Source organism: Glycomyces albidus (assembly GCF_009451885.1).
In the GTDB taxonomy this organism is placed as follows: domain Bacteria; phylum Actinomycetota; class Actinomycetes; order Mycobacteriales; family Micromonosporaceae; genus Glycomyces; species Glycomyces albidus.
In genome coordinates this window covers 57,672-114,758 of sequence record NZ_WIAO01000004.1, presented here as the reverse complement: position 1 = coordinate 114,758, position 57,087 = coordinate 57,672, and the positions used below count along the sequence as shown (strand labels likewise).

56 protein-coding genes, 1 tRNA gene and 1 pseudogene (1 of these 58 cut by a window edge) are annotated in these 57,087 nt (G+C 70.7%); 40 read left to right on the top strand and 18 right to left on the bottom strand.

The features are described from left to right. Positions 1–323: 323 nt before the first annotated feature. From thiC to GFD30_RS05140, 8 genes are all read left to right on the top strand, one after another. Positions 324–1,913, top strand: a complete 1,590-nt coding sequence (gene thiC, locus GFD30_RS05175; RefSeq protein ID WP_153024143.1) for a phosphomethylpyrimidine synthase ThiC — start codon at positions 324–326, stop codon at positions 1,911–1,913. A 452-nt stretch (positions 1,914–2,365) separates the two neighbouring features. Beyond that, complete coding sequence (rplM, locus tag GFD30_RS05170) at positions 2,366–2,809, top strand: 50S ribosomal protein L13 (RefSeq protein ID WP_322632964.1); 444 nt, start codon at positions 2,366–2,368, stop codon at positions 2,807–2,809. Positions 2,810–2,828: 19 nt separating this feature from the next. Beyond that, positions 2,829–3,377: a 30S ribosomal protein S9 gene (rpsI, locus tag GFD30_RS26695; RefSeq protein WP_153024142.1), complete on the top strand. Its 549-nt coding sequence runs from the start codon at positions 2,829–2,831 to the stop codon at positions 3,375–3,377. Positions 3,378–3,583: 206 nt separating this feature from the next. Next, positions 3,584–4,912, top strand: coding sequence for a phosphoglucosamine mutase (glmM, locus tag GFD30_RS05160; RefSeq protein ID WP_322632963.1), 1,329 nt, complete (start codon positions 3,584–3,586; stop codon positions 4,910–4,912). 283 nt (positions 4,913–5,195) lie between these two features. Then, complete coding sequence (locus tag GFD30_RS05155; protein ID WP_153024140.1) at positions 5,196–6,089, top strand: LemA family protein; 894 nt, start codon at positions 5,196–5,198, stop codon at positions 6,087–6,089. Between the two features lie 72 nt (positions 6,090–6,161). Beyond that, the gene (locus GFD30_RS05150; RefSeq protein WP_153024139.1) at positions 6,162–6,818 is read left to right on the top strand and encodes a hypothetical protein; all 657 of its coding nucleotides are present in this window, start codon (positions 6,162–6,164) and stop codon (positions 6,816–6,818) included. 82 nt (positions 6,819–6,900) lie between these two features. Continuing rightward, entirely contained in the window at positions 6,901–7,581 is a 681-nt protein-coding gene (locus GFD30_RS05145) for a type III secretion system chaperone family protein (protein ID WP_153024138.1), read from the top strand. Between the two features lie 53 nt (positions 7,582–7,634). Beyond that, positions 7,635–7,709, top strand: a tRNA-Gln gene (locus tag GFD30_RS05140). A 131-nt stretch (positions 7,710–7,840) separates the two neighbouring features. Here the strand turns inward: GFD30_RS05140 and GFD30_RS05135 are convergent. Genes GFD30_RS05135 through GFD30_RS05120 form a run of 4 tightly spaced genes read right to left on the bottom strand, consistent with a single transcriptional unit; the run spans position 7,841 to position 12,117 of the window. Further along, a complete protein-coding gene (locus GFD30_RS05135) occupies positions 7,841–8,926 on the bottom strand; it encodes an ROK family protein (RefSeq protein WP_153024137.1) in 1,086 nt (361 codons plus the stop codon). A 3-nt stretch (positions 8,927–8,929) separates the two neighbouring features. Further along, complete coding sequence (locus GFD30_RS05130) at positions 8,930–10,201, bottom strand: sugar ABC transporter permease (RefSeq protein ID WP_322632962.1); 1,272 nt, start codon at positions 10,199–10,201, stop codon at positions 8,930–8,932. Beyond that, complete coding sequence (locus GFD30_RS05125; RefSeq protein WP_322632961.1) at positions 10,198–10,974, bottom strand: ATP-binding cassette domain-containing protein; 777 nt, start codon at positions 10,972–10,974, stop codon at positions 10,198–10,200. Before GFD30_RS05125 ends, GFD30_RS05130 begins: the two co-directional genes overlap by 4 nt. Positions 10,975–10,986: 12 nt before the next feature. Then, positions 10,987–12,117 carry a sugar ABC transporter substrate-binding protein gene (locus GFD30_RS05120; protein WP_153024136.1) on the bottom strand — a complete coding sequence of 377 codons (1,131 nt, stop codon included), beginning with the start codon at positions 12,115–12,117 and terminating at the stop codon, positions 10,987–10,989. 178 nt (positions 12,118–12,295) lie between these two features. Between GFD30_RS05120 and glmU the strand changes: the two genes are divergently transcribed. From glmU to GFD30_RS05075, 9 genes and pseudogenes are all read left to right on the top strand, one after another. Further along, a complete protein-coding gene (gene glmU / locus GFD30_RS05115) occupies positions 12,296–13,735 on the top strand; it encodes a bifunctional UDP-N-acetylglucosamine diphosphorylase/glucosamine-1-phosphate N-acetyltransferase GlmU (protein WP_153024135.1) in 1,440 nt (479 codons plus the stop codon). A gap of 102 nt (positions 13,736–13,837) precedes the next feature. After that, positions 13,838–14,821 (top strand): ribose-phosphate diphosphokinase, encoded by a 984-nt coding sequence (locus GFD30_RS05110; protein WP_153024134.1) that lies wholly within the window; start codon positions 13,838–13,840, stop codon positions 14,819–14,821. A gap of 172 nt (positions 14,822–14,993) precedes the next feature. Then, the gene (locus tag GFD30_RS05105; RefSeq protein WP_153024133.1) at positions 14,994–15,632 is read left to right on the top strand and encodes a 50S ribosomal protein L25/general stress protein Ctc; all 639 of its coding nucleotides are present in this window, start codon (positions 14,994–14,996) and stop codon (positions 15,630–15,632) included. A 9-nt stretch (positions 15,633–15,641) separates the two neighbouring features. Further along, the gene (pth, locus tag GFD30_RS05100; RefSeq protein ID WP_153024132.1) at positions 15,642–16,235 is read left to right on the top strand and encodes an aminoacyl-tRNA hydrolase; all 594 of its coding nucleotides are present in this window, start codon (positions 15,642–15,644) and stop codon (positions 16,233–16,235) included. A 127-nt stretch (positions 16,236–16,362) separates the two neighbouring features. Further along, a complete protein-coding gene (locus tag GFD30_RS05095) occupies positions 16,363–17,850 on the top strand; it encodes a sugar transferase (protein WP_322632960.1) in 1,488 nt (495 codons plus the stop codon). Between the two features lie 107 nt (positions 17,851–17,957). Then, positions 17,958–18,776, top strand: a complete 819-nt coding sequence (locus GFD30_RS05090) for a 3'(2'),5'-bisphosphate nucleotidase CysQ (protein WP_153024130.1) — start codon at positions 17,958–17,960, stop codon at positions 18,774–18,776. Between the two features lie 15 nt (positions 18,777–18,791). Beyond that, positions 18,792–19,748, top strand: a pseudogene (gene cysD / locus GFD30_RS05085) (sulfate adenylyltransferase subunit CysD); the annotation flags it as partial. Continuing rightward, positions 19,748–21,025 (top strand): sulfate adenylyltransferase subunit 1, encoded by a 1,278-nt coding sequence (locus GFD30_RS05080; RefSeq protein WP_153024129.1) that lies wholly within the window; start codon positions 19,748–19,750, stop codon positions 21,023–21,025. The pseudogene cysD and the gene GFD30_RS05080, both read left to right, overlap by 1 nt. A gap of 146 nt (positions 21,026–21,171) precedes the next feature. Continuing rightward, entirely contained in the window at positions 21,172–22,032 is an 861-nt protein-coding gene (locus GFD30_RS05075) for a DUF3027 domain-containing protein (protein ID WP_153024128.1), read from the top strand. A gap of 48 nt (positions 22,033–22,080) precedes the next feature. Here GFD30_RS05075 and GFD30_RS05070 read toward each other — a convergent pair whose 3' ends face one another. The 5 genes from GFD30_RS05070 to GFD30_RS05050 all read right to left on the bottom strand — a co-directional run bounded on the left by GFD30_RS05070 (position 22,081) and on the right by GFD30_RS05050 (position 25,609). Next, entirely contained in the window at positions 22,081–22,422 is a 342-nt protein-coding gene (locus tag GFD30_RS05070; RefSeq protein ID WP_153024127.1) for an MmcQ/YjbR family DNA-binding protein, read from the bottom strand. 39 nt (positions 22,423–22,461) lie between these two features. Beyond that, on the bottom strand, positions 22,462–23,166 hold the full coding sequence (locus GFD30_RS05065; protein WP_153024126.1) for a hypothetical protein: 705 nt from the start codon (positions 23,164–23,166) through the stop codon (positions 22,462–22,464). Positions 23,167–23,175: 9 nt separating this feature from the next. Further along, positions 23,176–23,796 carry a DUF305 domain-containing protein gene (locus GFD30_RS05060; protein WP_153024125.1) on the bottom strand — a complete coding sequence of 207 codons (621 nt, stop codon included), beginning with the start codon at positions 23,794–23,796 and terminating at the stop codon, positions 23,176–23,178. An 84-nt stretch (positions 23,797–23,880) separates the two neighbouring features. Then, a complete protein-coding gene (locus GFD30_RS05055) occupies positions 23,881–24,765 on the bottom strand; it encodes a DUF3105 domain-containing protein (RefSeq protein WP_194201854.1) in 885 nt (294 codons plus the stop codon). A 139-nt stretch (positions 24,766–24,904) separates the two neighbouring features. After that, on the bottom strand, positions 24,905–25,609 hold the full coding sequence (locus GFD30_RS05050; protein ID WP_227995855.1) for a DUF3105 domain-containing protein: 705 nt from the start codon (positions 25,607–25,609) through the stop codon (positions 24,905–24,907). Positions 25,610–25,714: 105 nt separating this feature from the next. On the opposite strand from GFD30_RS05050, the gene argS reads away from it, so the two are divergent. The 20 genes from argS (at position 25,715) to atpD (ending at position 45,714) form a co-directional block, all read left to right on the top strand. Further along, positions 25,715–27,367 (top strand): arginine--tRNA ligase, encoded by a 1,653-nt coding sequence (gene argS, locus GFD30_RS05045; RefSeq protein WP_322632959.1) that lies wholly within the window; start codon positions 25,715–25,717, stop codon positions 27,365–27,367. Continuing rightward, positions 27,367–28,761 carry a diaminopimelate decarboxylase gene (lysA, locus tag GFD30_RS05040; protein WP_153024122.1) on the top strand — a complete coding sequence of 465 codons (1,395 nt, stop codon included), beginning with the start codon at positions 27,367–27,369 and terminating at the stop codon, positions 28,759–28,761. Before argS ends, lysA begins: the two co-directional genes overlap by 1 nt. 41 nt (positions 28,762–28,802) lie before the next feature. Continuing rightward, positions 28,803–30,080: a homoserine dehydrogenase gene (locus GFD30_RS05035; RefSeq protein ID WP_153024121.1), complete on the top strand. Its 1,278-nt coding sequence runs from the start codon at positions 28,803–28,805 to the stop codon at positions 30,078–30,080. Between the two features lie 6 nt (positions 30,081–30,086). Beyond that, entirely contained in the window at positions 30,087–31,190 is a 1,104-nt protein-coding gene (gene thrC, locus GFD30_RS05030; RefSeq protein ID WP_227995854.1) for a threonine synthase, read from the top strand. After that, a complete protein-coding gene (gene thrB / locus GFD30_RS05025; protein ID WP_322632958.1) occupies positions 31,190–32,089 on the top strand; it encodes a homoserine kinase in 900 nt (299 codons plus the stop codon). The genes thrC and thrB overlap by 1 nt, the downstream gene beginning before the upstream one ends. 529 nt (positions 32,090–32,618) lie before the next feature. After that, entirely contained in the window at positions 32,619–34,595 is a 1,977-nt protein-coding gene (gene rho, locus GFD30_RS05020) for a transcription termination factor Rho (protein ID WP_153024120.1), read from the top strand. Between the two features lie 180 nt (positions 34,596–34,775). Next, positions 34,776–35,006: a 50S ribosomal protein L31 gene (gene rpmE / locus GFD30_RS05015; RefSeq protein ID WP_153024119.1), complete on the top strand. Its 231-nt coding sequence runs from the start codon at positions 34,776–34,778 to the stop codon at positions 35,004–35,006. A gap of 92 nt (positions 35,007–35,098) precedes the next feature. After that, positions 35,099–36,184 carry a peptide chain release factor 1 gene (prfA, locus tag GFD30_RS05010; RefSeq protein ID WP_153024118.1) on the top strand — a complete coding sequence of 362 codons (1,086 nt, stop codon included), beginning with the start codon at positions 35,099–35,101 and terminating at the stop codon, positions 36,182–36,184. 16 nt (positions 36,185–36,200) lie between these two features. Continuing rightward, positions 36,201–37,034 (top strand): peptide chain release factor N(5)-glutamine methyltransferase, encoded by an 834-nt coding sequence (prmC, locus tag GFD30_RS05005; RefSeq protein WP_322632957.1) that lies wholly within the window; start codon positions 36,201–36,203, stop codon positions 37,032–37,034. Continuing rightward, complete coding sequence (locus tag GFD30_RS05000; RefSeq protein ID WP_322632956.1) at positions 37,031–37,771, top strand: L-threonylcarbamoyladenylate synthase; 741 nt, start codon at positions 37,031–37,033, stop codon at positions 37,769–37,771. The genes prmC and GFD30_RS05000 overlap by 4 nt, the downstream gene beginning before the upstream one ends. A 43-nt stretch (positions 37,772–37,814) precedes the next feature. Continuing rightward, on the top strand, positions 37,815–38,369 hold the full coding sequence (locus GFD30_RS04995; RefSeq protein ID WP_322632955.1) for an arsenate reductase/protein-tyrosine-phosphatase family protein: 555 nt from the start codon (positions 37,815–37,817) through the stop codon (positions 38,367–38,369). Beyond that, entirely contained in the window at positions 38,366–38,782 is a 417-nt protein-coding gene (locus GFD30_RS04990) for a hypothetical protein (protein WP_153024116.1), read from the top strand. Before GFD30_RS04995 ends, GFD30_RS04990 begins: the two co-directional genes overlap by 4 nt. Positions 38,783–38,912: 130 nt before the next feature. Next, the gene (locus GFD30_RS04985; protein ID WP_153024115.1) at positions 38,913–39,131 is read left to right on the top strand and encodes an AtpZ/AtpI family protein; all 219 of its coding nucleotides are present in this window, start codon (positions 38,913–38,915) and stop codon (positions 39,129–39,131) included. Between the two features lie 34 nt (positions 39,132–39,165). Further along, the gene (atpB, locus tag GFD30_RS04980) at positions 39,166–39,978 is read left to right on the top strand and encodes a F0F1 ATP synthase subunit A (protein WP_322632954.1); all 813 of its coding nucleotides are present in this window, start codon (positions 39,166–39,168) and stop codon (positions 39,976–39,978) included. A 94-nt stretch (positions 39,979–40,072) separates the two neighbouring features. Continuing rightward, complete coding sequence (locus GFD30_RS04975) at positions 40,073–40,288, top strand: ATP synthase subunit c family protein (protein ID WP_153024113.1); 216 nt, start codon at positions 40,073–40,075, stop codon at positions 40,286–40,288. A 22-nt stretch (positions 40,289–40,310) separates the two neighbouring features. Beyond that, the gene (locus tag GFD30_RS04970; protein ID WP_153024112.1) at positions 40,311–40,853 is read left to right on the top strand and encodes a F0F1 ATP synthase subunit B; all 543 of its coding nucleotides are present in this window, start codon (positions 40,311–40,313) and stop codon (positions 40,851–40,853) included. Beyond that, positions 40,850–41,674 carry a F0F1 ATP synthase subunit delta gene (locus GFD30_RS04965; RefSeq protein WP_407648974.1) on the top strand — a complete coding sequence of 275 codons (825 nt, stop codon included), beginning with the start codon at positions 40,850–40,852 and terminating at the stop codon, positions 41,672–41,674. The genes GFD30_RS04970 and GFD30_RS04965 overlap by 4 nt, the downstream gene beginning before the upstream one ends. A 34-nt stretch (positions 41,675–41,708) precedes the next feature. After that, positions 41,709–43,343: a F0F1 ATP synthase subunit alpha gene (atpA, locus tag GFD30_RS04960; RefSeq protein WP_153024110.1), complete on the top strand. Its 1,635-nt coding sequence runs from the start codon at positions 41,709–41,711 to the stop codon at positions 43,341–43,343. 2 nt (positions 43,344–43,345) lie between these two features. Next, positions 43,346–44,284, top strand: coding sequence for a F0F1 ATP synthase subunit gamma (locus GFD30_RS04955; RefSeq protein WP_153024109.1), 939 nt, complete (start codon positions 43,346–43,348; stop codon positions 44,282–44,284). A 2-nt stretch (positions 44,285–44,286) separates the two neighbouring features. Further along, a complete protein-coding gene (atpD, locus tag GFD30_RS04950) occupies positions 44,287–45,714 on the top strand; it encodes a F0F1 ATP synthase subunit beta (RefSeq protein WP_153024108.1) in 1,428 nt (475 codons plus the stop codon). A 91-nt stretch (positions 45,715–45,805) separates the two neighbouring features. Here atpD and GFD30_RS04945 read toward each other — a convergent pair whose 3' ends face one another. Continuing rightward, a complete protein-coding gene (locus GFD30_RS04945) occupies positions 45,806–46,309 on the bottom strand; it encodes a hypothetical protein (RefSeq protein WP_153024107.1) in 504 nt (167 codons plus the stop codon). A 112-nt stretch (positions 46,310–46,421) separates the two neighbouring features. Between GFD30_RS04945 and GFD30_RS04940 the strand changes: the two genes are divergently transcribed. Continuing rightward, positions 46,422–47,120, top strand: coding sequence for a response regulator transcription factor (locus GFD30_RS04940; RefSeq protein WP_153024106.1), 699 nt, complete (start codon positions 46,422–46,424; stop codon positions 47,118–47,120). Further along, entirely contained in the window at positions 47,117–48,379 is a 1,263-nt protein-coding gene (locus GFD30_RS04935; RefSeq protein ID WP_322632952.1) for a sensor histidine kinase, read from the top strand. The genes GFD30_RS04940 and GFD30_RS04935 overlap by 4 nt, the downstream gene beginning before the upstream one ends. Before the next feature lie 113 nt (positions 48,380–48,492). Here GFD30_RS04935 and GFD30_RS04930 read toward each other — a convergent pair whose 3' ends face one another. The 4 genes from GFD30_RS04930 to GFD30_RS04915 all read right to left on the bottom strand — a co-directional run bounded on the left by GFD30_RS04930 (position 48,493) and on the right by GFD30_RS04915 (position 52,120). Then, entirely contained in the window at positions 48,493–49,248 is a 756-nt protein-coding gene (locus GFD30_RS04930) for a polyphosphate polymerase domain-containing protein (protein WP_153024105.1), read from the bottom strand. Beyond that, positions 49,245–49,850: a DUF4956 domain-containing protein gene (locus GFD30_RS04925; protein ID WP_153024104.1), complete on the bottom strand. Its 606-nt coding sequence runs from the start codon at positions 49,848–49,850 to the stop codon at positions 49,245–49,247. Before GFD30_RS04925 ends, GFD30_RS04930 begins: the two co-directional genes overlap by 4 nt. 294 nt (positions 49,851–50,144) lie before the next feature. Further along, entirely contained in the window at positions 50,145–51,074 is a 930-nt protein-coding gene (locus GFD30_RS04920; RefSeq protein ID WP_322632951.1) for a glycosyltransferase family 2 protein, read from the bottom strand. Beyond that, positions 51,071–52,120, bottom strand: coding sequence for a sulfotransferase (locus GFD30_RS04915; RefSeq protein ID WP_322632950.1), 1,050 nt, complete (start codon positions 52,118–52,120; stop codon positions 51,071–51,073). The genes GFD30_RS04920 and GFD30_RS04915 overlap by 4 nt, the downstream gene beginning before the upstream one ends. Before the next feature lie 123 nt (positions 52,121–52,243). Here GFD30_RS04915 and GFD30_RS04910 point away from each other — a divergent pair, with 123 nt between their 5' ends. After that, positions 52,244–53,065 (top strand): WecB/TagA/CpsF family glycosyltransferase, encoded by an 822-nt coding sequence (locus GFD30_RS04910; RefSeq protein WP_153024103.1) that lies wholly within the window; start codon positions 52,244–52,246, stop codon positions 53,063–53,065. Positions 53,066–53,102: 37 nt separating this feature from the next. On the opposite strand, the gene GFD30_RS04905 is transcribed toward GFD30_RS04910, so the two are convergent. The 4 genes in view from GFD30_RS04905 to GFD30_RS04890 are tightly spaced (at most 17 nt apart) and all read right to left on the bottom strand, a layout consistent with a single transcriptional unit that may run on beyond the window. Beyond that, positions 53,103–53,834: a methyltransferase domain-containing protein gene (locus GFD30_RS04905; RefSeq protein ID WP_194201853.1), complete on the bottom strand. Its 732-nt coding sequence runs from the start codon at positions 53,832–53,834 to the stop codon at positions 53,103–53,105. Positions 53,835–53,847: 13 nt separating this feature from the next. Further along, complete coding sequence (locus tag GFD30_RS04900; RefSeq protein ID WP_153024102.1) at positions 53,848–55,326, bottom strand: lipopolysaccharide biosynthesis protein; 1,479 nt, start codon at positions 55,324–55,326, stop codon at positions 53,848–53,850. Then, complete coding sequence (locus GFD30_RS04895; RefSeq protein ID WP_153024101.1) at positions 55,293–56,180, bottom strand: sulfotransferase family protein; 888 nt, start codon at positions 56,178–56,180, stop codon at positions 55,293–55,295. Before GFD30_RS04895 ends, GFD30_RS04900 begins: the two co-directional genes overlap by 34 nt. A 17-nt stretch (positions 56,181–56,197) precedes the next feature. Then, positions 56,198–57,087, bottom strand: partial view of a hypothetical protein gene (locus tag GFD30_RS04890; RefSeq protein ID WP_153024100.1) — the 3' portion only. The gene runs 358 nt beyond the window's last position; 890 of the gene's 1,248 nt are visible here — the last part of the coding sequence; its start codon lies beyond the right edge, outside the window — the gene reads right to left on this strand; the stop codon is at positions 56,198–56,200.

Genomic DNA, 57,087 nt, shown 5'->3' with positions numbered 1-57,087 from the left:
GATCCGCGAATCACGGGCCCCCGGCTCAAACCGTGCCCGACGGGTACGACATCGAGTGCCGCGGGGAGCAGCAGACGGCGCCGCGGATTTCCGTGCAGCCCAATCACCGCCGAAATCGCGGATTCCGGGCCCCCGGCTCAAACCCTGCCCGGCGGGTACGACATCGCGCGCTCAGCGGTCCGGTGCCGCGTTGCGGCTTCCGGGCAGCGCAGACACCGCCCGAATGCCGGATTGCGGGCCCCCGGTTCCAACCCTGCGCCGCAGGTACGACAGTTCGCGCCGCCCCTGCGCGATCGATTGATCGAGATCACTGAGGAGACAGCATGAACGGCAGAAGCAAGGTCTACGTCGAAGGATCGCGGCCCGATGTCCGGGTCCCGTTCACCGAGGTCGCATTGAGCGGCGGGGAGCCGGCCGTGCGGCTGTACGACACGTCCGGGCCCGGATCGGAGCCCGAGGTCGGGCTGCCGCGGCTGCGCGCGCACTGGATCGCCGAACGGGAAGGCGTCGCCGACACGATCGAGCACGGCGGCACCGCCCTCCCGTGCCGCACCCAGCTCCACTACGCCAAGCAGGGGATCATCACCCCCGAGATGGAGTTCGTCGCCATCCGCGAAGGGCTCGAAGCCGAGTTCGTGCGCGCCGAGATCGCCGCCGGCCGCGCCATCCTGCCCGCGAACGTCAACCACGCCGAGACCGAGCCGATGATCATCGGCAAGCACTTCCTCACCAAGATCAACGCGAACATCGGCACCTCCGCCGTCTCCGACTCCATCGCCGCCGAGGTCGAGAAGCTCACCTGGGCCGTCCAGTGGGGCGCCGACACCGTCATGGACCTCTCCACCGGCAAGCACATCCACGAGACCCGCGAGCACATCATGCGGAACTCCCCGGTTCCCATCGGCACCGTCCCGCTCTACCAGGCCCTCGAGAAGGTCAACGGCGACCCGGTCAAGCTCGACTGGGACGTCTACCGCGAGACCATCATCGAACAGGCCGAGCAGGGCGTCGACTACATGACCGTCCACGCCGGCGTCCTCCTGCGGTACGTGCCCCTCACCGCCGACCGCGTCACCGGGATCGTCTCCCGCGGCGGCTCGATCATGGCCGCCTGGTGCCTCGCCCACCACGAGGAGAACTTCCTCTACACGCACTTCCGCGAGCTCTGCGAGATCTTCGCCGAGTACGACATCGCGTTCTCCCTCGGCGACGGCCTCCGCCCCGGCTCCATCGCCGACGCCAACGACGAGGCCCAGTTCGCCGAACTGCGCACTCTCGGCGAGCTCACCCACATCGCCTGGGAGTACGACGTCCAGGTCATGGTCGAAGGCCCCGGCCACGTCCCGATGCACAAGATCAAGGAGAACGTCGACCTCCAGCAGGAGATCTGCGGCGAGGCCCCCTTCTACACCCTCGGGCCCCTCACCACCGACATCGCGCCAGCCTACGACCACATCACCTCCGCGATCGGCGCCGCCATGATCGGCTGGTTCGGCACCGCGATGCTCTGCTACGTCACCCCCAAGGAGCACCTCGGCCTCCCCGACCGCGACGACGTCAAAGAAGGGGTCATCGCCTACAAGATCGCCGCCCACGCCGCCGACCTCGCCAAAGGCCACCCGCAGGCCCAGGAGTGGGACGACGCCCTCTCCAAGGCCCGCTTCGAATTCCGCTGGCAGGACCAGTTCAACCTCGCGCTCGACCCCGACCGGGCCCGCGCGTACCACGACGAGACCCTCCCGGCCGAGCCCGCGAAGACCGCGCACTTCTGCTCCATGTGCGGCCCCAAGTTCTGCTCCATGAAGATCAGCCAGGAGCTCAAGGACTACGCCGCGAAGGGCATGTCCCAGAAGAGCGAGGAGTTCGCCGCCTCCGGAGGCAAGGTGTACCTGCCGCTCGCCGAACGGAACTGACCGGCGCGGCGTCGGCGGCGCGTCGTGCGCCGCCGACACCGCTCTCCACGGCGTGGGCTGGCCGAAGCCGGCACCGTCACCGCCGCGGGCATCGGCGCGACCGTCATGGACCGGCCGCTTCGCCGTCGCCGCCCTCACCGGCCAGGGGTGAGCGGGCGGCGCTCGGCCCTCGCGTCCACCGCCGGAGGCGCCCGGCCCCGCCTCGACCGGGCTGTATCCGAGGTCACGGCGGCCGCCGTCAGAGCGGCCGCCACCACCGCGTAGACTTGGCAGCTGTTGTTCGAGTGTCTCCGCACTGAGCCGTCTCCACGGCTCGCAGGGGCGCTGTCCAACGAATCCCGGACCGGCCGCGACACGGCCGGCGCGCGCCGCACGCGGCCGCGGGGATTCAGGCGGTCCCGCCCTCATCCGCGGGATTCGTTCCACACCGACAACGAAAGCTAGGTAACACTGTGCCGACGTACAGCCCCAAAGCGGGTGACATCGAACCGCAGTGGCTCGTGATCGACGCGACCGACGTGGTGTTGGGTCGTCTCGCGACGCACGCAGCCGAACTGCTTCGCGGCAAGCACAAGCCCACCTTCACGCCGAACGCCGACACCGGCGACTACGTGATCGTGGTCAACGCCGACAAGGTGGTGCTGACCCGCAACAAGCTCCAGACCAAGAAGGCCTACCGCCACTCCGGCTACCCGGGCGGTCTCAAGGAGAAGTCCTACGCCGAGCTGATGGAGAAGGCCCCGCACAAGGTGGTCGAGAAGGCCGTCATCGGCATGCTGCCGAAGACCAAGCTCGGCCGCGCCGTGTTCAAGAAGCTGAAGGTCTACGCAGGCCCCGGCCACCCGCACGCCGCCCAGCAGCCGAAGCCGTACGAGATCACGAAGGCCGCGCAGTAGGCGCGGGCGAGGAGCAGACATGAGTGACGAGATCCAGGCCACCGAGGCCGCCGAAACCGAAGCCCCCGCCGTCGAGACTGCCGAGGCCGCCGAGGCTCCCGCGCCCGTCGAGGTCCCGGTGGACGTCCCCGCCGACGTCGCCGCCGCGCCGTCCGTGCCCAGCATCCCCGTGGTCCCCGTCGACCGCCCGATCCAGACCGTGGGCCGCCGCAAGCGCGCCATCGCCCGCGTCCGCCTGGTCCCGGGCACCGGCAAGTACGTCGTCAACGGCAAGAGCCTCGAGGACTACTTCCCGAGCAAGGTCCACCAGCAGACCGTGGCCGAGCCCTTCGTGACCGTCGAGGCCGGCGACAACTTCGACGTCCTGGTCAACATCCACGGCGGCGGCGCCACCGGTCAGGCCGGCGCGCTGCGCCTCGGCATCGCCCGCGCCCTCGTCGAGATCGACCCGAACACCCGCCCGGCCCTCAAGGCCGCCGGCTTCCTGACCCGCGACGCGCGCGAGAAGGAATCGAAGAAGTACGGTCTCAAGAAGGCCCGCAAGGCGCCGCAGTACTCGAAGCGCTAGCACGCCTTCCCCCTTCCGAGGGGGACGCGCTAGTCTGCACAAGCGACGGGGCTGCCGAGGAGGACATCCTCGGCGGCCCCTTTTTCCATGCCACCCGGCAGGCCGAACCCGCCCTGCCGCCGACCGACCGGTCCGGTCCCGGCCCGCAGTCCGCAGAGAGGGCCCGCGAGCGCCGCACCGGCACCGCCAAGATGGGAAGCCACACCGTGTCACGACTGTTCGGCACCGACGGCGTGCGGGGGCGGGCGAACGCCGACCTCACGCCCGACCTGGCACTGCGCCTCAACATCGCCGCCGCCCGCGTCCTCGGCGCCACCGGCAGGCGCACCGTGGCCGTCATCGGCCGCGACCCGCGCGCCTCCGGCGAGATGCTCGCCGCCGCGAGCGCCGCCGGCCTCGCCGCCGCCGGAGCCAAGGTCATCGACCTGGGCATCCTTCCCACTCCCGCGGTCGCGCACCTGACGGCCCTGACCGGCGCCGACTTCGGCGTCATGGTCTCCGCCTCGCACAACCCCATGCCCGACAACGGCATCAAGTTCTTCGCCGCCGGCGGCCGGAAGCTCCCCGACGACGTCGAGGACGCCATCGAGGCGGCCCTGGACGCCCCCGCGCCGCTCCCGCAGGGCGACGGCGTCGGCCGCATCGTCCGCTCCGTCGACCCGGTCGAGTCGTACATCGAGCACCTCGTGGCGGTCTGCCCGAACCCGCTCGGCGGACTCAAGGTCGTCGTCGACCCCGCCAACGGCGCGGCCGTCGGCGCCGCCCCCGAGGCCCTGCGCCGCGCCGGCGCCGAGGTCATCACCATCAACGACCAGCCCGACGGCCTCAACATCAACGAGAACTGCGGCTCCACGCACATGGACGGCCTGCGCGCGGCCGTCATCGAGCACGGCGCCGACGCCGGCATCGCCCTCGACGGCGACGCCGACCGCTGCCTCGCCGTCGACGCCGAGGGCGCCACGGTCGACGGCGACGCGATCATGGCGATCCTCGCGCTCGCGATGCGCGACGCGGGGACCCTGCGCGGCGGCGTCCTCGTGACGACCGTCATGAGCAACCTCGGCCTGCACCAGGCGATGGGCGCGGCCGGGATCGAACTGGAGACGACGAAGGTCGGCGACCGGTACGTCCTCGAGCGGCTCTCCGAGGGCGGCTACTCCCTCGGCGGCGAGCAGTCCGGGCACATCATCATGTCCGACCACGCGACCACCGGGGACGGCTCCCTGACCGCGATCATGCTGCTCGCGCGCATGGCCGCCACCGGCCGGACCCTGAAGGACCTCGCGTCGGTGTTCACGCCGGCGCCGCAGGTGCTGCTGAACGTCCGCGTCGCCGACAAGTCCGTGATCGACCACGAGGACGTCAAGAGCGCCGTCGCCCTGTGGCAGGCCAAGCTCGGCTCCGACGGCCGGGTCCTGCTGCGGCCCTCGGGTACCGAGCCGCTGGTGCGGGTCATGGTCGAGGCGTCGGAGGAGCCGGTGGCCCAGTCCGTCGCGGCCGAGCTCGCGGCGATCGTCGAGCATGCCCATTCCTGAGGCCTGACGCGCTTTCGCCATGCGCGGGAAGGACTCCCGGAGCGCTCGCGCGCCGGATCGGGGGCGATCCGGCCGCGCCCGCAGGCCGCGCTTGACGGCACCGCGGCGAAAGTTGCGAGCCGTGGCGGGGAGTAGAGCGGCGACGCTTGTGAGCCGTGGCAAGGAGTAGCGGCGTTGCTTGCGAGCTGTGCCGGAGGCCGGATCGGCGGCGCCTGCGAGCCGCCCCTGACAGCGCTGTTGGGGGTGCCCTCCCGCTGGCATAGATGGACTAGGCTCACGGATTATGGACAACCCAATCGTCTGGATCCTGATCCTCCTGCTGCTGATCGGCCTGATCCTGATGTTCGCCGTCATCGGCGGGCGCAACAAGCTGGTTCGGCTGCGGAACATCACCCAGGAGTCGTGGGCGCAGATCGACGTGGAGCTCCAGCGCCGGTACGACCTGCTCGACAACCTGATGTACGTGGTGCAGCAGGCCGCCGGGGCCGAGAACGCGACGCTCCGCCAGGTGGCCGAGGCGCGGGCGCTCGCCATGCAGGCCCGCCAGGACCCGAACGCCGGCCACGCCGCGCAGGGCCAGGTCGAAGGCCAGCTCGGCAACGCCATCCGCGGCGTGATCCACATGCAGGAGCAGTACCCGGCGCTGCAGACCAACCAGAACTTCCTCCAGCTCCAGACCGAGCTCACCGAGACCGAGAACCGGATCGCGGCCCCGCGCCGGTTCTACAACGCGAACGTGCGCGAGTACAACACCGCCCTCCAGGTGTTCCCCGGCTCGATCTCCGCCAAGATGGGCGGCTTCAAGCCCGAGGAGTACTTCGAGCTGGACACGCCCGAGGCCCGCACCGCTCCGAAGCTGCGCGACATGGGCCAGCCCGCCTTCATGCAGCAGCCCCAGCAGCAGCAGATGCCGCCGCAGCCTCCGCCCGGCCAGCTGCCCCCCGGCGGCTACGGCGCCCCGCAGCCCGGCTACGGCCAGTCGCCCCAGCCCGGCTACCAGCAGCAGCCCGGCTACGCGCAGCCCCAGCAGCCGGGGTACGGCCAGTCGCCCCAGCCCGGCTACGGCGCCCCGCAGCCCGGCCACGCCCCCGGCTACGGCGCCCCCCAGCCGGGCTACCCGCAGCAGCCCCAGCAGCCGCAGCAGCCCGGTTACGGCCAGCAGCCCTACGGCCGGTAGCCGCTTCTCGATCCCCCCTGCCCCGGTGCCGCCCGCGCGCGGCCCCGGCCCGTGTACGAAGGAATGCACCCCGTGGAGAGCACCAACTGGCTGGTCTACGTCGCCTGCGGCGCGATCGTCCTCGCCATCGCGTACTTCGGCTGGCGCGCCCGCCAGAAGAAGATCGCGATGTACCGGGCCTGGGCGGCCCAGTACGGCTTCCACTACGAGCCGAGCGACAACTCGGTGGTCGGCCTCTCCAGCGAGGAGCCGTTCAACGTCGGCCACTCCCGCAAGGGCATCGACGTGTTCCGCGGCATGTACAAGGGCTCGCACATCGTGTTCTTCCAGTACACGTACACGACCGGTTCGGGCAAGGAGTCGCAGACGCACCACAACCAGGTCGTCGCGATCGGCCTGCCGACGGCCCGGCCGCTGCTGGACATCAGCCAGGAGAACTTCCTGACGAAGCGGTTCGCGAAGGACATCGACTTCGAGAACCAGACGTTCAACGACACGTTCCGGATCAAGTCGCCGAACCGCCGCTTCGCGTACGACGTGATCCACGCCCGCACGATGGAGTGGATGCTCGCCGACCAGCGCGCCCGCTCCTACCAGTGGCGGTTCGAGGGGCCGTGGCTGATGACGTTCCGGCCCGGGCTGCTCAAGCTCGAGGAGGTCTTCTTCTACGCGGACTTCCTGCTCGACATCTACGCCCAGGTGCCCCGGCACGTCTGGTCGAACAACTAGCGAAACGGGCCGCGCCGGAAGGCGCGGCCCCGATTCGTCTCCGGGCCGGGGGCCGGCGGAGGCGGGAGCCGAGGGGGTACTCGTGGACGGCGCGGCCGCAGCGTTCCTCGTGCTCGCCCCGCTCACGTGCCTGGCGCTGATCGGCACGGCCATCGGCCTGGCGGTGTACTTCAGCCGCAGGTCCCGCAACGCCCGGATCGCTCGATGCCAGGCGTGGGCCGCCCACCACGGGTTCCAGTACCGGCCCGCGGACGACTCGGTGCTGCGGATCTCGGCGAGGCCGCCGTTCACCGCCGGCCACGGGCGCAGCGGGGTGGACGTCTTCCGCGGCGTGCACCGGGGCGTCCACCTGCACTGCTTCGAGTACCGGTACCGGACCAGCGACGGCGAGAACGAGACCACCCACTACTTCCAGGTGGTGGCGGTCGGCCTCCCGGCGATGCGGCCGTACCTGGAGATCGGCCGCGAGGGGTTGCTGCCCAAGTCCCTCGGCAAGGACATCGACTTCGAGAACCACGCGTTCAACGAGCGCTTCCGGGTGGTGTCCGCCAACCCGCGGTTCGCGCACGACGTGATCCACCCGCGGACGATGGAGTGGATGCTCGCCGATCCGCGGGCGCAGTCCTACCGGTGGCGGTTCGAGGGCTCGTGGCTGATGACGTTCCGCAAGGGCCGCCTCAACCTGGATGAGCTTCTTCCGGTGGCCGACTTCCTGTGCGACGTGCTCGCCCAGATCCCGAAGCACGTGTGGGCCGACCGCTAGCCGCGGTTGCTAAGATGGCTGCGCGCGGGACGATCGCTCGGATCCGCCTGCGATGGCCCGTGGTGTAATCGGCAACACTACTGATTTTGGTTCAGTCGTTTCAGGTTCGAGTCCTGGCGGGCCAGCCACCTCCTCCCGGCCGAGTGGGGCCGAACTCCCCGGAACGTGAAACCGCTCAAATCGGATGCCCAAGGGACCCCCGGATCTGAAGTGTCCCCCGCGGGTCCGACACCTCCCGGTTCGAACAAGCCGCGAGCCCTCATCGCATCCCGTCGATGACCGCAGCGAATCCCGTCTCCGCCGCCCCGATGAGGGCGCCCTCGTCACCCAGGACCGGCGTGCGCAGCCGCAGCCGCGACCTCAGGTGCGGCAGCGTCGTCTCGGCGAGCGCCGAGCGGACCGGGGCCGCCGTGGAGAGGTACAGCTCGCGCAGCCAGCCGCCGAAGAGGATCTCGTCGGGGCCGGTCGCGGTCACGACCGCGCCGAGGGCGCGCCCGAGGTCCTCGCCCGAGCGGCGCAGGCCGTCCCGTGCGGCGGCGTCGCCCATGCCCGCCGCGAGCGTCGCGTACTCGATGTCCTCGGCGTACCCGAAGACCTCCATCTCCGCCTCCAGGCACCCCCGCAGCCCGCACCCGCATTCGTGCCCGCCCGGCTGGACCACGATGTGCCCCAACTGGATCGACCCGCCCCGCTGAGCGCGGCCGTCGACGACGAGGCCGGCGGTCAGGCCGCGGCCGCCGTGCAGGTACAGCAGCTTCGTCGACTCGTGCGCGTCGCCGCGCGACCACTCCCCGACCGCAGCGGCCGTCGCCGTGTCCACCACCTGCCAGGCGCGGCCCGTCGCAGCGGCGAGGTCGGCGGCCAGGTCGCGGCCGGCCCAGCCCAGCTCCGTCGAGTGCGCGACCACGCCCGCGTCCACGAGCCCCGGCACCGCCGCGACCGCCTCCAGGGCGTCGCGGGCCGCCCCGCCGGTGACCACCTCGATCGCGTCCACCGGGTCGGCGCCGTCGAGTTCGGCCTCGGCGCGTTCGAGCACCTCCCCGCCGAGCCCGACGAGCGCGAACCGCACCCGGTCGACGCGGATCTCCACCGCGGTCACCGTGGCCGCCTTCGGAACGCACTCCACGAGCGTCGACGGCCGGCCGGCCGAGCCGGTCGACCGCCCCGTCGTCTCGTGCAGGTGCCCCGTCTCGGCCAGGTCCGCCGCGAGCGCGCCGATCGTCGACCGGTTGAGCCCCAGGGCCTCGGTGAGTTCGGCGCGGGTCTGGGGCCCGTGCCGGTGGAGCTGCTCGACGAGCGCTGCGCGGTTGCGTCGCCGCAGCTCCTCGGTCCCGGTCCGGGCCACCGGTCAGTGCCTGCCGAAGAGCTTGCCCCGACCACGGGACATGGCGTCGACGCCGGCGGCGAGGAGCAGGACCGCACCGGTGACGCCGAATCGCACGCCGGCGCTGAGGCCCATGAGGCCCATGCCGTTGTTGATGATCGCCACCACCGCTCCTCCCAGGAGGGCCGCCCGCACCGTGCCCTTGCCTCCGAAGAGGCTAGCACCGCCGATCACGGCCGCCCCTACGGAAAGGAGCAGCACATTGGACCCTCCGGTGTTCGGGTCCACCGAGGCCGCGCGCGAGGCCGCCACGACGCCGCCGACCGCGGCCATGCCCGAGCAGATGACGAACGCGGCGATCCGGACCCGGTCGACGTTCACGCCCGCGCGGACCGCCGCCTCCGGGTTGCCGCCCACGGCGTACAGGTGCCGCCCGAACCTGGTGCGGTGCAGCACGAACGTCCAGATCGCGAACATGCCGCCGAGGATGACCACGACGACCGGCACCCCGGTGAGCGAGATGATCTGCGGGTTCGCGGAGCGCTCCAGGTTGAGCAGGAACACCGTCGCGGTCAGCAGCGCCGCGAGCGCGCCGACGCGCGCCAGCACGACCGCGAGCGGCTCGTGCACGAGCGAGCGGGCGATCCGCCGCCGCCACCGCTGGATCTGGATCGCGCCGTACGCGGCGACGGTGACCACCAGCAGCGCCCAGCCCTGCCAGCGTTCGAGGTTCCCGCCGGCGAGCGCCTTGACCGTCTCGTCGTTGATGGAGATGTTGCTGCCCTCGCCGAGGATCATGAGGACGATCCCCTGGAAGGCCAGGAACGCCGCGAGCGTCACCACGAACGACGGGATGCCGAGCTTCACCACCAGCGTCCCGAGCACGAGCCCGATGGCGACGCCGGTGGCGAGGGCCGCGCCGATCGCGAGCGGCCAGGCCAGTCCCCAGTCGGTGAGGATCACGGCCATCACGGAGGCGCACACGCCGGACGCGAATCCGGCCGAGAGGTCGATCTCGCCGAGGATCAGGACGAACACGAGGCCCATCGCGATGCACGCGACGGCCGCGCCCTGCCCGAAGAGGTTGGCGAGGTTCCCGACCGACAGGAACACGGGCTTGCTCAGCCCGAAGAACACGCAGAGCGCGATGATCCCGGCGACCGCGGGCAGCGCGCCGACTTCGCCGGAGCGGACCTCGGCCCAGTAGGACCGGGCGTGGTCGAGGACGGCGCGGGCCGCGCCGGGCGGGGCCGCCTGCGCGGCTTCGACGTCGTTCTGAGGCGCAGCGGTGGTCACGACCGGGCTCCGTTCAGGTCGGTGTTCTGGTCGGTGAGGCCCAGCTGGCCGGAGCGGCCGCTGGTGATCAGCTCGACGACCTGCGACTGGGTGGTGTCGGCCGCGTCGAGCACGGCTGCCATGCGGCCCAGGTAGAGCGCGGCGATCCGGTCGGCCACGGCGAAGACGTCGTTGAGGTTGTGGGAGATGTAGAGGACGGCCAGGCCCTGGTCGGCGAGGCGCCGGATGAGTTCGAGGACCTGGCGGGTCTGGGCCACGCCGAGCGCGGCGGTGGGCTCGTCGAGGATGACCAGCCGCGAGTTCCACAGGACCGCCTTGGCGATGGCGACGGTCTGGCGCTGGCCGCCGGAGAGGCTCGCGACGGGCTGGCGGAGGTTGCGGATGGTGCGCACGGCGAGCGAGGAGAGGGTCTCGGCGGCGAGCTGCTCCATGGCGTCGTCGTCGAGGACGATGCCGCGGCGCTTCTCGCGTCCGAGGAACAGGTTCTCGACCACGTCGAGGTTGTCGCACAGGGCGAGGTCCTGGTAGACCACCTCGATGCCGAGGGCCGCGGCGTCGCGGGGCCCGGTGATGGTCCGGACCTCGCCGTCGACGGCGATCTCGCCGCCGTCGATGTCGTGGATGCCGGCCACGCATTTGACCAGAGTGGACTTCCCTGCGCCGTTGTCGCCGACCAGGGCGCAGACCTCTCCGGCGTCGATCGCGAGATCGACGTCGGAGAGGACCTCCACCGGTCCGAAGCGCTTCGAGATGCCGGTGAGTTCGAGCAGCACCGTGTCTTGCTCCTAACCGATCCCGTGCTCGGTGCACAGGGCCGCGTAATCGCCGGCGCACAGTTCGGCCGGGTCGACGTAGCCGTCGTCGACGACGAGTTGGATGTTCTCTGCGGTGATGGCGACCGGCTCGAGGAGCACGGCGGGGACCTCGGCGCCGCTGACCGGGTCGGTCACGCTCGCTTCGGTCTCGGGCTTCTCGCCGTTGGCGAGGGCGACGGCCAGTTCGGCGGCGGCGTCGGCCTCCTGCTTGATCGCCTTGTAGACGGTCATGCACTGGTCGCCGGTGAGGATGTTCTGCAGGCCCTGGACGGTGGCGTCCTGGCCGGTGACCGGGACGGTGCCGTTGAGGCTGTTGCGCTGCAGGACGGTGATCACGGCGTGGGCGAGGCCGTCGTTGGCGGCCAGGACCCCGTCGATCTCGGCGCCGGTGTCGGTGAGCATCTGCTCGAAGAGGGTGCCGCCCTGGGCGTTGTCCCAGTCGGGGACCCACTCGTCGGGGCCCTTCTCGAAGGTGCCGTCGGCGTAGAGCGGGTCGAGGACCGAGTCGTACCCGTTCTTGAACAGGGTGGCGTTGTTGTCGGTGGGGGAGCCGTTGAGCTCGGCGATGAGGGGCGTGCTCGCGGCGCCTTCGAGGCAGGCGACGAGGCCCTCGCCCTGGAGGACGCCGACCTGCTCGTTGTCGAAGCTGACGTAGTAGTCGGCGCCGCCGTCCTCGGTGAGCCGGTCGTAGTCGATGGTGGCCACGCCCTGGGACTTGGCCTTCTCGATGACGGTCTTGCCGGTGCCGGAGTCGAGGTTGACCGTGATCAGGACGTCGACGCCGTTGGTGAGCATCTGGTCGGCGATGGTCTGGAAGTCCTCGCGGCTGCCTTGGGCGTTCTGGATGTCGTACTCGACCCCGGCGGCCTCGAAGGCCTCTTCGAGGTACTTGCGGTCGGCGGTCTCCCACCGGTCGGACGAGGCCGAGTCGGGGAGGATGACGCCGATGAGGGGCGTGTCGCCGCTGCCGGCGTCGTCTTCGCCGGCGCCGCAGGCGGTCAGGGTGAGGGCCAGGGCCGCCGCGCCCAGCGCGGCGCCGCCTTGGCGGAGTGTGCGAGCCGTGAGTCGGCTCGGCGGGGTCGGACTGCTGCTGGAGTGCATGAGAGGTACCTCCAAGATTTGTTGTTGACTGCAACATATGATGAATGACACAGCTCGCACAAGATGCGACCGCATGGAGAGCGTGTTCCATTCGTAACGATTCGGTAATGCGGGGCGCGCGGACCGGTTCGGCGGCCCGGGCCGTTCACGTCGGCGCAACCGACTACCATGGCCCATCATGAGCAGTGAGCGTTCTGCGATCATCCTGGCCGCCGGCCTGGGCACCCGCATGAAGTCCGCCCGTCCCAAAGTCCTCCACGAGCTGCTCGGCCGCTCGCTGCTGGGGCACGTCCTGCGGGCCGTCAAGGCCGTCGGGCCCGAGCGCCAGATCGTCGTCGTCGGCGCCGCCGCCGACCAGGTCCGCGAGCACCTCGCCGAGCACGCGCCGCAGTCGACCACGGTCTTCCAGGACAAGCAGCTCGGCACCGGCCACGCCGTGCGCATCGCCATGGAGGCCAACCCGGACCTCACCGGCACCGTCATCGTCGCCTGCGGCGACGCCCCGCTCCTGCGGCCCGACACGCTCGCCGAGCTCGTCGAGGTCCACGAGAAGGCCCGCAACGGCGCCACCGTCCTCACCGCCGAGGTCGAGGACCCCACCGGGTTCGGCCGCATCGTCCGCGACGGCGACGGCAACGTCCTGCGCAACGTCGAGCACCGCGACGCCGACCTCTCCGAACTCGCCATCCGCGAGATCAACTCCGGCACCTACGCGTTCGACGCCGACGTGCTCCGCGAGCAGCTCGCGCGCCTCGACACCGCGAACGACCAGGGCGAGGAGTACCTCACCGACGTCCTCGAACTCGCCCGCGAGGCCGGGCACGCCGTCGGCGCCGTCGTCGTCGACGACCCCACCGAGGTCCTCGGCTGCAACGACCGCGCCCAGCTCGCCGCCCTGCGCCGCATCCTCCAGGGCCGCATCAACACCGAGCTCATGAAGTCCGGCGTCACCATGGACGACCCCGAGACCGTCTGGATCGACGCCACCGTCAAGGTCGCCCCCGACGTGCTCCTGCGTCCGGGCGTCCAGCTCAAGGGCGCCACCGCCGTCGACTCCGGCGCCGAGATCGGCCCGGACACGACGCTCACCGACACCATCGTCGGCGCCGACGCGGTCGTCGTCCGCTCCCACGCCACGCAGGCGCACATCGGCGAAGGCGCCCACGTCGGCCCCTACGCCCACCTGCGCCCGGCCTCAAAGCTCGCCGAGTCGGCGAAGGTCGGCGCCTTCGTCGAGACCAAGAACGCCGAGATCGGCCGCGGCGCCAAGGCCAACCACCTCGCCTACCTCGGCGACGCCACCGTCGGCGCCGACGCGAACATCGGCTGCGGCGTCATCACCGCCAACTACGACGGCCTCAAGAAGCACCACACCGAGATCGGCGAGGGCGCGTTCATCGGCTGCGACACCGTCCTGGTCGCCCCCGTCTCGGTCGGCGACGGCGCCTACGTCGCCGCCGGCTCCACCATCGTCAAGGACGTCGAGCCCGGCGACCTCGCCGTCGCCCGCGCCCGCCAGGCCGCCCTCACCGACTGGGTCGCGAAGAAGCGCCCCGGCACGGTCTCGGACGAAGCAGCAAGGCGAGCGAAAGGTGAGGCGGGAGTGGCCGAAGCGTGACGCGACACTAAACGCCCCGGTCGCCTACCGCCCACCCGGCCGGTCGGGGACACTGGAACCGTCGAGGTTCAGGTGAGACGACCTACTGGGGGAGCCCACGCCATGGCGAGCATGTCCGCTGTCAACTCCAAGATGCTCATGCTGTTCTCCGGGCGCGCGTACCCGGAGCTGGCGGAGGAGATCGGCAAGCACCTCGGGGTCGCGCCGACCCCGATGAGCGCCTACTCGTTCGCCAACGGCGAGCTGTTCGTGCGGTACCAGGAGTCCGTCCGCGGCTGCGACGCCTTCGTCGTCCAGTCCATGCCCGCTCCGATCAACGAGTGGGTCATGGAGACCCTCATCATGATCGACGCGCTCAAGCGCGGCTCGGCCAAGCGCATCACCGTCGTCCTGCCGTTCTACCCGTACGCGCGGCAGGACAAGAAGCACCGCGGGCGCGAGCCGATCTCCGCGCGGCTCATGGCCGACCTGCTCAAGACCGCCGGCGCCGACCGCATCCTCACCGTCGACCTGCACACCGCGCAGATCCAGGGCTTCTTCGACGGGCCCGTCGACCACCTCTTCGCCATGGGCACCCTCGCCCGGTACGTCGAGGAGAAGTACGCCGACCGGCCGATGGCCATCGTCTCCCCCGACACCGGGCGCGTGCGCCTCGCCGAGCGCTGGTCCGACCGACTCGGCGGCTGCCCGATCGCGTTCGTGCACAAGACCCGCGACCCGCTCAAGCCCAACCAGGTCGTCGCGCACAAGGTCGTCGGCGACGTCGAGGGCCGCACCTGCCTCCTCATCGACGACATGATCGACACCGCCGGCACCATCTGCTCCGCCGCCGAGATGCTCGCCAAGTCCGGCGTCGAGGACATCGTCATCGCCTCCACCCACGCGATCATGTCCGGCCCCGCCGTCGAGCGCCTCGCCGCCGCCCCCGTCAGCGAGGTCATCGTGACCAACACGCTCCCGCTCCCCAAGGAAGCGCAGGACCTCGACAAGATCACCACCCTCTCGATCGCGCCGCTCGTCGCCAAGGCCATCTGGGAGGTCTTCAACGACGGCTCCGTCACCACCCTGTTCGGCGGGCTCTCGTAAGTCACACCTCGACGCCCGTGTCAAGCCGCACCGGATGCGCGTAGTACTCTGGTGGGGTTGCCGACGGCGAGGGTGTCCTCCAGAGGGCGCCGTAATCGACGCAAAGGCGTAGGTCGTTTCAGGGCTGCTGTGCCCTTCTGAATGCCGACGTGAGCGTCGAGCGCCGCATGAAATGTTGCTTGAAAAACAGGGGAGTATTTCCGTGTCCGAAGTTCGTATCAGCGCAGAGCCTCGCACTGACTTCGGGAAGGGCGGTGCCCGCCGTACGCGCAGGGCTGGAAAGGTTCCCGCGGTGGTCTACGGCCACGGCGAGAAGCCGCGCCACATTTCCCTTCCCGGACTCGAGTTCGCCGCCGCCATCCGCAAGGGCGGCGCCAACCAGCTCATCAGCATCGAAGTCACCGACGGCACCCGCGAACTGGTGATCCCCAAGGACATCCAGCGCGACCCGCTCCGTGACGACATCGTCCACGCGGACCTGCTCATCGTCCGCCGCGGCGAGACCATCACCACCGACATCCCGATCAACTTCGTCGGCGAGGTGGAGAAGGGCGGCCTGGTCGTCCACGAGCTCACCAGCCTGACCGTCGAGGCCGAGGCCACCCACATCCCCGAGTCCATCGAGGTCGACCTCGAGGGCCTCAAGATCGGCTCGCAGCGCACCGTCGCCGAGGTCGCCGCGCCCAAGGGCATCGTCATCATCAACGACCCGGAGCAGACCGTCGCCACCGTGAGCGAGCCCCGCGCCGAGGCCGCCGCCGAGGACGAGGCCGCGGAGCAGCCCGCCGAGGCCGAGACCGCCGCGGAGTAGATTCGACTCATGACCGACACGCCGACGCTCGTGGCCGGCCTGGGCAACCCCGGGCCGAAGTACGCTGCGAACCGTCACAATGTCGGCTTCATGGTCGCCGATGCGCTCGCCCGACGCGTCGGCGGCACGTTCGCCGTGGCCCGCAAGGCCCGCGCCGAAGTCTGCGAGGCCCGTCTGGGGGTAGGCGGGCCTCGCGTCATCCTCGTCAAACCGCTGACGTACATGAACCTCTCGGGCGACTCCGTCGCCCCGCTCGCGCAGTACTACGGGATTCCCGCCGAATCGGTCATCGCCGTCCACGACGAGCTCGACATCCCCTTCGGCCAGATCCGCATCAAGCGCGGCGGCGGCGAGGGCGGCCACAACGGCCTCCGCTCGCTCAGCAAGTCCCTCGGCACCAAGGACTACGCCCGCGTCCGCTTCGGCGTCGGCCGCCCGCCGGGCCGCCAGGACGCCGCGGATTTCGTCCTCAAGGACTTCGCCAAGGCCGAGCGCCCGGAAGTGGAGCTCGGCATCGAACTCGCCGCCGACGCGGTCGAGGCGATCATCGAGAAGGGCTTCGTGATGGCGCAGAACGTCGTCAACGCCCCTTCGCAGCCCTGACGGCGCTTCTTCCCAGCCTTCACCGTGCCGTACGGCCGATCGCAGGTCGCCGAGCGCGGGCTTGACTCACGTACTCCTCAACGTGACATGTCCGTCACTCATCGTTCCCTCGATCGTTAGTTCCGTTGTGACGGTTACCGAGGCACGCGAGAACATCGAGGCGCGCGGGCGCGTCTACTCCATCGGCCCCCAGGGAAGCCGCCCCCACGGCGGTCAGCCCGCATGGCAGCGCAAGTACTTCGCCGGGATCGTCGGATCCGACGTCGCCGCCGGCATCTTCGGCGCGGCACTGGCGTTCTTCGCCCGGTTCGGGCACATCGACCACCACAGCCGCGTCTACGCGCTGGCGCTCATCGCCCTGCCCGCGGTGTGGATCGCCGCGCTCGGGCTCTCGCGGGCCTTCGAGAAGCGGTACCTGTTCGTCGGGACCGAGGAGTACCAGCGCGTCGTCCACGCGGCGGTCGGCCTCACCGCGGTCGTCGCGATCGCCTCGTACGGCCTGGAACTGCCGACCTCGCGGGTGTTCGTCCTCATCGCGATCCCCACGGCCGCAGCCTGCTCGATCACCGCGCGGTTCGTGTGGCGCAAGTGGCTGCACCGGATGCGCCGCTCCGGCAGGTGCATGAAGCGGGTGGTCCTGGTCGGCCACGAGTCGTCGGTCGCGGCGCTCATCGTGCAGCTGCGCCGCGAGCACTACCACGGCCTCAACGTCGTGGCCGCGTGTCTGCCGACCGAGCGGCCGCAGGGGGCCCTGCTGGAGTTCAACACCCGCGTCCGCGGCAGCTTCGACCGCATCGCCGAAGCCGTCGCCGCCGAGCGCGCCGACACCGTGATCGTCCTGTCCTGCCCCGAGATCGACGGTCAGGCGCTGCGGCGCCTCGCCTGGAAGCTCGAGCGCAGCGAGGTCGACCTGATCGTCGCCTCCGCGCTCGTCGACGTCGCGGGGGACCGCACCACCATCCGCCCGGTCGACGGCCTGCCGATGCTCCACCTCGACCACGCCCGCCTCACCGGCGTCCGGCGGGTCGCCAAGGACGCGGTCGACCGCCTCGGCGCCGCGCTCCTGCTCCTGATGCTCCTGCCGCTGCTGCTGTGCGCCGCGTTCCTGATCCGGTGCACCTCGCCGGGTCCGGCGCTGTTCAAGCAGGAGCGCATCGGCAAGGACGGCCGGCCGTTCACCATCTGGAAGTTCCGCACGATGTACACCGACGCGGAGCGGCGGCTCGCCCAGATCGCGCACCTCAACGAGACCGACGGCGTCCTGTTCAAGATGAAGGACGACCCGCGGATCACGCCCGTCGGGAAGTACCTGCGCCGCTTCTCCATCGACGAGTTCCCGCAGCTCGTCAACGTCCTGCGCGGCGACATGAGCCTGGTCGGGCCGCGCCCGCCGCTCGCCGTCGAGGTCGCCGCGTACGAGTCGGACATGCGCCGCCGCCTCGCCGTCAAGCCGGGCATGACCGGCCTGTGGCAGGTCTCGGGCCGCTCCGACCTGCCGTGGGAGGAGGCCGTGCGCCTCGACCTGCGGTACGTCGAGCACTGGACGCTCTCGCTCGACTTCGTGATCCTGCTGCGGACCGTGACGGCGATCCTGCGTCCGCAGGGCGCGTACTGAGGCGCGCCTTGCGGAGCCCGCAGCCGAACCCGCGAGTCGCTCCCATTTCGCGGGATCATCTGGCCCAGCATTTGGACGGGGAAGGGCCGCAGCGTAGACTGGCGCGCATGCATGACGCCCCAGGCTCCGCCGCGACGGGAGCCCCTACTGCCGCGCCCGAGGCCGCCGACCCGGCCGACGTGGCGTTCGCGGCCGAGCTCGCCGGCGGAGCGGGGGAGCTGCTGCTCCAGATCAGGGCCGAACTCGGCTTCGGCGACGCCCGCGCGCTCAAGTCCGCGGGCGACCTGCGCGCCAACGACTTCCTGCTTGGCCGTGTCGCCGCCGAGCGCCCCGGCGACGCCGTGCTCTCCGAGGAGGGCAAGGGCGAGGCCGGCCGCGTCGGCACCGAACGCCTCGACGCCGACCGGGTCTGGATCATCGACCCGCTCGACGGCACCCGCGAGTACTCCGAGGAGGGCCGCGACGACTGGGCCGTCCACGTCGCCCTCTGGCAGCGCGGCCTCGGCCTCACCGCCGCCGCCGTCGCACTCCCCGCCCAGGGCGTGACCTTGCGCACGGACCGCGTCTACCCGGTGCCGGCCGAGCGGCCCGCGAAGCCGCGGATCGCGGTGTCCCGCACCCGCCCGCCCGCCGAGGCGGTGGCCGCGGAGGCCGCGCTCGGAGCCGAACTCGTGCCGATGGGCTCGGCCGGAGCCAAGGTCATGGCCGTGGTCGCCGGTACAGTTGACGCCTATGTCCACGCTGGCGGCCAGTTCGAGTGGGACTCCGCCGCGCCCGTAGCGGTGGCCCTGGCCTCCGGCTGGCACGCCACGCGGATCGACGGCGCTCCGCTGCGGTACAACGAGTCCGATCCCTACCTTCCCGACCTGCTGGTCTGTCGCCCCGACCTGGCCGAGCCGCTGCTCGCCGCCGTCAACGGCCACTGACCATCCGGCCCCGCCGGGCCGCCACAACCGACCGACGCCCACGTCCGGGCTGAGAGGAGCACTGCGCCGGTGAGCGACTACCGCATCAGCCATATCGCCGCGCTTGAGGCCGAAGCGATCTTCATCTTCCGTGAGGTCGCGGCCACCTGTCAGCGCCCCGTGCTGCTGTTCTCGGGCGGCAAGGACTCGATCGTCATGCTGCACCTGGCGCAGAAGGCGTTCGCGCCCGCGCCGATCCCGTTCCCCGTCATGCACGTCGACACCGGCCAGAACTTCGCGGAGGTCATCGACTACCGCGACCGCCGGGTCGCCGAGACCGGCGTCCAGCTCATCGTCGCCTCCGTGCAGGACGCGATCGACCGCGGCATGGTCACCGAGCCCCCGGACGGCACCCGCAACCGCATCCAGACGCCCGTGCTCCTGGAAGCCGCCGAGAAGTACCAGTTCGACGCCCTGTTCGGCGGGGCCCGCCGCGACGAGGAGAAGGCCCGCGCGAAGGAGCGCGTGTTCTCCTTCCGCGACGACTTCGGCCAGTGGGACCCCAAGAACCAGCGGCCCGAGCTGTGGAACCTGTACAACGGGCGCGTCCACCCCGGCGAGCAGATCCGGGTGTTCCCGCTGTCGAACTGGACCGAGCTCGACGTGTGGCGGTACATCGGCTCCGAGGGCATCCCGCTCCCGGAGGTGTACTTCGCCTCCGAGCGCGAGGTCGTCGACCGCGGCGGCATGCTGTACGCCGTCAACGAGTTCCTCCAGCCGCGCGAGGGCGAGACCGTCTTCAAGGAGACCGTCCGCTACCGCACCGTCGGCGACGCGAACCTGACCGCCGGCGTGCGCTCCGAGGCCCGCACGATCGAGGAGATCATCGCCGAGATCGAGGCGACCCGCATCACCGAGCGGGGCGCGACCCGCGGCGACGACAAGACCTCCGAGGCCGCGATGGAAGACCGCAAGAGGGAAGGCTACTTCTGATGACCGACACCTTGAGCTCCCGCGAGGACACGCACGAGCTGCTGCGCTTCGCCACGGCCGGTTCGGTCGACGACGGCAAGTCCACGCTCATCGGCCGGCTGCTGTTCGACTCGAAGTCGCTCTTCGACGACCAGTGGGACGCCGTCGAGGCCGTGAGCGCCGGACGCGGCGACGAGTACACCGACCTCGCGCTCCTCACCGACGGCCTGCGCTCCGAGCGCGAACAGGGCATCACGATCGACGTCGCGTACCGCTACTTCTCCACGCCCGAGCGGAAGTTCATCATCGCCGACACCCCCGGGCACATCCAGTACACGCGGAACATGGTCACCGGCGCCTCGACCGCCGACCTGGCCCTGATCCTCGTGGACGCCCGCAAGGGCCTGGTCGAGCAGTCCCGGCGGCACGCGTTCCTGTGCTCGCTGCTGCGCGTCCCGCACATGGTCCTGTGCGTCAACAAGATGGACCTGGTCGACTACGACGAGGCCGTGTTCAAGCGGATCGAGAACGAGTTCAAGGCGTTCGCGACCAAGCTCGAGGTGCCTGACCTGACGGTCATCCCGATCTCGGCGCTCAAGGGCGACAACGTCGTCAACCGCTCCGAGCACATGCCGTGGTTCAAGGGCCCGAGCCTCCTCCACCACCTGGAGAAGGTCCACATCGCCTCGGACCGGAACCTCGTCGACGTGCGCTTCCCGGTCCAGCACGTGATCCGGCCGCACTCGAACGACAACCACGACTACCGCGGCTACGCGGGCCAGATCGCCTCGGGCGTCATGAAGCCCGGCGACGAGGTCATGGTGCTGCCCAGCGGTTTCACCTCCCGCATCGCGTCGATCGAGACCGCCGACGGCCCGCTCGACGAGGCGTTCCCGCCCCTGTCGGTCACCGTCCGCCTCGAGGACGAGCTCGACGTCTCCCGCGGCGACATGCTCTGCCGCCCCGGCAACCAGCCGCGCGTCTCGCAGGACATCGAGGCCATGGTCTGCTGGATGGACGAGGCGCGCCCGCTGCGCCTGCGCGGCAAGTACGCCATCAAGCACACCACTTCGGACGCCCGCGCCGTCGTCAAGGACGTCCAGTACCAGCTCGACGTCAACACCCTCCACCGCGACGAGTCCGCGAACGAGCTGAAGCTCAACGAGATCGGCCGCGTCACCCTCCGCACCACGAAGCCGCTCCTGTGCGACGACTACCGCCGCAACCGCGCCACCGGCGGCTTCATCATCATCGACGAATCCGACAACCGCACTGTGGGCGCCGGCATCATCGTCTGAGCACCGCAACGCATCTGGGGCCCGGCCGCGAAGCGGCCGGGCCCCAGATGCGTTGCGCTGTAAGTGGCTCATGTCATGGAAGCGTACGCTGATGCTGGAGTGTTGAAACGCGAATAATGCGGTGCGCTTCAATAACGTTTCATGTCATGGTCACCCATTACCATGAAATCCCGATCCGCCTCTTCCAAGACCGGCCGGAGCTGGCTGTCGAGCTGCTGGTAAAGACCGCCGGGACATCGATTCCGGCTTACGCGAGCGCTGTGCCCGAATCGGAAGCACTGACGAACTGCGACCCGATCGAACTGAACTGCGACAACGTCGCGGTGTTTCGAGACGGCTTCGGCAAGCCGGTCTATGCGGTAATCACGGAGATCCAGCGAAGCGAGGACGACAACAAACCGTATAGCTGGCCGATGTACCTGACCAACCTGAGGGCCCGTCTCAGGTGCCAGGTGCAGCTATTGGTCATCTGCACCAATGAAATAACAGCGAAATGGGCGAGACAGCCGATCAAGATCGGACCACCGGAGTTCGTCCTGCGTCCCGAGGTGCTCGGGCCCGGGGACCTGCTGCGGCTGGCTGCCGACTACGACCCGAGGGAAGCGGTCGAACTGCTCATCCTCGTCGCTGCGACCTACGACCGAGGCCCGGAGACCGAGTCCGTAGCTCACGATCTCGGCCGTCGCCTCAACGAACTATCCGAGGCCGAACGCAGGAAGTATGCTGGTTGGGCGTTCCACCTTCTCTCAACACCCGCCTGCGAGATTCTGGAGGATCACATGAGCTTGACATATCAGGAATACCGCGAAAGCTACGCGGGTCAGTTGGAGATCAAGGGCGAGCGGCGCGGGCAGATCGGGGCGCTGCTCAAGGTGCTCGAAGCCCGCGGTATCAACGTCTCCGAGTCGGCTCGCACCCGTATCGAGAGCGTCTCCGATGAGGAGGAGCTCGACCGCTGGTTCGCCCGATCGGTGACCGTGGACCGGGTCGAGGAGATCTTCGACTGAACTCGCTGCGACGACTTTGAAAGGCCCGGCCGCGAAGCGGCCGGGCCTTCAGTGTGCTTCCCAGGCTTTGCGGACCCGGACCGGGGCTTTGATGAGCCAGGCGTCCTCGATGAGTTCGGTGAGGCGGGTGTCGTCGATGCGGGCGAGGTCCACGAGGATCATGGCGGATCCGTCGTAATGCTTCGTGGTGTAGAAGGCCGGGTCGCCGGAGGCGAGGAGGGCGGCCTTCTCGCCCGGGTCGCAGACGATGGCGAGGCCGCCCTCGGCCTCGGTGCGGAGGCGGGCGAAGAAGCGGCCCTTCACTTTCAGCGAGGGCGTCCGCCAGCTCGTGGTCTCCTCGACCTCGGGGTAGCGCATCGCGATCTCGACCACGTCGTCCCAGGTAGGCATATGCCCATCGTCCCGCAAGGGTGCGACATTCCGGGTCCGCTACGGGTTGATCCAGTTGCCGATCGTGATGAGGCTGGCGGCGGACGCGCCGAGGACCGCGGTGGCGACGACGGCCGCGGCGAGCAGGCGCAGCGGCGTCTGGGTCCAGTCGGGGCCGATCTGGTGTCGCATGGCGGGCATCGAGCCGGTGCCGGGCTCGGGCCGGGGCGACTCGACCGCGTCGGGGATCTCCTCCGGGACGGGCCTGCGGAAAGCCGCGGTGGAGAGGAGCTGCGTGTCGTCGGCGGTGACGCCGCCGATGCGGACGTGCTCGACCTGGACGGTGACGGGGCCGACCGAGCCGCGCAGGCCGTCGCCGACGCGCGCGAACTGGGCGGTGTCGTCGGGGCGGGGCCGCGAGGGCTCCATCCGCGGCTGCGAGGTCTCCCACGAGTACCGGAACCGGTTCGGCTGTGCATCGTTCAGTGCATCGTTCAGTGCATCGTCCGGTGCGCCGTCGCGTCCGACCCGCGGGACCGACCAGGACTGCGGCTCGGCGCGCGGCGCCGAGGGCTCCGAGTGGCCGTGCTCGGGCCGCTCCCAGCGCGGCCGGGACGGCTCGCGCGTGTGGGGGATCGAGCCGCTGACCGTGTCGACCTGGACGGTCTTGAGCTCGTCGGTGCCGCGGCCGTCGCCGACCCGGGGCAGCTCCCCGGTGGTCGGGTGGGACGGGTCGCCGTATCGCGGTCCCCAGTTGTCGCTCACGGCGGCTCCCTAGTTCTCGGCGCTCGAGAGGATCCGGTCGCGGTGCCCTTCGAGGTTCTCGATCTCGGACTGCTGCACCGTGACCGTGCGCTGCGCCGCGTCGACGACCAGGGCGTCGTCGGAGAGGTCCAGCGCGGCCTTGGCCATGTCGACGCCGCCGATGTGGTGGTCGATCATGAGGTTCGCGAACATGACGTCGACGTCGGTCCCGGTGGCGGCCTTGAACTCCGCCATCTCCTCGTCGGTGGCCATGCCGGGCATGAGGCCGCCGTTCGCCTCGGTGTCGTGGGCGTGCTCCTCGCCGGCCCAGGCCATCGGGTCGCCGCTGGAGAGCTGGACGTCCCACTGGCGCAGCCAGGTGCGGTACATGCCCATCTCGGCGCTCTGCGCGGTGGCGATGTCGTACGCGACGGCCCTCATGGTCTCGTCGGCGCCGTTCTGCCACTCGTACATGGCCATGTCGACGGCCTGCTGGTGGTGGGTGATCATGTCGCGGGCGAAGCCCGCCTCGACCGAGTCGTTCCCGGGGGTCGACGTGGCGGCCACCCAGCCGACCGCGCCGCCCGCGGCCAGCATGAGCACGGCGGTGATGGCGATCAGCACCGCGGGCCTGCGCCACAAGCCGGTCATTGGTCCTCCTTCGGCGGGCGCCCCGATGGAGCGCCCGCGCCTCCGTGATGCCTAACGAGCGTCGGCCCGAAAGGTTCGCCCGCGTCAGCCCGTGGGCATCTGGGCGGCGTCCTCGACGGTGGTCGAGACGCCTCCGGAGCAGACCGCGTTCGCTTCGGCCGTGTTGTCGGCGTTCTGGATGTAGTAGTCCAGGAACTCGTCGATCTTCGGGTCGTTCAGGTCGTCGGTCTGGTACTGCACGCCCCACGCCTGGAGCGAGACCTCGATGCCCTGCTCGGGGTAGGGGCTCATGAGGGAGTAGTCGCGGCCGCTGATCTTCTCGGAGAGCTGCGCGATGCCGTCGCCGTCGACCAGCGCCGGGTCGTAGGTCAGCCACACGGCGCCGTGCTCGAGGGAGTGGACGGCGTTGCCGTCGACGATCGCGGCGCCGTACACCGAGCCGGTGCAGGTCTGCCACTGGCCGAGGTGGTTGCCGCCGGTGGGCGGCGTCGTCTCGTACTCGGGGGTGTCGTTCGTGGTGTCCTCGTCGCCGTCGACGTGGGTCTGCTGGACCACCCACGGGTGCTCGAGGTCCTCCTCGGTCACGTCGCCGTCCTGGAGGGCGGCGGAGACCTCGGAGTAGTTGGCGTACTCGCCGTAGTAGTCGGTGACGCCTTCCGGCGGCTGGCTCCGGTCCCAGACGACGAACACGGCGGCCCCGATGAGGCCGAGCGCGACGACGCCGACGCCCGAGAAGGTGAGGATCAGGCCCCACGGCTTGGGCTGCTTCACCTGGACGGCGCGGCCCTTGCGGGACGGCCCTGACTTGGCGTCCTTCTTGGCCGAGGCGCTCTTGGCGGAGGGCTTGTCGAACGCGCTCTTGGACTTGGCCGGGGTCTTGCCCGAGTCCTTGGCGGCGTCCTTCTCGGTGCCTTTGCCAGTGCTGCCCTTGCCGGCGCTCTTGGTGGCGGATTGCTTCTTCGTAGCCATTTCGCGGGGCATGCCTATTCGTCGACGACAGGTGGAGCCGGAGCGGCACCGGGTGAGGGCCCGGCATGAACACCGCTCGCGTACGCCACCTTACCTGGTCGGGCCCGGGGGCTTCCTTAGAGCGCGCCCCGAAACCGCCCTACTGGTCCTCGATCGTCGTATTCACGCCGCCCGCGCAGGTCGCCATCGCCTCCGGGTTGAACCGGTCGTTGAGGACGTACTCGTCGAGATACGACTCGATCGCCTGATCGGCGGGGTCGTCGGTCTGGTACCGGTTGCCCCACGACTGCAGCGACACCGCCACGCCCTGGCCCGGGTATGGGCTCATCAGCGAGTAGTCCCGGTTCTGGATCAGCAGCGCCAGCGCCTCGACCGCGGCCGGCTCGACCAGCTCCGGGTCGTAGGTCAGCCACACCGCGCCGTGCTCCATCGAGTGGACGGCGTGGCCGTCGACGAGCGGCGCGCCGTAGACCGAGCCGGTGCACGTCTGCCACGCGGACAGGTGGTTCCCGCCGACCGGCGGCTTCAGGTCGTACACCGGCGGCTGCCCGTTCCACCCGGTCGCGACGTCGACGTGGTCCTGCTGCGCCACGAACGGGTGCTCCAGGTCCTCGGCGGTGATCTCGCCCGACTGGATCGCGGCCATCACGGTGACGTAGTCGCCGTACTCGCCGTAGAAGTTCTCGACCCCTTCGATCTCGGCGGGCGCGTCCTGCCCGGTCGTGACCGGGTCGGCCGCGGCGCCGCCGTTCGAGGACGGATCGGACGAGGGCGTGCAGGCCGCGAGGGCCGCGAGGGCGAGGAGGGGTGCGAGCGCGGACCAGCGGGAGCGAAGCGGGCGCATGTTCGGAAGCCTTCCGTCGAAGTTGCTGTAAAGCAACCTACCCGTGCAGGCCACACGGGCCTTTATCACTCGCGGGCGCCGAAGGCGGGAGTCTACGATTACCGGGTGACTCCTGAGACGCTCGCAGAGAAAGTGCTGTCCGCTACGCGCGCCGCCTTCGAGGCCCTCGGCCTCGACGGCGCCGTACTGCCCTCCCGGACGGCGGTAGAGCGACCCAGGGACCCCAAGCACGGCGACTACGCCTCCAACATCGCGCTCCAGACCGCGAAGAAGGCCGGCACCAATCCGCGCGCGCTCGCCGAGCAGATCGCCGGGATCCTCGCCGCCGCCGACGGCGTCGCCAAGGTCGACATCGCCGGACCCGGCTTCCTGAACATCACCCTCGACGCGGCCGCCGCGGGCGAGATCGCCGGCAAGATCGTCGCGGCCGGACCCTCGTACGGCACCAACGGCTCCATGGAGGGCGTCTACGCCAACCTCGAGTTCGTGTCCGCGAACCCGACCGGCCCGATCCACGCCGGCGGCACCCGCTGGGCCGCCCTGGGCGACGCGCTGGCCCGGATCATGCGCGCCTCCGGCGCCAAGCTGACCACCGAGTACTACGTCAACGACGCGGGCGCGCAGATCGACCACTTCGCCTCCTCGCTCCTCGCCCGCGCCAAAGGCGAGCCGACCCCCGAGAACGGCTACGTCGGCGCCTACATCGACGAGATCGCGGCCGACGTGCTCAAGCGGCGCCCCGACGCGCTCGACGCGCCCGAGCCCCTGGAAGTGTTCCGGACCGTCGGCCTCGAGCTCATGCTCGACGACATCAAGGGCACCCTCGCCGACTTCGGCACCCACTTCGACGTGTTCTTCAGCGAGAACGACCTGCACCAGCGGGGCGAACTCGACGCGGCCGTCCAGCGGCTGTCCGAGCTCGGCCACGTCTACGAGGCCGACGGGGCGGTCTGGCTGCGCACGACCGACTTCGGCGACGACAAGGACCGGGTCCTCAAGAGCTCCAAGGGCGCCTGGACCTACTTCGCCGCCGACTGCGCCTACTACCTCGACAAGCGCGAGCGCGGCTTCGAGAAGCTCGTGCTCATGCTCGGCGCCGACCACCACGGGTACGTGGGCCGGATGCAGGCGATCAGCCGCGCGTTCGGCGATGAGCCGGGCACGCTGGAGATCCTCATCGGCCAGTTTGTGAACCTGCTCAGCAACGGCGAGCCGGTGCGGCTGTCGAAGCGGGCCGGGACCATCATCACGCTGAACGACGTCGTCGAGGCCGTCGGCGTCGACGCCGCCCGCTACGCGCTCACCCGCTACTCCGCGGACTCCGCGATCGACCTCGACATCGACCTGTGGACCAAGCACGGCAACGAGAACCCGGTCTACTACGTGCAGTACGCGCACTCCCGCACGAACGGCATCATCCGGACCGCGACCGAGCGCGGTGTCGCGCTCGGCGACGGGTACGATGCCTCGCTGCTCTCCCACCCTCTGGAGACCGAGCTTCTCAAGGTGCTCGCTGAGTTCCCGGCCGTGGTTGCGACCGCCGCGGAGCTGCGCGAGCCCCACCGGATCGCGCGCTACGCGGAAGAGCTCGCCGGGGCCTGGCACCGGTTCCAGAGCAGCGGCTGCCGGGTCGCCCCGGGCCACGATGAGGATCCGACCCCGGTCAACGTCGCGCGCCTGTGGCTCGCGACCGCGTCCCGGATCGTGTTCGCCAACGCGCTCGGCCTGCTCGGCGTCTCGGCCCCGGAGCGGATGTAATGCGGACTCACGAGGCCGGCGCACTGCACGGCGACTTCGACTCACTCCGCCCCGGCTGGCTCGCCGTCCCCGAGGACGTGAACCGGCTGATCCCCGAGCTGTGGTCCGCGAACGTGGAACGCGCCGGCGGCGTGCTCCACATCGGCGGCCTCTCGGTCGAGAAGCTCGCCGCCGAGTTCGGCACGCCCGCGTACGTCTTCGACGAGGACGACTTCCGCGCCCGCTGCCGCGCCTGGACCGAGGCGTTCGCCGGCGCCGACGTCTTCTACGCCTCCAAGGCGTTCTGCTCCAAAGCGGTGCTCCGCGCCGCCGCCGAAGAGGGCCTGTCCGTCGACGTGTGCACCGCGGGGGAGCTCGCCGTCGCGCTCGCGGCCGGGCTCGACCCGGCCCGGCTGGGCCTACACGGCAACAACAAGTCCCTCGCCGAACTCCACCAGGCCGTCGACCTCGGTGTGGGCCGCATCGTCGCCGACTCGTTCCAGGAGATCGAGCGGCTCGAGGCGATCGCGAAGGAGCTCGGCAAGCGCGCGAACGTGATGGTCCGCGTCAACGTCGGCGTCGAGGCCCACACGCACGAGTTCATCGCCACCGCCCACGAGGACCAGAAGTTCGGCTTCTCCCTCGCCGGCGGCGACGCCTACGAGGCGGCCCGGCGCGTGGTCCACGCCGAGCACCTGAACCTGCTCGGCCTGCACTCGCACATCGGCTCCCAGATCTTCGACACCGCCGCGTTCGAGGTCTCCGCCGCGCGCGTCACCCGGCTCCAGGCGCAGCTCCAGGCCGACCTCGGGGTCACGCTCGGCGAGCTCGACCTCGGCGGCGGGTTCGGCATGGCCTACACCACCCAGGACGACCCGCAGCCGCCCGCCGACCTCGCCGCCTCGCTGCGGCGGATCGTCGAGCACGAGTGCGCCGGCGCCGGGATCGAGGTCCCGCGCCTGTCCATCGAACCGGGGCGCAGCCTCATCGGCCCGGCCATGTTCACCCTCTACGAGGTCGGCACGGTCAAGCCGGTGACGCTCTCGGCGGGCGCCTCGCGCCTGTACGTCTCGGTCGACGGCGGCATCAGCGACAACATCCGGACCGCGCTCTACGACGCCACCTACTCGGCGACGCTCGCCTCGCGTTCGTCCACTGCGACGCCCGCGCTCGCCCGCGTAGTGGGAAAGCATTGCGAATCGGGCGACATTGTTGTTAAAGATGAGTTCCTGCCGGCGGACATCGCGCCGGGAGACCTGATCGCGGTCCCTGGAACCGGCGCGTACTGCCGCTCCATGGGCTCGAACTACAACCACGTGCCCCGCCCGCCGGTCGTCGCCGTCCGGAACGGCGAGGCACGGGTGATCCTGGCCCGGGAGACCGTCGAGGACCTGCTCCGTCTGGACCTGGGCTAGCACAGCACGCGGCCTTCACCACCTGAAAGAGGACACCAGCGATGAAACTCGCGCTACTCGGATGCGGCACCGTCGGCAGTGAAGTCGTGCGCCTCATGCGAACGCGCGGGGAGGAGCTGGCCGCCCGGGTCGGGGAGCCGGTCGAGATCGCCGGCATCGCCGTGCGCCGCCTCGACCGGGACCGCTCGCACCTGCCGGTGGAGAAGGAGCTGTTCACCAACGACGCGCTGAGCCTCGTCAAGCGCGAGGACGTCGACATCGTCGTGGAGGTCGCCGGTGGCATCGAGCCGGCCCGCACCTGGATCACCACCGCCCTCGGCGAGGGCAAGTCGGTCGTGACCGCGAACAAGGCGCTGCTCGCCGAGGACGGCCCGGCCCTGTCGGCCGCCGCGAAGGCCGGCGGCGCGGACCTGTACTACGAGGCCGCCGCCGCGGCCGCGATCCCGCTCATGCGCCCGCTGCGCGAGTCGCTCCACGGCGACACGATCAACCGGGTCCTCGGCATCGTCAACGGCACCACGAACTACATCCTCAGCCAGATGTCGCAGACCGGCGCCTCGTTCGAGGAGGCCCTCGGCGAGGCCACCGAGCTCGGCTACGCCGAGGCCGACCCCACCGCCGACGTCGACAACTACGACGCCGCCGCGAAGGCCGCGCTCATCGCCTCGCTCGCGTTCCACACCCACATCGACCTCGGCGAGGTCTACCGCGAGGGCATCCGCGGCGTCTCCGCCGCCGACATCGCCTCCGCCGCCGCCGAGGGCCGCGTGGTCAAGCCGCTGTGCATCGCCACCCGGGAGGCCGACGGCGTGTCCGTGCGCGTCCACCCGGCGATGATCCCGGCGACCCACCCGCTCGCGAACGTCAACGGCGCCTACAACGCCGTGTTCGTCGAGGCCGAGTCCGCCGGCCGCCTCATGTTCTACGGAGCGGGAGCCGGCGGCACCGAGACCGCCTCGGCCGTGCTCGGCGATATCGTGGCCGTGGCGCGCAACAAGCGCGGCGGGATCACCGCGTTCCCGCCCGAGGCCGCCTACCAGGACCTGCCGGTGAAACCCATCGGCGAGTCCCGCACCCGCTACCACGTCAGCCTCGACGTCGTCGACGAGCCCGGCGTGCTCGCCCGCGTGGCGGCCACCTTCGCCCACCACGGCGTCAGCCTCGCCACCGTCCACCAGTCGGGCCGCGGCGACGACGCCCAGCTCGTGGTGGTCACCCACACGGCGGCCGACAAGCAGCTGTCGGACACCGTTGACGAACTGTCGCGGCTGACGTCGGTGCACCAGGTCACCAGCGTCATGCGCGTCGAAGGAGAATAGGACGACATGTCCGAAAGCGCCATGCACACTTATGGCTCGCAAGCTTCGCAGAGCGGGCGCCCGGGGTGGCGCGGCCTGATCGAGGAGTTCCGCGACCGGCTCCCGGTCAGCGACGCCACCCCCGTGGTGACCCTCCAGGAGGGCGGCACGCCGCTCCTCCCCGCCCCCGTCCTGTCCGCGAAGACCGGCTGCGACGTGTACCTCAAGATCGAGGGCCTCAACCCGACCGGCTCCTTCAAGGACCGCGGCATGACCCTCGCGGTCTCCAAGGCCGTCGAGGACGGCTCGAAAGCCGTCATCTGCGCCTCCACCGGCAACACGTCGGCGTCGGCCGCGGCCTACGCCGCCCGCGCCGGGATCACCTGCGCGGTGCTCATCCCGGCCGGGAAGATCGCCCTCGGCAAGCTCGCCCAGGCGCTCGTCCACGGCGCCAAGGTCCTCCAGGTCGACGGCAACTTCGACGACTGCCTCTCGATCGCCGACAAGCTCGCCGTCGAGTACCCGGTGACCCTCGTCAACCACCTGAACTACAACCGGATCCTCGGGCAGAAGACCGCCGCGTACGAGGTCGTGCAGGTCCTGGGCGACGCCCCGGACATCCACTGCCTCCCGGTCGGCAACGCCGGCAACATCACCGCCTACTGGCTCGGCTACAACGAGGACCACGCCGCGGGCGCGACCACGAAGCTGCCGCGGATGCTCGGCGTCCAGGCCGCCGGCTCGGCCCCGATCGTCGACGGCCGCGTCGTCGAGCACCCGCAGACCATCGCCACCGCGATCCGCATCGGCAACCCCGCGTCCTGGACCAAGGCCCTCGACGCGAAGCAGGAGTCGAACGGCGACATCATCGCCGCCACCGACCGCGAGATCCACGCCGCGTACATGCTGCTGGCCCGCTCCGAAGGCGTCTTCGTCGAACTCGCCTCGGCCGCGTCCGTCGCCGGTCTGCTCAAGCAGGCCGAGGCCGGCTGGATCGGGAAGGGGCGGACGGTCGTCTGCACCGTCACCGGCAACGGCCTCAAGGACCCCGACTGGGCCGTCTCCACCGCGCCGCAGCCGCAGACCGTCCCGGTCGACGTGCTCAAGACCGCGACCGCGCTGGGGCTCTAGTGGGCGCCTTCTCCACCGGGCCGCGCGCGACCGTCCGCGTCCCGGCCACGTCAGCGAACCTCGGGCCCGGCTTCGACTCGCTCGGCCTCGCGCTCGACCTGTGCGACGAGGTCACCGCCGAGGCCCAGAGCGGCACCGGGGTGACCGTGGAGGTCGAAGGCGAGGGCCGGGGCGCCGTGCCCGGCGACGAGCGCCACCTCGTCGCCGCGACCATGCTCCGGACATTCAAGACGCTCGACCTCGCGCCTCCGGGCCTGAAGCTCAAGTGCCGCAACAGGATTCCGCACGCGCGCGGGCTCGGTTCGTCGTCGGCGGCGATCGTCGCCGGCATCATGCTCGCCGACGCGCTCGCGGGAGCGGGCATGACCCGCGGCCAGAAGCTCGCCCTCGCGGCCGAGATCGAGGGCCACCCCGACAACGTGGCGCCGTGCCTGCTGGGCGGCTTCACCATCGCGTACTCCACTGAGGACGGCGCGAAGGCGGTCGCGCTCGACCCGTCGCCGCGCATCCACCCGTGGGTCTACATCCCGCAGACGACGGGCCTGACCTCGGTCGCGCGCGCCGCGCTCCCCGAGAAGGTCGCGTACGCCGACGCGGTGTTCAACCTCTCGCGCGCGGCGCTGCTCGTCGCCGCGGTCTCGCGCCAGCCCTCGCGGCTGTTCGACGCCACCGACGACCGCCTTCACCAGCGGTTCCGCGCCTCGGGAATGCCGGAGAGCACGCGGTTGTTGGACCGGTTGCGCACCGCCGGGATCGCCGCGGCGATCTCGGGGGCGGGGCCGACGGTGCTCGCCCTGGCAATCGACGGCGCCGAAGTCCCCGAGGCCCCTCCGGGCTTCGAGGCCAGGCGCCTCGATGTCGCCCAAGGCGCGGCCCAGGTCGCACCCGCCAACGAATGATCCTCGGGTCCGTTGTTGAGAATGGCAAGAGTGCGCTACTATTCCAGTTAGACGACCACCCGGTGTCGTGACTGCTCGAAGCCTTGCTTATGCTTGTGGTCACAACAGCTGCGGCGCATCCAGCGCACGCCTGATCTCTTGTTTGGGTCATCACCCTCAACCATGGATTTGTGACTTTGCATAGCTCCAGCGTGACATGGCACGGTTTCGACGAAGGAACAGTCGCTGTCCGCATGGATCGCAATCAGCGGGGATCGGCGGCACGTGTCTCACCGTGCACGATCATTCAGCGCGAGCTCGCCGGTCACAAGCCCAGAGGCGTCGCCTCGTTCAGGACCGTCTGCACAGCGGACAGCCCAGGGGTGTTGCACCCGGTGTCAACCGTCGTCTTCCATCCGCCGCGCCCGTCAGGACGCCGAGGCGGTCGAAGCGATGGCGGGACGCAGACCAGAACATCGGCATTGCGGCTATTTGAAAGACGCGGAAACTCCTCGAATCCCATTCGAAGTTCCGCCAGGGAAGGAATCCATTGAGCGACACCACCGGCACGACGTCGGACCGGATGAGCGATGCGGCGTCTGCTTCGGAAGAAACTCCGGAGACCAAGAAGCGCCGCCGGGCAGGAACCGGTCTGGCCTCACTGCTGATGCCCGAGCTCCAGCAGATGGCTCAATCGCTCGGCATCACCGGCGTTGGCCGGATGCGCAAGAGCGAGCTGATCGCCGCCATCCAGGAACGGCAGGATGCGGGCTCGCAGCCCGGCGGTGCCAGCGCCGAACAGGAGGCCCCAGTGCCTGACTCCGAACACACACCTACCGCAGAGGGTCCGCAGGCCACTGTCGACTCCGCGCCGAGCGACCACGGCTCCGAGAGCGCCGACGCCAAGGGCGGCACCGCCGTCCGCCGGGCCACCCGCCCGGCCGGCCCGCCTCAGCCGCGTCGTCGCCAGGAGAGCCAGCCCACGACTCGCCCGTTCGCCGAGGACCAGTCGACCAGCCACGAGGTCGCCGAGCACGGCGCCGCCGAGGTGCCCGCGTCCGTCGCGACCATCGAGTCCGATGAGGACCGCCCGCAGCGCCGCCGCCGCGTCCGCGACGGCGGGCGCGAGAACCGCGAAGGCGGCCGCGAGAACGGGCGCGAGAACGCCCGCCGCGACGAGCAGCCAGAAGCCCGCACCGAGTCCCGCGAGCGCCGCGGCGAACGCGACGACGACGGCTACGACGACCGCGGTCCCCGCGACGGCGACGGCGAAGGCCGGCGCCGCAAGCGCCGCGACCGCTCCGACCGCCGCCAGCGCGGCGGGCGCGACGAGTCCGAGCAGCGCAGCGGCCAGCCGCAGCAGAACGACGAGCTGCTCGTCCCGGTCGCCGGCATCCTGGACATCCTCGACAACTACGCGTTCATCCGCACCACCGGCTACCTCGCCGGGCCCGACGACGTCTACGTCTCGATGTCGCAGGTCCGCAAGTACCGCCTGCGCCGCGGCGACGCGATCACCGGCGCCGTGAAGCCCACGCGCACCGAAGAGCCCGGCGGAGGCCAGAACAACGGCAAGCAGCGCCGCGAGAAGTACAACCCGCTCGTGCGCCTCGACACCGTCAACGGCATGAACCCCGAGGACGCCAAGAAGCGCGACGAGTTCTACAAGCTCACGCCGCTGTACCCGCAGGAGCGCCTGCGGCTGGAGACCGAGCCGAACGCGCTGACCACGCGCGTGATCGACCTCGTGGCCCCGATCGGCAAGGGCCAGCGCGCCCTCATCGTCTCCCCGCCCAAGGCCGGCAAGACGATGGTGCTCCAGGCGATCGCCAACGCGATCACCACGAACAACCCCGAGTGCCACCTCATGGTGGTCCTCGCGGACGAGCGGCCCGAAGAGGTCACCGACATGCAGCGGTCGGTCAAGGGCGAGGTCATCGCCTCGACGTTCGACCGCCCGCCGTCGGACCACACCACCGTCGCCGAACTCGCGATCGAGCGCGCCAAGCGCCTCGTCGAGCTCGGCCACGACGTGGTCGTGCTGCTCGACTCGATCACCCGCCTGGGCCGCGCGTACAACAACTCGTCGCCCGCCTCCGGCCGCATCCTGTCCGGCGGCATCGACTCGACCGCGCTCTACCCGCCGAAGCGCTTCCTCGGCGCCGCGCGGAACATCGAGCACGGCGGCTCGCTGACCATCATCGGCACCGCGCTGGTCGAGACCGGCTCCATGGGCGACACGGTCATCTTCGAAGAGTTCAAGGGCACCGGCAACGCCGAGCTCAAGCTCGACCGGAAGATCGCCGAGAAGCGCACCTGGCCCGCGATCGACGTGCACCAGTCGAGCACCCGCAAGGACGAGCTCATGATGAGCCCCGAGGAGCAGGCGGTCATGCTCAAGCTCCGCCGGGTCCTGTCCTCGCTGGAGCCGCAGCAGGCGATCGACCTGCTCATCGACCGGCTGAAGAAGACGCAGACCAACGCCGAGTTCTTGATGTCCATCGTCAAGAGCACGCCCGGCGACTAGTCGGCACGCGTGAGGCCCCTCAGGCTGAGAGCGGCCTCACGCACTACTATTGAATGTCGGTGCGCAGGTCGCGCACCCTGACCAATGGCCCTCCGGGGTCCAACGCGGTACCGGTTCACGGCCGGCCGTCGCGCGAGCGATGCGCCACGCCGACCCGGCGACCGACACGAAAGGGAAGTCATGAAAGAGGGCATCCACCCTGAGTACGTCGTCACCGAAGTGACCTGCTCCTGCGGGAACAGCTTCACCACCCGGTCGACGGTGACCAGCGGCAAGATCCAGGCTGCGACCTGCAACAAATGCCACCCGTTCTACACCGGCAAGCAGCGCATCCTCGACACCGGCGGTCGCGTGGCCAAGTTCAAGGCCCGCTACGCCAAGGCTGCCGAGAAGGCCGAGGCCGGCAAGTAGCTTTGCTGCGCGGCGTCCGTGTCCCTGCGACACGGACGCCGCGTTTTTCGTCTCACATGACCGTCCGCAAGGCTTCTTCGTAAGGAACAGAGATGACGACTGCCGCCGACAACCGCCTGGCCTCGCTGCTCGCCGAGTACCGCGACCTCGAGGTCCAGATGGGCGACCCCGCCCTGCACGCCGACCCGGCACAGGCCCGGCGGGTCGGCCGCCGCTACGCCGAGCTCTCCCCGATCGCCAAGACCGCCGAGGACATCGCCGCCGCCAAGAGCGACCTGGAGACCGCCGAGGAGCTCGCCAAGGAGGACGCCGAGTTCGCCCAGGAGGCCGAGCACCTCCGCGCCCGGATCCCCGAACTCGAGGAGAAGCTCGCCGAGCTGCTCGTCCCGCGCGACCCCGACGACTCCAAGGACGTCATCATCGAGATCAAGGCCGGCGCGGGCGGCGAGGAGTCCGGCCTGTTCGCCGGCGACCTCATGCGCATGTACCTGCGCTACTTCGAACGCCAGGGCTGGGCGGTCGAGACCCTCGAGATGGTGCCCACCGACCTCGGCGGCATCAAGGACTCCTCGATCGCCGTCCGCACCAAGGGCGCCCCCGAAGGCGGCAACGGCGTCTGGTCCCGCATGAAGTTCGAAGGCGGCGTCCACCGCGTCCAGCGCGTGCCCGTCACCGAGTCCCAGGGCCGCGTGCACACCTCCGCCGCGGCGGTCGTGGTCATGCCCGAGGCCGAAGAGGTCGACTTCGAGCTGAACATGAACGACGTCCGGGTCGACGTGTACCGGTCCTCGGGCCCCGGCGGCCAGTCGGTCAACACCACCGACTCCGCCGTGCGCCTCACCCACGTGCCCACCGGCGTGGTCGTGACCTCGCAGAACGAGAAGAGCCAGCTTCAGAACAAGGAGGCCGCGATCAAGGTCCTCCGCGCGCGCCTCCTCGCCAAGCAGCAGGAGGAGGCCGCCGCCGCGGCCGGCGCGGCCCGGCTCCTCCAGGTCCGCACCGCCGACCGATCCGAGCGGATCCGCACCTACAACTTCCCCCAGAACCGGCTCACCGACCACCGGATCGGCTTCACCGCGTACAACCTCGACCAGGTCATGGACGGCGCCCTCGACGAGGTCCTCGACGCCCTCGCCACCGCTGACCGCGCCGACCGCATGGCGCGCGGCGCTGAGTAGGCAGCAGCACACCGACGTGACCTGGGCAGGAGCGATCGCCGCCGCCGCGAAGCGCCTCGCGGCGGCCGGCGTCGCCTCCCCCCGGGTCGACGCCGAGCTGCTCGCCGCCCACGTCTCCGGACTCACCCGCGCCCGCCTCCTCATCGCCGACGGCCCCCGCGACGACCAGCTCGCCGAGTTCGACGCCCTGGTCGAACGCCGCTGCACCCGCGAGCCGCTCCAGCACCTCACCGGCTCGGCCGCGTTCCGCTACGGCGAGCTCGCGGTCGGCCCCGGCGTGTTCGTGCCCAGGCCCGAGACCGAGCTCCTCGTCGACTGGGCCCTGGCGCACCTCCCAGAGGGCGGCACGGTGATCGACGCCTGCTCCGGCTCGGGGGCCGTCGCGTACGCGATCGCCACCGAGCGGCCCGACGCCCGCGTCTGGGCCGTCGAGATCGACCCCGACGCGTTCGAATGGCTCGAGTCGAACCTGGAGGGCACGAACGCGGTGCCCGTCCTCGCCGACGCGACCGCCACCGGCACGCTCGCCGAACTCGACGGCCAGGTCGACCTCGTCACCGCCAACCCGCCGTACGTCCCGTTCGAGATGGAAGTCGCCCCCGAGGTCGACTTCGACCCCGGCGGTGCCGTCTACGCCGCCGAGGCCGGCCTCGCGGTCATCCAGCCGCTCGCCGTCCGCGCCGCCCGCTGGCTCAGGCCCGGCGGCTGGTACGGCTTCGAGCACGACGACACCCACGGCTCGGTGGCCCCGGAGATCCTGCGGGTCAGCGGGTTCACCGACGCCGAAGACCACGACGACCTCGCCGGCCGGCCGAGGTTCGCGACAGGAAGGCTAGGCTTGCTGCCGTGAGGCTGTTCAATTGCAGGAAGATCAAGGACCGCGCCACCGGGATCAAGTCGGCCGCCAGGGCCGTGACCGGCGGCAGGCTCGTCGTCATCCCCACCGACACCGTGTACGGCATCGGATGCGACGCGTTCAACCACGCCGCCGTGAAGGCGCTCCTGGCCGCGAAGGGACGCGGGCGCGACATGGCCCCGCCGGTCCTCATCGGCTCCAAGCGGGCCCTCGACGGCATCGCCTCCGACGTCCCCGACTCCGCCAAGGAGCTCATCGAGGCGTTCTGGCCCGGCCCGCTCACCGTCGTCGTGCCCTACACGCCGACGCTGACGTGGGACCTCGGCGACACCGACGGCACCGTCGCGGTCCGGATGCCGCTGCACCCGCTCGCGCTCGAGCTCCTCAAGGAGACCGGCCCCATGGCCGTGTCCTCCGCGAACAAGCACGGCCAGCCCCCGGCCGAGACCGCCACCGACGCGAAGGCCCAGCTCGGCTCCGACGTCTCGGTCTACCTGGAGGCCGGCCCCAGCGAGGACAACCTGCCGTCGACCATCGTCGACTGCGTCGCGCACCCGCCGCAGATCCTGCGCGAAGGCGCCCTCACGCTCGAGCAGATCCGCAAGATCGTCCCGGACACGCTCGACCGCGACGGCTACGGCCCCGGCCAGCGCCCCGAAGAGCAGGAAGCGGACGAGGCCGCCGCCGAGGCCCCGGCCGAGACCGACGCGACCGAGGAGACCTCGGCGTGACCGCCCGCCGGCGCCGCACCGCGGCGACCCCCACCGAAGCGGAGTGACCGCCGTGCCCTTCTCCGTCCTGCACGTCTGCACCGGCAACATCTGCCGGTCGCCGATGTCGGAGCGCATCCTCGACGGGCTCACCGGCGACGACGTGTTCAACCACGGCGCCGGCACCTCCTCGTGGCACGAGGGCGAGGACATGCAGCCCTTCTCCGCGCGCGAACTCGAGGACCGCGGCTACGAGGCCGGCGGACACGGCGCGCGCCACCTGACCCGGGCCCACGTGGCGGCCTCCGACCTCATCCTGGTCGCCACCACCGGGCACCTCGGCTTCATCGCGGAGCACTACCCCGAGGCGGCCGGCAAGACGTTCCTGGTCCGCACCTTCGGGCGGGTCGCCGAGGACGCCGCGGACGAGCTGCCCGACGGCGATGTGAACACCCGCGGCAAGGCGCTGGTGGCGCTGGCCGAGCTGCACCGGGCGGACTACGACGAGACCGACCTGTCGGACCCGTGGGGCATGAGCCGCGCGGTGTACGCGACGATCGCCGACCAGCTCGAGGCGGCGCTCAAGCCCGTCGCCATCGCGCTCGAGGGGGGCTCGTGACGACCGCCCGGGCTGCCTCCAAGAAGCACTGGCTGAAGCCTTGCTTCGCCGTCGCGGGAATCGCGGCGGCGGTGGCGGCGATCGTCGGGTGGATCACCGCGGGCGGCGTCGGCGCGTGGTCCGCTCCGGCCGGAGTCGCGTTGGCGGCCTTGGGCTTCGCGGGATCGGTCCAAGCGGTCGCCGCAGCGGAGAAGATTGATCTGCGTCTCACCTTGCCTATGGCCTTGATCACATATGCGGTCAAGTTGTTCCTGGCTTTCATTGCATTGTGGACGGTTCAATCGACGGTGCCGAATGCGTTGCTCCCATTCGCCTGCGGGATCGTCGGCGGAGCCGTCGCGTGGCTCGCGACCCAGGCTGTCTGGGCATACAGGGCGAAGATCCCGTACATCGAGCTCGACCAGCCGTCTTGACGGCTTCTTGACGCCCGCGCACCGCGACACGCGGTGTTTCGTGGAGGTTGACAATTGCGCACGGATGGCGCTCATCTCAGCTAGCCCGCCGGGCAGTTCCTGCGTAGTAGCTGTTAGAGTTCATTCCGACATGGCCGACATGGAACCCCCCGATCGCAAGCCCCAACCCGACGGTTCGGACATGGGCTGGCGCGCTCTGGGATATCTGCTGTCCGGGATCATCGTCTGGGGTGGTCTCGGATATCTCGTCGACCTGTGGCTCGAACTGCCCAAAGTCGGGCTCCTGGTAGGGATGCTAGTCGGTGCTGGAGCGGGAATGTACCTGCTCATCAAGCAGATGTCACCGTAGATTTGACCGACACTGACTGAGAGGCGTGGCTCGCGTGACCGACTCAGCCATCGTGCTGGCCGAAGGGGAGTCCCACTTCCCGCCCGGTATCCACAGCTTTGACTTTGCCGACTGGTTCTCCGGGCTCAGCGAGACCGCCCTCGCCCACATGTTCACCACCATCACGATGGTGGTCTGGGCGACGGTCGCGATCCTGATCGTCTTCTTCCTGTGGGCCTACCGCAAGCCCCAGATCGTTCCCACCAAGAAGCAGTGGATGGCCGAATCGGCCTACGGCTTCATCCGGAACACCGTCGCCATCGACCTCATGGGCAAGAAGGACGGCGTGCGCTTCGCCCCGTACCTCGCCACGCTGTTCCTGTTCATCGTCCTGATGAACTTCTGGGCCATCGTGCCCGGCATCCAGATCTCGCCGAACGCCCACATCGCGTTCCCCGCGATGCTGGCGGTCCTCTCCTGGATCATGTACGTCTGGGTCGGCATCAAGCAGCACGGCCTCGCCAAGTGGCTGAAGATCACGGTCGTGCCGCCGGGCGCTCCGGCGTTCATCTACCCGCTGCTGATCCCGATCGAGATCCTGCAGAACATCATCCTGCGCCCGGTCACCCTCGCCCTGCGGCTGTTCGCGAACATGTTCGCCGGCCACCTCATCCTGCTGGTCTTCATCCTCGGCGGGTTCGAGATGCTGAACTCCAGCAACATCTTCATCCAGGGCCTGTCGGTCTTCTCGTTCGCCATGGGCATCGCGATGACGCTCTTCGAACTCATCGTCATCCTGCTGCAGGCGTACGTGTTCACCCTGCTGACCGGCATGTACATCCAGGGGTCCCTCGCGGAAGAGCACTAGAGCTCCCTCGGTTTCCACCCCACCCCAGTTTTCGCAATTGAACAACATCGTGCGCGTGACGGTCACGCCACGCTGACACCTAGGAGAAAGCCAGATGGAAGGCTCCGTCAACGTCATCGGTTACGGCCTCGCTGCGATCGGCCCCGGTATCGGTGTTGCCCTCATCTTCGCGGCGTGGATCACCGCCACCGCCCGCCAGCCCGAGTCCGCCGGCATCACCCGCCCGATGCTGTTCATGGGCTTCGCCCTCGTCGAGGTGCTGGCGCTGTTCGGCCTCGTTCTCGCCTTCGCCATCGGCGGCGGTAACTAGTTAACCCTTCAAGGGAGTCATCATGATTCACGCCGCCGAAGGAGGGGCAGGGATCCTCTTCCCGATCTGGCAGGAAATGCTGATCGGTGCCATCGCGTTCGGTCTGCTGTGCTTCGTGCTCATCAAGTTCGTCTTCCCCCGCATGGAGCAGACGTTCGAAGCACGAGTGGACGCGATCGAAGGCGGCATCGAGCGCGCCGAGCGCGCTCAGGAAGAGGCGAACCAGACGCTCGAGGAGTACCGCCGGAAGCTCGCCACCGCGCAGGAGGAGGCCGCCGCGATCCGCGACGAGGCCCGTGCCGACGCCGTGGCCGCCAAGGAGGAGATCCTCGTCTCCGCCCGCGAAGAGGCCAACCGCATCATCGCGGCCGGTCACGCCCAGGTCGAGGCCTCGCGCCAGCAGCTCGTCCGCGAGCTGCGCAGCGAGGTCGGCAACCTGGCCGTCGACCTGGCCGGGAAGATCATCGGCCAGCGACTCGCCGGAGACGCCGACACGACCGCGACCGTGGACCAGTTCCTCACCCAGATCGCGGACGAGACGGCCGAGACGAGCGGAGCGCGCTGATGTCGACGACTGGACGCGAAAGCATCGAGGCCGGCCGGGCCGTGCTGGAGGCCGCCGCCTCCGGCGCCTCGGCCGAGCAGCTCACCGAGTGCGGCGAACAGCTGCTGGGAGTGACGCGGTTCCTCGTCGACCAGCCTCGGCTGCGTCGCGCCCTGTCCGACCCCGCTCGCGAGGCGGACGACCGCGAGGGCCTGATCCGTCAGCTCCTCACCGGTCAAGTCGGCGACACCGCCGCTCACGTGGTGGTCACGCTGGTGCGCGGCCGCTGGCGCCGGCCGTCCGAACTGGTGGACGGCACCGAGCAGCTCGCCGTCGAGGCGCTGCTGCTCGCCGCCGCCAAGGACGGCAGCCTGGCGAACGTCGAAGACGAGCTGTTCCGCTTCGGGCGGCTCGTCGACGGCGACGCCGAGCTGGCCTCGGTCCTCGGTGCCACCGGCACCGACCCCAAGGGCCGGGCCGAGCTGACCGAGCGCCTGCTCGACGGCAAGGCCGAGCCGGTGACGGTGAAGCTCGCCGCCGCCGCGTGCTTCGGGCTCGGGGGGCGCAGCTTCCACGCGTCGCTCGCCCACCTGGTCGAGGCCGCCGCGGCGGCCCGCGACGAGGCCGTGGCCTACGTGACCGTGGCCAAGCCGCTCGACGAGTCCGGCGAGCGCCAGCTCGCCGCCAAGCTGTCGCTCGTCTACGGCCGCCCGGTGGCGCTCAAGGTCACCGTCGACCCCGCGATCGTCGGGGGCATCCGAGTGCAAGTCGGCTCGGACCTGTGGGACGGCTCCGTCTCGCGTCGCCTCGACGAAGCCCGCCAAGCCTTGGCCGGACGCTGATCCAGCCGGTAGCAACAGAAAGGTAAACGTTCAGATGGCTGAATTGACCATCTCCTCTGACGAGATCCGCAGCGCGCTCGACGCCTACGTCTCGTCGTACCGGCCGGAGATCACCCGCGAAGAGGTCGGTACCGTCACCAGCGCCGGCGACGGCATCGCCGTCGTCGAAGGCCTCCCGTCCGTCATGGCCAACGAGCTCCTCGAGTTCGAAGGCGGCGTCATGGGCCTCGCCCTGAACCTCGACGTGCGCGAGATCGGCGCCGTGCTCCTCGGCGACCCCACCAAGGTCGGCGAGGGACAGGCCGTCAAGCGCACCGGCAAGGTCCTCTCGGTGCCGGTCGGCGACAAGTACCTGGGCCGCGTCGTCGACGCCCTGGGCAACCCCATCGACGACCTCGGCGAGATCGAGGCCGAGGGCGAGCGCGAGCTCGAGGCCCAGGCCCCGAACGTCATCAACCGCCAGTCGGTGTTCGAGCCGGTCGAGACCGGTATCAAGGCCATCGACTCGATGACCCCCATCGGCCGCGGCCAGCGCCAGCTCATCATCGGCGACCGCAAGACCGGCAAGACGCAGGTCGCGATCGACACGATCATCAACCAGCGCGCGAACTGGGAGTCGGGCGACCCGAACAAGCAGCTCCGCTGCATCTACGTCGCGGTCGGCCAGAAGGGCTCCACCGTCGCCGGCATCAAGGGCATGCTCGAAGAGCACGGGGCGATGGAGTACACCACCATCGTCGCGGCGAACGCCGACGAGCCGGCGGGCCTGAAGTACCTGGCCCCCTACACCGGTTCGGCCATCGGCCAGCACTGGATGTACGGCGGCAAGCACGTGCTCATCGTCTTCGACGACCTGTCGAAGCAGGCCGAGGCCTACCGCACCGTGTCGCTGCTGCTGCGCCGTCCCCCGGGCCGCGAGGCGTTCCCCGGCGACGTCTTCTACCTGCACTCCCGCCTGCTGGAGCGCTGCGCGAAGCTGTCGGACGAGCTGGGCGGCGGTTCGCTGACCGGCCTGCCGATCATCGAGACCAAGGCCGGCGACATCTCGCAGTTCATCCCGACCAACGTCATCTCGATCACCGACGGACAGGTCTTCCTCGAAGAGGGCCTGTTCAACTCGGGCGTCCGGCCGGCGATCAACGTCGGCACCTCGGTCTCCCGAGTCGGCGGCGCCGCCCAGACCAAGGGCATGCGCTCGGTCGCCGGTTCGCTGCGTCTGGACCTGGCCCAGTACCGCGACCTGGAGGCGTTCGCCGCCTTCGCGTCCGACCTGGACGCCGCGTCCCGCGCGCAGCTCGACCGCGGTCTGCGCCTGGTCGAACTCCTCAAGCAGGGCGTGGCCGAGCCGTTCCCGATGGGCGAGGAGACGATCTCGATCTGGGCGGGCACGTCCGGCGAGCTCGACGACATTCCCGTCGGCGAGATCCGCCGCTTCGAGGCCGAGTTCCTCACCTACATGCGCGCCAACCACAAGGACGTCATCGCCCAGCTCAACGCTGGCAAGGACAAGGTGGCCGGCGACATCGAGGACACCCTCAAGCGCGCCATCGCCAAGTTCAAGCAGATGTTCAAGGCCACTGCCGACGACCTGCACGTGACCGACGCCGCCGAGGACGCCCTTGAGGGCGACGTCGACGTCGAGACCGTCAAGCGCGTCAAGAAGGGTTAGCCATGTCAGCGCAGCTTCGTACTTTGCGCAAGCGGCTGAAGTCGACCCAGTCCATCAAGAAGATCACCAAGGCGCAGGAGCTGGTCGCGACCAGCCGGATCGCCAAGGCGCAGGAGCGGGTCGCGGCTTCGCTGCCGTACGCCCGCGCCATGACGAGCGTGATGACGTCCCTGGCGTCGAACGCGTCGATCAACCACCCGCTGCTGCAGCCGCGCCCTGCGGTGCGGCGGGCGGGCGTCCTGGTGGTCACGGCCGACAAGGGGATGTGCGGCGCGTACAACGCGAACGTGATCCGCACGGCCGAGCAGATGGTCTCGCGCCTCGCCGAGGAGGGCAAGGTCCCGGTGCTGTACGTCGTCGGCCGCAAGGGCGTCGACTACTACCGGTTCCGCTCCCGGAAGATCGAGCAGTCGTGGACCGGGTTCACTCAGGCGCCGAGGGTCTCGGACGCGCAGGAGATCACGCGGACGCTGCTCGCGGCGTTCATGTCGGGCGCCGACGACGTCGGTGACGAAGCGGGTGCGGACGGTATCCTCGGTGTGGACGAACTGCACATCGTTCACACCAAGTTCGTCTCGCTGCTGACGCAGACCCCTGATCCGCGGCAACTGGCTCCGCTCGAGGTCGAAGAGGTGGAGGAGACCGAGCTCGAAGAGCACGTCCTGCTCCCGGACTACGAGTTCGAGCCGAACCCGGAGGCGCTCCTCGACGCGCTGCTGCCGAAGTACTTGACGACTCGCATCTACGCGGCGCTGATCGACGCCGCGGCCAGTGAGTCGGCGTCGAGGCGTCGGGCCATGAAGGCGGCTTCCGACAATGCCGATGAATTGATCAAGACCCTGCGGCGGAGCGCGAACGCGGCGCGGCAGGCGGCGATCACGCAGGAGATCAGCGAAATCGTGGGTGGGGCCAGTGCCCTTTCCGCCGCAGGAAGAGAGTAACGATGACCGACACTAATGGAGTGGGACGCGTCGTACGGGTCATCGGGCCGGTCGTCGACGTGGAGTTCCCGCGCAACGCCATCCCGCCGATCTTCAACGCGCTGCACGTTGACGTCGCGTACGGCGAGCACCGGAAGACGCTGACGCTGGAGGTGGCCCAGCACCTGGGCGACAACCAGATCCGCGGCATCTGCATGGCCCCGACCGACGGCATGGTCCGCGGCACCGAGGTCCGCGACACCGGTGCGCAGATCAAGGTCCCGGTCGGCGACGGCATCAAGGGCAAGGTCTTCAACGTCCTCGGTGACTGCCTCAACCTCGAAGAGGGCGAAGAGGTCCAGGCCGACGACTACTGGGAGATCCACCGCCACGCCCCGGCGTTCGCGCAGCTCGAGCCGAAGACCGAGATGCTGGAGACCGGCATCAAGGCGATCGACCTGCTCGCCCCGTACGTCAAGGGCGGCAAGATCGGCCTGTTCGGTGGCGCCGGCGTGGGCAAGACGGTGCTCATCCAGGAGATGATCATCCGCGTGGCCCAGAACTTCGGCGGTTCGTCGGTGTTCGCCGGTGTCGGCGAGCGCACCCGTGAGGGCAACGACCTCATCGCCGAGATGGCCGAGGCCGGCGTCCTCGAGAAGACCTCGCTGGTCTACGGGCAGATGGACGAGCCGCCGGGCGTGCGCCTCCGCGTCGCCCTGTCGGCCCTGACGATGGCCGAGTACTTCCGCGACGTCAAGAACCAGGAGGTGCTGCTCTTCATCGACAACATCTTCCGGTTCACGCAGGCCGGTTCGGAGACCTCCGCGCTGCTGGGCCGCATGCCCTCGGCCGTGGGCTACCAGCCGACCCTCGCCGACGAGATGGGTGAGCTCCAGGAGCGCATCACCTCGCTGCGCGGCAAGGCGATCACCTCGATGCAGGCCGTGTACGTCCCCGCGGACGACTACACCGACCCGGCGCCGTTCACCGCGTTCACCCACCTGGACGCGACGACGAACCTCGAGCGGAAGATCTCCGACAAGGGCATCTACCCGGCGATCGACCCGCTGGCCTCGAACTCCCGCATCCTGGAGCCCGAGGTCGTCGGCCAGGAGCACTACCAGGTCGCGTCGACGGTGAAGCAGATCCTGCAGAAGTACAACGAGCTGCAGGACATCATCGCGATCCTCGGCATGGACGAGCTGTCCGAAGAGGACAAGCTCGTCGTGGGCCGGGCGCGCCGCATCGAGCGCTTCCTGTCGCAGAACACCTTCGCGGCGAAGCAGTTCACCGGCGTCGAGGGCTCGTTCGTCCCCGTCAAGGAGACCGTCGAGGCGTTCAAGAAGATCGCCGAGGGCGAGTACGACCACTTCCCCGAGCAGGCGTTCTTCATGTGCGGTGGCCTCGAGGACCTGCACCGGAACGAAGAAGAGCTCCGCAAGAAGGGCTAGTCCTTCTTCGCAGTGCTGCGCGAACGGCCCCGGAACCGCGAGGTTCCGGGGCCGTTCCCCCCTTTTCATCCCCAGGCGGGCGGTCCAGTGGTCAGTCGTCCGCGTCGTCGTCGGACTGGAGCGCGGCGGTGGGGACGCCTCCGTCGCAGGTGGCGATGTAGTGGAAGCCGTCGTCATCGTCATCGTCGTCTCCGGCGGCCGTGAAGGTGACGGACGCCTGCGGACCCGGGCCCTGCTCGACGGCGGCGGCGTTCCAGCCCTGCGCGGGCGTCCACCAGTCGATGCGGACCTCGTCGCCTTCGCAGACGGCCATGAAGGTGCCGCCGTCGCCGCCGAGGACGTGTCCGGCGGGGGTGCTCGGCGACGTGCCGGCGGTCGGCGTCTCGGATGCGGCCGCAGGCGATTCGCTCGCCGCGGGGGACTCGGTCGGGTCGTCCCCGGTGTCGTCCAGGGCCGCGAGGACCTCGTCGTCGGACATCGGCTCCTCGGGCCCGGCGAGGCTCCCGCCCTGCGCCAGCGCCACCGCGCCGATCCCGGCGGCCACGGCCACCGCCGCGAACGTCACCCAGCCGGCCACTGCCCATTTCCTCTGCATGGCACCAAGCTTGCCGCGCGGATCGTTAAGGCCGCGATAAGGCGGCTCTAAGCCTTCGCGGGCCGCTCCCGGGGTGTGGTCGTCGCGGGGATCTGCGCATAGCATTCCGGCCATGGCCCACCTCCTCCTGATCGAAGACGACGAGCGGGTCCGCACGGCGCTGATGCGTTCGCTGCGGGATCTCCGCCACCAGGTCGCCTCCGCGCCCGATGCGATGACGGGGCTGCGCGCGGCGATCGACGACCGGCCCGACCTGGTCGTGCTCGATCTCGGGCTGCCGGACCTCGACGGGTCGCAGATGCTGCGGATGCTCCGCGGGGTCTCGGACGTGCCGGTGATCGTGGCGACCGCTCGCGACGACGAGGACGAGATCGTCCGGGTGCTCGGATCGGGCGCCGACGACTACGTGGTGAAGCCGTTCACCGCCAAGCAGCTCGACGCGCGCATCCAGGCGGTGCTGCGCCGCGTCGGCGCGGGCGCGGCGGCGGTCGATGCGGCGGTGGTCGTGGGGCCGCTGCGGATCGACCCGCGCGGACGCTCGGCGCATCTGGACGGGCGACCGCTCGAGCTGAGCCCCAAGGAGTTCGACCTGCTACACTACCTCGCGGCGCGGGCCGGGGAGGTGGTCGCGAAGCGGCAGCTGCTCACCGACGTGTGGGACCTGCCGTTCGGCGGCGCCGACAAGACCGTGGACGTGCACCTGGCGTGGCTGCGCCGCAAGCTCGGCGAGACCGCGCAGGAGCCGCGGTTCCTGCACACGGTGCGCGGCGTCGGCGTGAAGCTCGTGGACCCGGCGGGCGGTGCGCGGTGAGGGCCCGGCTGACGCTGCTCGTGGCCGCGACCGCGAGTCTGATCCTCTTGGCGTTCTCGATCCCGATGGCGATCCTGCTGCGCAACAGTGCGGCCCAGTACGCCGTCGACAGCGCCGAGCAGGAGGGCCAGACGCTCGTCGCGACGGTCAGCTCCGGCGACCGCGCCGCGGCCCAGGCCGCGGTGGAGAACCTCAATGCGGGAACGGACTACCCGGTGACGGTGTTCTGGCCCGACGGGACGCTCAGCGGTGTCGACGCCCCGCGCTCGAACGCGGTCGAGCTCGCGTCCCGCGGCTCCTCGGTCACCGCCGAGGCCGAGGGCGGCCGCGAGGTCCTGTTCAGCGTGAACGTCGACGGGCAGGTGGCCGTCATCCGCGTCTACGTCCCCGACGAGCGGCTCACCGCCGGTGTGGCCCGTTCGTGGCTGCTGCTCGGCTCGATCGCACTGCTGCTCCTGGGGTTCGGACTGCTGCTGGCGTGGCGGCTCGCGAGGGTGATCCTGGTGCCGCTGAACGACCTCGAGGCCGTCTCTCACCGGCTCGCGAACGGCGACCTGGAGGCCCGCGCCGACGCGGGCGGGCCGGCGGAGCTGCGGAACGTCGGCACGGCGCTGAACACGCTCGCCGACCGGATCCGGGAGCTCCTCGAAGCCGAGCGCGAACGCGTGGCCGACCTCTCGCACCGGCTCCGGACCCCGCTCACGGTGCTCAAGCTCGAGACCGAGGCGCTCGGCGACCACGCGCAGCGCGAACCGGTCGAGCAGGCCGTCGCCGACGTGGAGCGGGCCGTGAACGAGGCGATCCGCGACGCCCGCAACCCGGCGGAGGCCGGGAGGTGCGACGCGGCCGCGGTGGTGGCCGAGCGCGTCGAGTTCTGGTCGGCCCTCGCCGAGGACACCGCCCGGGAATGCCGGGCGCGGCTCGCGCCCGGGCCGCTGCCGGTGCGGCTGTCGGCCGCCGACCTCGCCGCGGCGATGGACGCGCTGCTGGCGAACGTCTTCGAGCACACCCCGGACGGGACCGCGTTCGAGGTCCGGCTGACGCCGCGCTACGACTCGGGGGCCACAGTGGACGTCGCAGACGAGGGTCCGGGGCTGCCGAACCTCGGGGTGTTCCAGCGCGGCCGCAGCGAAGGCGGCTCCACGGGGCTGGGCCTGGACATCGCCAGGCGCGCCGCCGCCGCCTCGGGCGGCCAGCTCGTGTTCGGCCAGGGCCCGGGCGGCCGGGGCGCGCTCATCAGGCTCGAACTCGGTCAGTGACCGTCCGACCGGACCGGTCGTCCTCCGGGACGGCCGCCCGGGCTGCCGAAGAACTCCGATTCGGCCCCCGGCCTCGCGCGAACGAATCGGACCGCCTCGCCCGGGTCCGCCGGTCAGACCCCGGGAAAGCACTCGTGCAGCGCCTTCGCCCACGGGTTGGCGCGCATCCCGGGGGCGAGCACGGCGACCGCGAGGCAGTACTTGCTGACCGACACCGGCCGCGCGCCCATCGCCCACAGGAGCCGGTCGGCGGGCCCGCCGGGCCTGGCCGATTTCACTTCGACGAGGCTGAGCGGGCGCGACGCCACCGCGCCGGCTCCGGAGACGCACCGCAGTTCCTCGTCGCATGTGATGCGCACGCCCGCAGCGGGGTTCACCAGAGTGTGCCGCCGGTAGTCGGTGCGCAGCCGCGCCGCGAGACCGGCCGGGACGCGCATCCCGTACGCCTCCCACAGGGTCCGCGCCAGGTGGTCCGCGGCCTCGGGGGTGATCCGTGCGGCGTCGGCGGCCCGGTACGGCAGGCGCTCCTTGACCGTGTCCTGTCGCGCGCCCTTCACCTTCACCTCGAACGCGCACTCGCCCGAGTCGGCGTAGAGCCGGGTCCGGACCTTGAAGCGGCGCCGGCGGCCCTGCCGGTGCTGCCGGTACGTCAGGAGGTCGGGCGTGTCGAAGTACACCGACTCGTACGCGAACCGGCGCCGGCCGCCGATGTCGAGGCACGCCCACTGGCCGCTCGCCGCGAGCACGTCTCGGAACCGCCGGTACACGACCGGTGCGAGCAGGTACTTCGTGTCGACCCGGGTCTGGAGGTCGGCCGCGGCGACCACCTCCTCGAGCCCGATCCCCGCGAAGGCGTCGAGGCCGCTCATCGGGTCCTCGCCAGCGGGACGGTGCGCTCGCCGGGGATCTGGCGCACGGGTGAGGCGTGCGGCTGGAACCGCACGTCGACGGTCATCGTCTCGCGCACGTAGTCGGTGTCGATCACCTCGAACTTGGCGACGTGCGCGTCGAGGCGCCGCTCGAGGTCCTCGCGGAGGCGCTGCTCGTCGCGGTGGACGGTGTCGAGGACGATCATGCGGTGCCGGGACCGGTTCGCCAGCCGCGGATGGTCGGCGACGTACATCGTGGCCACCAGGAGGACCGACAGGCCGATCATGACGGCCGGGCGGGACGCCCCGATCCCGTTGATGAGCCCCAGCGCGAGCGCGGTGAAGTAGTAGCCGACGTCGCGCTGCGAGATCTGGTCGGACCGGAGCCGCAGGATCGACAGGACCCCGAACAGCCCGAACGCGAGTCCGAGGCTGACCTGCTGCGACAGCATGAGCGCCGAGACGGAGAAGACGCCCACGTTCAACGCGACGTACGCGAGCGCCAGGTCGGTGCGCCGGTGCCGCCGGTAGTAGATCGCGCACGCGAGCACGGTGATCGCGAACAGGTCGACGGGCAGGGCGAGTGCGAGCGCGAGACTCAAGGCGTTCCTCCTCAGTGGATGCGGACGGCCGCCTTCGCGGCGGCACTGGAGGAACCGTATGGGCCCGGAGGTTAAGGGACCGATAAGCGGTGAATAAAGGGCGGACAAAGGGTGAACGCGATGGGCCGCAGCGGGTTCGTCGGATTCGAGCGACGCCTCCCGGCCCGCGGCGGGACTTCGAACCCCGGCCGCAGCGTTCGAACACCGCGCCCGCGGCCGGACCTCAGTGCCCGTGTCGGAGTTCAGAACGTCAGACCCCTTGCGGCGCTTCAGATCCGCACCCGCGCACGGACGTCAGATACCGCGGCCGCGGCGGTGCAGGGCCGCCATCACCGCGGGGACGCCGACGATGCCGGCCGCGGCGGCCGCCGCGACGGCGGCGCGCGGTTCGCCCGGGTTCGCCTTGGTGGCGCGAAGCGCCCACCGGAGGGCTTCCTTGCGGTCGCCGATCGCCGCGTGCCAGCACGCGATCTGCCCGTAGACGCGCGCGGCGCCCTCGGGGCTGCCGTGGATCTCGGGGTGGCGGTCCAGGATCCACCGCAGCGAGGAGATCTTGGTGTCCCACCGGGTCTCGAAGTGCGAACCGGCCCAGTTGACGAGCGCGTAGGGGACGTCGACGTGCGCGATGGGCCGCCGCCGGGACGCCCGCAGGAGCATGTCCCAGTCCTCGTTCTGGCTGCCGGGCGCGTCCTCCGCGACGAGCCCGAGCCCGCCCAGGAGCGCCGAGCGGCGGAACAGGAACGTCGAGGAGTGGAGCATCATCATCCGCGACCGCAACAGGTCGACGTGGCGGACCGTGGTCCGCTGCGCGAGCCGCGCGTTCCGCCTCCCCCGGTAGTCGACCTCGATCGCGGTGGTGCACAGCTCGGCCTCGGTGCCCAGGGCCGCGACCTGCGCGGTGAGCTTCCCGGGGAGCCATTCGTCGTCGTCGTCGAGGAACGCGACCAGGTCGGTCTCCAAGGCGGTGATGCCGGTGTTGCGGGCCCCGGCGAGGCCCGGGGTGCGCTCGTTCCTGACGACCCGCACCGGGCGCTTCGCGGCCTCGCCCGAGCCGCCGTTGAGCTCGGCTTCGAGGCCCTCGGCCGGCTTGGCGCGGTCGAAGACCACGACGACCTCGAGTTCGCCGGGGTAGAACTGCGTCAGCACCGACCTCAGAGCGGCGCGCATCTGCTGGGGCCGGTCGTGCGTCGGGATCACGACCCCGACGGAGGGCCAGTCGGTCACGGGCGCTCACTCCCCATGATCACGTCTCCGCGGGCGTCGACGAGGCGCTCGCGCGCGGAGTCCTCCAAGGGTTCCTCGTCTTCAGCAAGGTACCCGTACCGGCCCAGCAGCGGTCGCGTCAGCGTCGAGACCATCCGGCGGGTGCCGTCCGGGAGGTCCTCGGTCCACGCCTCGTCGGGCCGGATCGGGATGCGCCCCACGGTGAACCGCATCGGGTTGCCGGCCGCGGAGTGGCTGGGGCCGAGGTCGGCCCAGCCGTCGCCGATGAAGTTCAGGTCGGACTCGACGAGGTCGAGCCCGCAGAAGCGGGCCAGCGACGCGATGACCCGGCGCGGGCGCTCGATGATCCGCTCGTACCGGACCCGCCGCACCGGGACGCCGCGCCGCGCCAGGAGGCTGAACGCGGCGTTCTGCGCGTTCCACAGCATCGCGGCCTTCGCGGGGGAGTAGCGGGTCATCTGGTCGCCGGTGGGGGACTCGGGGCGGCGCACCTGCTTGGTCCACGAGTAGGCGACGCCCCGCGAGTCGCGCACCACGTGCATCACGCGCAGGTCGATCTTGGGGGACCAGCGCAGGCAGTACGCGAGCGACGCGTGCTTCGAGGAGTCGACCACGACCTGCGCCCGGGTGTCCCTGGCGGCGGCCTCGTAGAGCTTCTCGAAGTACTCGGCGTACTCGGTGACGAGCTGGTGCTGCGCCGGAGCGAGCTTCTTCGCCGCGAGCGCCGGAATGTGCCGGGTGCGGTCCACAGTGGCCTTCAAGGCGCTGAGCCGCTCGACGTCGACGTTCTCCCAGGACCCGAAGGCCCGCCCGCCGATGCGCTGCCAGAACTCGCAGTGCGAGAACGTCGCCCCGCACGCGCACATCTCGTTGCCGACCAGGTCGCGTTCCCACAGGTGGGTGATCTCGCCGAGCGGGACGACCCCGGGAAGCTGCCCCAGCAGCCGCTCCAGGAGCGTCGTGCCGGATCGGCCCAGGCCTCCGATGAAGACCACTTTGACGCGGTTCTCGGACTGCTCGGACTGCTCGGCCGTTCTCCAGCTCACTGAACCCTCGCTCACCGTCGTGTTCCCCTGTCGACTCCTATAACGATCCGAGGTGGGGTCGGGGACACGCCCTGCCGCGAAAAAACCCGGAAAACCGCCCGCCGGGCTCTAGCGTCTGATGTCATGGAGCGCTTGGGCCCTGTGCGCGCCGACGGCGCGCGCGGCACACATTCAACGCGGATCCGCTTGGGCGGCATCGGCATCGACCCGGTCACCGAGTCCGAAGCGGTCGCGCGCGTGCTCGAGGCGATCGAGGCCGGCCGCGGCGGGCAGATCGTGACCCCGAACGTCGACATCGTCGCGGCCGCGCGCCGCAGCCGCGACCTGCGCGCCGTCATCGACGCCGCCGGCCTGGTGACGGCCGACGGCGCGCCGCTGGTGTGGGCGTCCCGGCTCGCCGGCTCGCCGCTGCCCGAGCGCGTCGCCGGCTCCGACCTGGTCTGGAGCCTCTCGGCGGCCGCGTCCGAACGCGGCCTGCGCATCGCGCTCCTCGGCGGCACCCCTGACGGCGCCGCGCGCCCGACCGAGCGCGCCGCCGCGGTCCTCGAGGCCCGCCACCCGGGGCTGAAAGTCGTCGGCGCGTGGTGCCCGCCGATCGGCTTCGACCGCGACGACACGGAATGGAGCGCGCTGGAGGACCGCGTCCGGGCCGCCGTCCCCGACCTGGTCTACGTCGGCCTCGGCTTCCCCAAGCAGGAGCACGTCGCGGCGCGGCTGCGAGCGGTCGCGCCGCGCGCGTGGTTCCTCGGCTGCGGGGCGAGCATCGACTTCATCGCCGGCTACCGCCGCCGCGCCCCGAAGTGGATGCAGCGCACCGGCACCGAATGGGTGTTCCGGATGTGCTCGGAGCCGCGCCGGCTCGTGCGCCGGTACCTGCGCGACGACCTGCCCGAGGCGCTGCGGCTGCTCGCCGAAGCTACGCGGGAGCGCCGGAACCGGCGCTGAACGGGCCGCGGGGGGCCGCCCCGACCCCGACCCTGGCCTAGCGCCTGCGGGCGACGTAGACGACGTCGGTGGCCCATCTGGACATCGGCGAGCACAGCGCCGAGTCGGCGGTCTTCGCCGCCCACAGCCACGGCCGCCGGTAGCAGCCCTGCGTGAACAGCGTGAAGCCCTGCATGCCGACCAGGTCGAAGCCGTGCCGGTCGAACAGCTCCCGCATCTCCTCGTGCGAGAGCTCCTGGAACCAGGAGGCCGAGTCGAGGCGCCCGAAGGTCTTGCGCAGGTGCCGCACCGACGACGCGTTCCCGTGGTTCTCCACCAGCAGCAGCCCCGCATCGGCGTCCGGCAGCGCCGCCGACGCGAAGTCCATCATCTGGTCGCGCAGGTGCAGGTCCACGTTGAGCGCGAACCGGAACGCGGTCACCAGCCGCGGGCGCGTCTCGTCCGGGACGGGCATCGCGTAGCCCGGCGTGACCAGGTGCGCGTATCCGGGCGTGCCCAGTTCCCGCGCCTTCCGGAGCATCGCCTCGGATGTGTCGTAGCCGTGCGACACCGCCACCAGGCCCGCGAGCATCCGCGCGACCCTGCCGGTGCCGCATGCGAAGTCGTGGTGCACCGGCGGCATCCTGTACGCGTGCGGTACGAACCCGCGCAGCCACCCGGCCTGGCGGCTGGACACGATCGACGAGAAGCTGCCGGGCGCGTACGTGCGCTCCGCGTACTTCTCGACGGCGGTCGGGTCGCGGAAGACCTCGGTGTAGTTGGCTGCCACGGCGTTCTCCCTCTCAGATCCGGGTGCGGTAGCGCAGGAGCGCCACCGCCCACGCGGCGCCGGCCGCGGCGAGCGCGCCGAGCGTCCACAGCGGCCCGAACGGGACGGCCGCCAGGGGCAGGGCCCCGAATGCGAGGCCGGCGGCGAGCAGGGCCCGTCTCGTCAGCGCCCCGAAGGGGTGCAGTCCGAACGTGCGCCACAGCTGCGCGAGTGGAACCAAATTATTGACCAGAACGGCCGCGGACCAAGCGATCGCCGCGCCGACGACACCCAGAGGAGGGATCAGCGCCAGGTTCAGCCCCACGTTGACCGCGAGCGCGATCGAGACGTCGAGGAGCTGCCACGAGGTCTTCCCCGCCATCGACAGCATCGAGTCCACGACCCCGCACGCCGAGGCGCACATCATCGCGGGCACCAGGACCCACACCACCAAGCGCGCCTCGTCCGTCGCGTACCCGGAGCCGAACAGCCGCAGGTACCAGTCGGCGAGGAGGCCCACCGCGAGGTACACCGGCCACGTGAGGGCCACGATCCACGCCGTCGACTCCTGGTACAGCGACCGCGCCGACGCGGGTTCGCCGGCGGCCATCGCCGCCGCCGCGCGCGGCTGCACCGACTGGCCCACCGCGCCCGAGGCGAGCTGGCCGACGATCACGAACCGGGTCGCCACGGTGTAGACCGCGGCCGGGCCGAGGCCGGCGAGCGCGGCGACCATGATGATGTCGAGCCGCTGCAGCCCGAGCTGCGCGACGCTCGCGACCGCGCGCGGCGCCGTGAACCCCCAGAACGCCCGCGCCGAGACCCGGTCGGGGAACTCCCGGTCGACCGCGGCCGCGCGGTGGCGCCGCAGCAGGTACCAGGCCGCGGCCAGTGCCGCCGGGAAGTACGGCAGCACCCACGCGAACGTGATCCACTGCGCCGTCGCCGCTCCCGCCCACGCGATCGCGGCGAGGCCGGCGAGCTGGGCGAGCGTGCGCCCGAGCTTGTCGATGACCACGGAAGGGCCCATGAGCCGGTAGCCGCGCGTGGCCGCCAGGAGCGCCTCCATCGCGACCGACGCGGGGATGAACACGGCGAGGAGCCGCACCAGGTCCGGGCGAGCGAACATCGGCGCGGCCGCCAGCAGCGCGGCCGCCGCCGCGAACGACGCGATCGCCGCGGGCCACAGGCCCAGCCGCAGGGCCGACCCGATGGCGCCGTCCCGGCCGTTGCGGTGCAGCCGCGCCACCCAGTACACGAGCCCGGTGGGCGTGCCGAGGCGCGCGACCGCGCCCGCGAGCATGAACACCGAGGTCGCCGCGAAGAACGCGCCGGCTTCGGCGGGCGTGAGGGCGACGGCCGCGAGCCACGTGACGGCCAGGCCGCCGAGGCCGGAGACCGCGGCTCCGACGAGGTTCACCAGGCCGCCGCGGGCGGTGCCGCGCAGCTCCTCGCGTCCGGCCTCGGCGACCGGCGCGGTCAGCGCCGCCAACTCGGCACGCCCCCAAGCCATTCCGCGAGCCGTTCGTCATAGGGCTCGTAGTGCTCGGTGAGCCGCTCCCGCAGCGCCGGGGACATCGGCGAGGGCCGCCCGCGCGCGTTGTGGCGGGCGAACGTGAACTCGCCGATCCACGGCAGCCCCAGGAACCGCAGGACCCGCTCGAACGCGTCCTCGGGCCGGCTGAAGAACTCGCCCGAGTCGAGCACCAGCACCCGGTCGCGCCCGACGTGGCGGGCGAGCGGCTCGAGGTAGTCGGTGTACCGCCCGCGCGCGGTGTACGCGTGGTGCTGGTGGTCGAAGCTGTACAGCGCCGGGTCGGCGCGCAGCCGCTCCTCGACGCCGTCGAGGCGCGACGCCTCGGCCTCCACGGCCGCGTCGAAGTCGGTGATCGGCTCGAACCCGCGCGCCACTTCGTGGGCGTGGTGCGACCACGCCCGCTCGACGGGGTCGCGGACGAGCACGATCACCTTGACGCCCGGGAGGTCGCGTGCGAAGCGCTCCGCGGCCAGCGGGTGGTACAGGTAGTACGGGCTCGACTCGAACGCGACCGGCGCGAGGCCGGTGCGGTCCGCGATGCGCGCGGCCGTCGCCTGGGTCGGGAAATGCCCGCGGTACCAGGCCGGGCCGCGCCGGTAGTCGGTGTCGAAATAGTGGACGCCCTTGTGGAGCACCGGTTTCAGGATCGCCGGGTGCTGGGCCAGGGCCCGGTACAGGGACGTGGTGCCGCAGCGCTGGCCGCCGCACACGAGCAGGCCGGGCAGCATCCGCGAGGAGGCCGTCAGGCGCCCGAAGGTGCGCGAGGAGCGGCCGACGACGGCCTTGATCTGCGTGGGGATGCGGTCGCGCAGTGTGGTCCGATGGGTCATTCGTGGTTCCTTGCAGCTCAACATGGTCCGTCGGGGGAGCCGGCCTGCGCGGTCCGCTGGCGGGCGATGTGGCGCAGCAGGGTCGGCAGGAGCCAGCGGCCGAGCGCCCCCAGGGCCGCGCCGGCGCGTTCGGCCTGGTCGCCCATGTAGCGGGCGGCGAGGTCGACGAGGTAGAGAAGCGTGGTGGGCTCGGCCTCGCCGGGGGCGACGCCCATGGGCGCCAGCACCGTGGGCGCGTCGGCGACGAGCGCGAGCACGGCGGTGGTCGGGTCGGACCCGTTGGTCACGATGTCGTCCTGGAGCCGGTAGTGGACGGCGTCGAAGCCGTAGGGGACGCCGGTCTCGAACCGCTCGAGGTCCCACAGGTAGATGCGGTCGCGGGTCTCGCGGGTGTTCCACGGGGACCAGTCGCCGTGCCAGGCGCCGAAGGTCATCGTCGCGGTCCCGTACCGGTCCAGGAGCGCCTCCCCGGCGGTCTGGAGCGTGTCGGCGTCGGGTTCGCCGCGGACGGCGAGCGCCTTGAGGCGCGTGCGCAGCCGGGCGGCGTAGTCGGATTCGCCGAGCGGGAACCGGGAGGTGCCGCACGCGTCGGCGAGTTCGCGCATGGCGGCGGTGCGGCGGCCGGGCCCGAGGTCGGCGGGCGCCTCCCAGGCCGGGAGCGCCGAGGTCACCATGAGGTTGTGGCCGTTCCAGTTCCCCGCGTGCAGGAGATCGGGAACGCGCAGGAGCTTCAGGTCGCAGCACTCGCTGAGGCGCTTGGTAGCGGCGGTCTCGGCGTCGACGAGCTCCCGGGTGAGCGGGTTGACGCCGAGCTTCGCGAACGCGACCGTCTTCGCGTCCCCGTCGAGGATCTGCAGCACCGGTTTGCGGTTCGCCCGCGCCGGTCCGATGTGGATGCTCAGGTGGA

Bases quoted from the DNA above. Each gene is read 5' to 3' on its own strand.
- thiC (WP_153024143.1), top strand. From the start codon at position 324: ATGAACGGCAGAAGCAAGGTCTACGTCGAAGGATCGCGGCCCGATGTC.
- rpsI (WP_153024142.1), top strand. From the start codon at position 2,829: ATGAGTGACGAGATCCAGGCCACCGAGGCCGCCGAAACCGAAGCCCCC.
- GFD30_RS05155 (WP_153024140.1), top strand. From the start codon at position 5,196: ATGGACAACCCAATCGTCTGGATCCTGATCCTCCTGCTGCTGATCGGC.
- GFD30_RS05120 (WP_153024136.1), bottom strand. From the start codon at position 12,117: ATGCACTCCAGCAGCAGTCCGACCCCGCCGAGCCGACTCACGGCTCGC.
- glmU (WP_153024135.1), top strand. From the start codon at position 12,296: ATGAGCAGTGAGCGTTCTGCGATCATCCTGGCCGCCGGCCTGGGCACC.
- GFD30_RS05110 (WP_153024134.1), top strand. From the start codon at position 13,838: ATGGCGAGCATGTCCGCTGTCAACTCCAAGATGCTCATGCTGTTCTCC.
- GFD30_RS05105 (WP_153024133.1), top strand. From the start codon at position 14,994: ATGTTGCTTGAAAAACAGGGGAGTATTTCCGTGTCCGAAGTTCGTATC.
- pth (WP_153024132.1), top strand. From the start codon at position 15,642: ATGACCGACACGCCGACGCTCGTGGCCGGCCTGGGCAACCCCGGGCCG.
- GFD30_RS05090 (WP_153024130.1), top strand. From the start codon at position 17,958: ATGCATGACGCCCCAGGCTCCGCCGCGACGGGAGCCCCTACTGCCGCG.
- GFD30_RS05080 (WP_153024129.1), top strand. From the start codon at position 19,748: ATGACCGACACCTTGAGCTCCCGCGAGGACACGCACGAGCTGCTGCGC.
- GFD30_RS05075 (WP_153024128.1), top strand. From the start codon at position 21,172: ATGGTCACCCATTACCATGAAATCCCGATCCGCCTCTTCCAAGACCGG.
- GFD30_RS05070 (WP_153024127.1), bottom strand. From the start codon at position 22,422: ATGCCTACCTGGGACGACGTGGTCGAGATCGCGATGCGCTACCCCGAG.
- GFD30_RS05060 (WP_153024125.1), bottom strand. From the start codon at position 23,796: ATGACCGGCTTGTGGCGCAGGCCCGCGGTGCTGATCGCCATCACCGCC.
- GFD30_RS05055 (WP_194201854.1), bottom strand. From the start codon at position 24,765: ATGGCTACGAAGAAGCAATCCGCCACCAAGAGCGCCGGCAAGGGCAGC.
- GFD30_RS05050 (WP_227995855.1), bottom strand. From the start codon at position 25,609: ATGCGCCCGCTTCGCTCCCGCTGGTCCGCGCTCGCACCCCTCCTCGCC.
- lysA (WP_153024122.1), top strand. From the start codon at position 27,367: ATGCGGACTCACGAGGCCGGCGCACTGCACGGCGACTTCGACTCACTC.
- GFD30_RS05035 (WP_153024121.1), top strand. From the start codon at position 28,803: ATGAAACTCGCGCTACTCGGATGCGGCACCGTCGGCAGTGAAGTCGTG.
- thrC (WP_227995854.1), top strand. From the start codon at position 30,087: ATGTCCGAAAGCGCCATGCACACTTATGGCTCGCAAGCTTCGCAGAGC.
- rpmE (WP_153024119.1), top strand. From the start codon at position 34,776: ATGAAAGAGGGCATCCACCCTGAGTACGTCGTCACCGAAGTGACCTGC.
- prfA (WP_153024118.1), top strand. From the start codon at position 35,099: ATGACGACTGCCGCCGACAACCGCCTGGCCTCGCTGCTCGCCGAGTAC.
- GFD30_RS04985 (WP_153024115.1), top strand. From the start codon at position 38,913: ATGGCCGACATGGAACCCCCCGATCGCAAGCCCCAACCCGACGGTTCG.
- GFD30_RS04975 (WP_153024113.1), top strand. From the start codon at position 40,073: ATGGAAGGCTCCGTCAACGTCATCGGTTACGGCCTCGCTGCGATCGGC.
- GFD30_RS04970 (WP_153024112.1), top strand. From the start codon at position 40,311: ATGATTCACGCCGCCGAAGGAGGGGCAGGGATCCTCTTCCCGATCTGG.
- atpA (WP_153024110.1), top strand. From the start codon at position 41,709: ATGGCTGAATTGACCATCTCCTCTGACGAGATCCGCAGCGCGCTCGAC.
- GFD30_RS04955 (WP_153024109.1), top strand. From the start codon at position 43,346: ATGTCAGCGCAGCTTCGTACTTTGCGCAAGCGGCTGAAGTCGACCCAG.
- atpD (WP_153024108.1), top strand. From the start codon at position 44,287: ATGACCGACACTAATGGAGTGGGACGCGTCGTACGGGTCATCGGGCCG.
- GFD30_RS04945 (WP_153024107.1), bottom strand. From the start codon at position 46,309: ATGCAGAGGAAATGGGCAGTGGCCGGCTGGGTGACGTTCGCGGCGGTG.
- GFD30_RS04940 (WP_153024106.1), top strand. From the start codon at position 46,422: ATGGCCCACCTCCTCCTGATCGAAGACGACGAGCGGGTCCGCACGGCG.
- GFD30_RS04930 (WP_153024105.1), bottom strand. From the start codon at position 49,248: ATGAGCGGCCTCGACGCCTTCGCGGGGATCGGGCTCGAGGAGGTGGTC.
- GFD30_RS04910 (WP_153024103.1), top strand. From the start codon at position 52,244: ATGGAGCGCTTGGGCCCTGTGCGCGCCGACGGCGCGCGCGGCACACAT.
- GFD30_RS04900 (WP_153024102.1), bottom strand. From the start codon at position 55,326: ATGGCTTGGGGGCGTGCCGAGTTGGCGGCGCTGACCGCGCCGGTCGCC.
- GFD30_RS04895 (WP_153024101.1), bottom strand. From the start codon at position 56,180: ATGACCCATCGGACCACACTGCGCGACCGCATCCCCACGCAGATCAAG.